The sequence below is a fragment of the Halomonas sp. IOP_14 genome, assembly GCF_021021315.1.
Taxonomy (GTDB): Bacteria; Pseudomonadota; Gammaproteobacteria; order Pseudomonadales; family Halomonadaceae; genus Vreelandella; species Vreelandella titanicae.
In genome coordinates, this window is sequence record NZ_JAINWD010000002.1 from 57,672 (window position 1) to 114,296 (window position 56,625).

The window sequence follows — 56,625 nt, forward strand, 5'->3', positions numbered from 1 at the left end:
AGGTGCATCAGGAGGCTTTCCGCCAGATGGGTGCTCGGCCAACACCGATGGCCTTCCCGGAACTGTTCACGGCACTTCAACAGGGTACCGTCGATGGTCAGGAGAACCCGATTACGGTCATCGTCGCCACCAACTTCTGGGAAGTGCAGGATTACCTCTCATTAACCGGGCACGTCTATTCGCCGGCCATCGTCCTGGGGTCGCCGATTCTGCTAGATGGCTTAAGTGACGAAGAGCGTGGCTGGTTTAGGGAAGCCGCTGTCGCATCTGCTGAAGCGACCCGTGAAGAGGTCTCGCGGCTAGAGCGTGAAGGCGTGGCGCTGCTGGAAGAGAATGGTATGACGGTAAAGACCGACATTGATGTTGCTCCTTTCCAGGAAGCGGTTCAGCCCGCCTATGAGATATTTACTTCTGAGTACGGCACCGAAATGCTGGAGCGCATTCAGGACAAAGCCAGCAGTTGCTGAGCGCTTCTTCCTCCCCGGCCTTCGGCGTAGCCGGAGGCCGCTTTGGCATGGTGATCTCTTATGCTAGCGGTATTTCTTCGTTTTGAGCATCAGTTAACCCGGCTTGCAATGCTGATTGCAGTGGTCATGCTGGCGATATCGGTAACCCTCAGCTTTTATCAGGTGCTCACCCGCTTTGTGTTTAACGCCCCTTCTACCTGGACGGAAGTCGCCTCCCGCGCTGCCATGATCTGGTGCGTATTTATGGCCGCTGCCGCCACCTTTCGGGGCGGTTACATGATGGCGGTGGAGGTCGTTTATAAAGTGGTACCTGCGCGTTTTCTCACTCTTTTAGAGGTGCTCATTGTGGTGTGCTGCCTGCTGGTGCTTGGGGTGCTGATCCATTACGGCATCCAAATGACGATGCGGGTGAGCAATCAAACCATGTCGGGAATGAATATTTCGATGTCGTGGGCCTATGCGGCGATTCCCACGGGTTCAAGTTTTGCCATTGTGGCTGTTGCGGCTCGGCTTTTAGCGCAGCTCAGTGGACGTGAAAAGGTAGGGCCGGAGAATAGCGAAATTACTCCTGAGAAGGCGTTGGTTGAAGATGGCCATCTCCCTAAAGGAGGGGCGCAGTCATGAATATGGTTATTGGCCTGTCGCTGATCATTCTATTCACCTTCGGCGTGCCGATCGCGATTTCGATTATCCTGGCGTCAATTATCGGCATCGAATTCTTTACTCGCTTGCCACTGTTGCTGGTGCCGCAGCAGATGTTTATCGGTATTGATAAATTCCCGCTCATGGCGATCCCATTTTTTATTCTTGCCGGGAATTTGATGGCCGCAGGGGGCATCTCCCAGCGCTTGGTGGACTTAGCCAAATCTATCGTGGGGAAGGTGCAGGGTGGCTTGGCCATGTCCTGCGTACTGACCTGCATGATGTTTGCGGCGGTGTCAGGCTCCAGTGTGGCCACCACCTTCGCGATTGGCGCCATCCTGATTCCGGCGATGGTAAAACATGGCTACCCTAAGCCCTTGGCTGCCTCCATTCAGGCGTCATCCGCTGAGCTGGGCGTGCTTATACCCCCGTCGATTCCTCTCATTCTTTATGGCGTGAGCACCGATACGTCCATTGGGCAGCTGTTCCTCGCCGGCATTGGCCCCGGCATATTGATTGGCAGCGCGCTGATACTCTTTCTCTACCTGTTCTGCAAGGTGCGCGGTTACGGCAAGGACGACTATAAAGACAGCACCGGCTTTATGATCTCGGTAAAGCGTGCCTGGGTGGCTATGCTGATGCCGGTGGTCGTGATTGGCGGTATCTATGGCGGGATATTTACCCCGACTGAAGCCTCCGCCGTGGCGGTATTTTTTGCCCTGATCGTGGGCGGTTTCTACTACCGTGAACTGAAGGTCGATGACCTGTGGCCGATTATGCGCCAGAGCGTTGTCTCAACAGCTGCTGTCATGCTGATTATTGCCGCCGCCTCGCTCTTCAGCTTTCTGCTAAGCCGAACGGGGCTGCCCGCGCAAATTGCCACTCTGGTCACCAGCACCATCAATGATCCTCTGATGTTTTTGCTGGTGGTCAATGCATTGCTGTTGGTTGTCGGCATGTTTATCGAAACTTCCGCCGCTATTCTGGTGTTGGCACCGATATTGACCCCGATTGCAATGCAGTTTGGCATCCACCCCGTCCATTTTGGGCTGGTGATGGTGGTTAATCTGGCGCTTGGCATGATTACGCCGCCGCTCGGCGTAAACCTCTTTGCTGCCTGTGCGGTTGCCAAAATTTCGATCGATCAAATGCTGCCATGGCTGGTGCGCTTTGTGCTGGTGGTATTGGCCTGCCTAATGGCGATTACCTATATGCCGTGGATTTCCATGGGGCTGGTGACTGCTTTTTACGGTTAATTTTTTACTGAATCCTGTCGCTTTTTAGCATTACCCGAACAATGACAATTAAAGGAGTGCGATATGCAAGATGCATTAGTGTTACCGCCTCAGCAGGCGCTGATTGGTGGTGAGTGGGTTGATACGGCCACTACCTTACAAGTAGAAGCACCAGCTTCGTGTGAGCCTTTGGCACGTATAGCACGTAGCCAGGAGGGTGACGTAAAGGCAGCCGTTAAGTCGGCACACCAGGCGTTTTCCGGCCAATTGGGCGAGTGGGCGAGTTGGTCTGCCCGGCAGCGCAGCGAATGGTTGCTACGCTTTGCAAATATTATCGAGGCGCATCACGAGCAACTGGCACAGCTTGAGTGTGCTGATACCGGGAAGCCTATGACTCAAGCCAGGGGCGATATTGGTGCCTGCGCACGCTACTTTCGCTTCTATGGCGGTGCGGCGGACAAGCTTCACGGTGAAACCATCCCCTTTGAGACCGACTTCGCGGTCATGACCCTGCGTGAGCCCTACGGCGTGTGTGCGCAAATTATTCCCTGGAACTACCCATCGCAGATCTTCGGGCGCTGCGTAGCGGCGGCGCTGGCCGCGGGTAATACCGTTGTGCTCAAGCCCGCGGAGGATGCCTGTTTAAGCGTACTGCGTTTAGCGCAACTGGCAGTGGATCATGGCCTTCCGGCGGGTGCACTCAACGTGGTGCCAGGGCTTGGTGCTGAAGCGGGCGCTGCCCTTGCTGCCCACCCAAACATTGATCATCTCTCCTTTACCGGCTCGCCAGAGACCGGCACCCATGTCGCCCAGGCGGCCGCGCAGCACCATGTACCCGTCACCCTGGAACTTGGCGGTAAGTCTCCCCAATTAGTGTTTGCTGATGCGGATCTTGATGCCGCGCTTCCTGCGGTGGTGCGCGGCATTATTCAGAATGCCGGGCAGACCTGCTCCGCAGGCAGCCGTTTGCTGGTGCAGCGGGAGATCGCTGAGAGCGTGGTTGCTAATCTCTGTGAGCGCTTCTCTGCTTTGCGCTGTGATGCCGGCGAAGCGGACGCTGACTGCGGCCCACTGATCAATGCGCGTCAAAAAGCCAAGCTGGAAGCGCGCTTGGCGGCCGCCGAAGCCGACGGTATTCGCGTGGCAGCAAAAGGTCAGTTAGCGGCAAGCGCGCCAAGCGGCGGCCACTTCGTAGTGCCTCAACTACTCACCGATATTCCCGAAGGGCATGAAGTGCTTCAAGAAGAGCTGTTTGGCCCAGTGCTGGTGGTGCAGGTGTTTGAGGACGAAGCGGAAGCTCTGGCGCTGGCTAATGCCACCGATTTTGGACTCTGTGCCGGTATTTGGACGCGCGATGGTGGCCGTCAGCTCCGTTTGGCCAAAGGGATTCGTAGCGGCCAGGTATTCATCAACAACTACGGGGCCGCCGGTGGTGTAGAGCTACCATTTGGTGGTGTTGGCCGTTCCGGGCACGGTCGGGAAAAAGGCTTTGAGGGCCTGCGAAGCTACACTCAGATTAAAACTATCGCGATTAAACATTAACGGACGAACCAGCTTTAAGGTGATAACAATGACATCAGTCAGCCAAGTAGGAGTAGGCATCGTCGGCGTGGGCCTGATGGGCCATGGGATTGCGAGTAGCCTGCTACGCGCAGGCCATCAGGTCAGTTTTCTGAACCACTCCGGTAACCAGCCAGTAGATGATCTATTGGCAGCCGGTGCCATCGCGTTGAATACAGGACGAGAGGTGGCCCAGAGTGCTGAGGTGGTGATTTTATGCGTCACCGGCTCGCCTCAAGTAGAAGCCGTGTTGTTTGAACCCGACGGCGTATTAGCGGGGTTAAAGCCCGGTTGTGTCGTGGTGGATTGCTCCACTGCGCTGCCCAGTTCAACAGAAAAGGTCGCTGCCAGAGTCACAGAGGCTGGCGGGCGCTTTATGGATGCCGCCATGACGCGCACCCCCAAAGAAGCGGCTGAAGGGCGGCTCAACTTGATTGTCGGTGCGCCGAAGGCACTGTTCGATGAAACGCTGCCTCTGCTGCAGGGCTTTGCCGAAAATATTGCCCATGCGGGCGATGTGGGCGCGGGGCATACCCTTAAACTGCTGCATAATTTTGTTTCGCTTGGGTTTTCTGCGGTATTGGCGGAGGCCACTGTCGCTTCACGTAAAGCAGGCATCAGCGATACCGCCTTGCTTGAAGTGCTTGGCGCAGGCGGCGGCGGAGGGGTAGTACTCGAGCGGCTGCGCCCCTATATCGCTGACAATGACCCTTCAGGCTTTAAGTTTAGCGTTGCCAATGCCAGCAAAGACCTCGGTTACTACCATACGATGACCGAAGACCTCGCCGTGGAGGGAGGTATCGCTGAAGCCGTCCGCAACCTGTATAAATCGGTAGAGGATCAAAGCCTGCCAATACCCGCACTAATCGGTGTGCTTGAGCAGCGTTAAGGTAGAGGGTGACTCAACCGTTATTATCTCTACAGGGCTTCCCATACGCCGCCAAAAACACATCCACGGCGCTACTGACCTGATGATGCAGCTCTTCATCGCTGGGGAGGTGGCGAACGCCCATGCGGACTTCTGTGACCAACATGCCTTGCCACATACTGCACAGGTGGCTGGCGGCAAGCGTGGGTGTGCCAAGCGTTAAATGCCCGGTTTGGGCTAGTCCCTCCAATTTCTCCTGCAGCCACTGCTTAGTGGCCCAAGGGCCTGCCTCAAAAAAAGCCTGTAGCAGCTCAGGGTGCTGCTCTCCCTGAGTGTTCATCACCCGCTCAACCGCCAAGACATGGGGTTCCAACAAAAAGTGCACTAAGCTCATGCCGACTTCGATCAATGATTGGCGAACCCCCTCGTGGGTGTCGGGCAGTTTATCTAATCCCCTGCGGATGATTTCGGTTTCGCGACGTATCACACTGCCAAACAGTGCCTCTTTGGTCACAAAGTGGCCGTAGACTGTGACTTTGGAAACCCCCGCTTCCCGGGCAACGGCTTCCATCGTTACCCCCTCTAAACCGTGGCGAAAAAACAGACACGTCGCCGCATCCATCATGGCATCCCGTTTAGCCATATCCTTGGGTCGTCCAGCGCGGCGCTTTGGTTCAGGCGATGTATGTTGGGGCTCTGTCATTCGGTGCAATCCGGGCTATTGAGTAAATAAATATTGAACGTGAGCGTACAAATATTATAGTGAACGGTATCGTTCAAGAATAAACCATTTCGAGGCCAACATGGGCACTCCTCTAAAAACTTCCTGGAACCACCGGTTTCGCGGCACGCTGGCGGCGCTGTTGATGGTAGGTGGCACACTGGCGACGGTGTTTTCTCTCTCCAGTCAGCACAGCAGTGCTCAGCAGACCCGCCAGCAAGGCGCTGATAACGCCCTGTTACAGGTGTCGACCAAGGCCCTGGAGCAAGCCGAGCAACTGCAACGCGATGTGCGCTTAACCGGACGTGTGGTGGCGCGCCAGTCGGTATCGCTGGCGTTCGAACCCGCGGGGCGGGTCAGTGCTGTGTCAGCAGACAGAGGCTATGCTGTTGAACAGGGGGATGTGCTTGCCACGCTGGATACCCGTCGATTGGAAAGCCGCTTAGCAGAGGTAGCTGCACGCAGTGAAGAAGCCCGTGCCAGCCTCGCCCTGGCTCAGCGCCAGGAGGAGCGTGAAGCGCAGCTAAACCAGAATAACTTTGCCAGCCGCACGGCGCTGGATCAGGCCCGGACAGATCGACTGACCCTCCAGGCTCGCCTGGCGGCGCTGGCAGCCGAGCGCGATAGCCTTACCGCCGATTTGGATGACAGCACGTTAAAAGCGCCCTTCGGCGGACGAGTGATCGAGCGCCATGTCAGTGTCGGCAGCTTGGTGAGTAGCGGCACTACCGCTTTCGATCTTATCGATGTCGAGCAGTTAGAAGCGCATCTTGGCCTACCCGCAGCGCTGGCCGCGACGTTTACGCCAGGTGAAGCCGTTGAGCTGATGGTGAATGGTGAGGAAGTCAGCGGTAAGGTACGTGCTCGGCTCCCCCAGGTTGATAGCGACAGTCGCACCCAGACGCTGGTGGTGTCGCTGGAAACCCCAGACCATGCCGTGCCCGGCGATCTGGCAGAGCTGCGCTACAAGATCACAGAGCCCGCAAACGGATACTGGGTGCCGTTGGATTCCCTGCAAGCCGCCGACCGTGGCCTGTGGAACGTATTGGTGGCCGAGCCGTTAGAGAACGATCACTACCGTGTGGCCCAGGCCAGCGTGGAGCTATTGCATAGCGAAGGAGACCAGGCCTTTGTACGCGGCACGCTGGCGTCGGGCATGCGGCTGATTACCGGTGGCACCCACCGTGTAACGCCAGGTCAGCAGGTCACGCTAAGCGAGGAAGTGGCCTATGAAGCGCCTTGAGTGGTTATTTAACCGTCGACTGTTAGCGCTAGCCCTGGGCCTTCTCGTTGTCGCCGGACTGTCGGCCATTCAAACGCTGCCACGCGCGGAAGACCCCCATTTGGTGGCGCGCATGGCCACCGTGCTTGCGCCTTTTCCTGGCGCCACCCCCGAGCAGGTCGAAGCTTTAGTGGCGCGTCCCATTGAGGATGAGCTACGCACCATCGCTGAGATTAACGTGCTGGAATCCACCTCACGCCAGGGCATTGCGGTGATTAGCCTTGAGCTTGAGGATGCCGTGACCAATGTAACGCCGGTGTGGAGCCGCGTGCGCGACAAGCTGGCCGATGTCGCCCCTACACTGCCTGACGGCGTGCAAACGCCGGAACTGCTGGATGATCGGGGCTACGCATTTAGCATCGTGGCCGCATTGCGCTGGACACTGGATACCCCGCCCAATCCCCAACTGATGGAGCGCTACGCCGAGCGTTTGGAAGCAGCGTTTAGAAACGTCCCTGGCACGGAGTATACCCACCGCTTTGGCGTGGCGGGGGAGCAGGTAGAGGTGAGGGTTAACCCGCTTGAACTGAACGCCTTGGGGCTCTCCGTCGGGCAATTAGCGGCCACTATTGAGGCAAGCGATGGACGACGTACCGCAGGTGAAGTGGTCACCGACGGCCACCGGCTGACGGTGGGGCTAAGCGGTGAGTTTGATGCGCTCGATAGGCTACGCGAGATAGAAGTGACGACTCGGCAGGGGCACACCGTAAGACTTGGCGAGTTGGCTGAGCTACGCCGGGGCGTGCAAGACCCGCCCGCCGCAGTGGCACTGCTTAACGGCGAACGAGCGGTGTATGTCGGCGCACGTATGGCTCCCGGCCAGCGAATCGATAACTGGGTGGAAAAAGCACAAGAGCAGTTGGCGGTGTTCGCCGATGAATTGCCTGTCGGCATCGCGGTTGAAGAGGTTTTCGAACAGGCCAGTTACACCAACCAGCGCTTAAGTGACGTGGCTGGCAGCCTGCTGATGGGGCTAGCGCTGGTGGTGGCGATCCTGTTCATCACTATGGGCTGGCGCTCGGCGGTGACGGTGGGGTTGGCGATCCCCGCCACGGCTCTGCTCACCCTGGCGTTCTTCAAGCCGCTGGGTATCGATATTCACCAGATGAGCATTACCGGCATTATCGTGGCGCTGGGGCTAATGGTCGACAATGCCATTGTGATGACCAACGCCCTGCGCGAGCGCTTTTTGAAAGGCGATTCAGCGCTTGCCGCTACCCGGGACACATTGCGCCACTTAGCGGTGCCGCTGCTGGCCAGCACCTTAACCACCATATTGGCGTTTATGCCGATTGTGTTGATGCCGGGCCCAGCGGGGGAGTTCGTGGGGCCCCTGGCCATGGCGGTGATGGTCGCACTGGTAAGTTCTTATCTGGTTTCGCTGCTGCTGGTGCCTGCGCTGTCACCCATGCTGTTAGCCAGGGTCGCTGATAAACCTCCAACGCCTCGAAATAACGGCGTCAGTGGGATGCTCAAGCGCGGCTTCCGCCGTACGGTACGCAGCGCGCTGCGTCACCCCTGGGCCGCCATGATCATCACCCTGTGTGTGCCCGTGGGTGGCATGGCGTTGATGCCCACGCTGGATGTGGCGTTTTTTCCTCCCGCAGACCGCGACCAGTTTCACATTGAGGTGCGCCTGCCCCCCGCCAGCAGTATGGCCAACACCGAAGCACTGGCCCATGAAGTCGATGCCATGATTCGTGAGTTGCCGGGCATCACCCGCGTCTCGGCGTTTGTCGGTGAAAGCGCGCCAATGATGTACTACAACGTGCTTACCAATGAGGATAACAACCCGGCATTTTTGCACCTGATTGTGGACACAGCGTCTTTACAAATCACTAATGAACGAGTGCCCGCCTTACAGCAGGCGCTTGATCGGCGTTTCCCTCAGGCCCAAAGCGTAGTGCGCAAGTATGAGCAGGGGCCGCCGTTTAAAGCCCCGATTGAGCTACGTGTCTATGGTGATGATCTAGCGGTGCTGTCATCGCTGGGACTTGAGCTAGCGGGTCTGATGCACCAACTGCCTCAGGTGACCCATGTGCGCGCTGGCATGCAGCGTGATTTGCCCAGGTTAACCCTGGATATCGACCACACCGCACTGAGTGATGCGGGTCTAACGCCGCAGCGGCTAGCGGAACAAGTGGGGGCCGCGCTCTCGGGGCAATCGGCAGGCATGCTGCTGGAGGATACGCAGCAACTGCCTGTGCGGGTGCGCTACGCCGATGAGTGGCGCACTAACGCAGAACAGCTGGCGGCGCTGCGCCTGGTCAGCGATCAAGTAGCTGAGGGACTGCCACTGGCGGCGGTGGCAGAGGTGTCACTCACGCCTGCCTGGAGCGTGATTACCCGCCGTAACGCTGAACGGATGCAGTTGGTACAAGGGTACCTGGTGGCCGACGCTCTTCCGGCGGTCTCCATGGCTCAGTTGGATGCCAAGCTTCAGGCAGCGTTGGCGTCGGGGGCGTTTCAATTGCCCCCTGGTTACCGAATCGAAACCGGTGGTGAAGCCGCCGAGCGAGATGACGCCGTGGGCAAGTTGCTTGCCTCGGTGGTGCTGCTGGTCATAGCCATGGTGGCCACCGTGGTATTGGCATTTAACTCCTTTCGGCGGGCCACCATCGTATTTATTGCCGGCGCCCAGGCGATGGGTATGGGTATTGTGGCGCTGCTACTAAGCGGGCATGCGTTTGGGTTTGTGATTATCGTCGGCATCATGGGGCTGGTGGGAGTAGCGATTAATGCCACTATTATCATTATTGCTGCCTTTGATGACGATGAAGCCGCCCGCCGAGGCGATATCGATGCCATGCTGGCGGTGATCAGTGGCCCCACCAGCCGGCATATCGTTTCGACCACGGTCACTACCTTTGCAGGCTTAATTCCGTTGATGTTGGCTACCGGCGGGCTATGGCCACCATTCGCGCAAACCGTTGGTTTTGGACTGCTCTTAGCGACGCTAGTGTCGTTTTTCTTTACCCCTGCCCTTTATCGGCTGTGGGTATCGAGATCTGTTGACGTTGAGTCTCATGACCGCACGACTATTTTACAAGGATGAGTAAAATAGAATGTATCAACAATCGGTCAAAAGCGTAATGAAGCGAGTGGATAACGCCCTTTATCTAGTCAAAGAGCAAGGGCGGTATCGCGTTTCAACGGGTGGCCTATTAAAATCGGCGCAGCAGGCTTAAGCCGGGTCGCGATCAACCGCAAACGCTGACCATGCCTGACGAACGGTCATAATTTCCAAGCGATTGATGTTGATATGGGCGGGCAGCGTGGCCAAGTAGTAAAGCTGCTCGGCGATATCTTCTGCTTGAAGTGGCGTCGTACCCCGGTAAAGTGCATCCGAAGCGGCCTGGTCGCCTTTAGTTCTGACCAGCGTGAACTCGGTTTCTGCCATGCCGGGCGCCAGGTCAGTGACTCGCACGCCAGTACCTAACAGATCGCAGCGTAGGTTGTAGCTGAACTGCTGAACAAAGGCTTTCGACGCGCCATACACATGCCCGCCTGGATAGGGCCACTGTCCCGCTACGGAACCGAGATTGAGAATACTCGCGCCTTTACCGGTTTTCAGCAGCAGCGGCAGCGCCGCGTGTGTCACATTGACCAACCCCGTGATATTGGTGTCGATCATGGTGTGCCAATCCTCCAGCGCCACCTTTTGCGCCGGTTCCGGTGCCAGGGCTAACCCCGCATTATTGATTAAACACGTCAGCGGCAGAAACGTTTCCGGTAAGTTGCTAATGGCGTCAGTCACCGCGTCACTATCGCGGACATCCAGCGCCAGCGTTAGCACGGGAACCTGCTTGGAAAGCTCCTCTTCAAGTGCTTTGAGGCGCTCTACGCGTCGCCCGGTTAAAATCAATGACCAGCCCGCTTTGGCAAAGCGCTGGGCTGCCGCTTTACCAAACCCTGACGTCGCTCCGGTAATAAGTACGCTAGGCATTGCAATCTCTCCACGTTATTTAAATGATTAAAAGGCGATGGGGCGAGTTCTGACATCACTGTAAGCAACGCTGGTTCACGCCTTTAGAGCCAGTTCGTGCCCGTTACTGTGACATCACTCGTCTGTCCCTCTGGTATGTAACGACTGGCCCTACAGCCTAAACGGTTGACTCACTAGGCTGGCAAGCACGCTATTTCTTAACGGATTACTTAAGGTGCTTGCTATGAATACCAATATTGCCGCTTCACATCCACCCGAAAGCGGTGTGGATAATACTTATGTACACACCTTAGATCGCCAGTATGTGTTCCACTCCTGGGCACAGCAAGGCAGTTTAGACCCCATGGTGATTGCAGGGGCTGAAGGGTGTCGCGTATGGGACTATGTGGGGCGCTCGTATCTGGATTTTAGTAGCCAGTTAGTCAATACCAATATCGGCCATCAGCACCCCAAAGTGGTGAGCGCGATTCAAGCCCAGGCCGCGAGCCTGTGTACCATTGCCCCCGCCCATGCCAACTTGGCTAGGGGCGAAGCGGCCAAGCGCATTATCGCCAAAGCGCCCGCTGGGTTTAGTAAGGTGTTTTTCACCAATGCGGGCGCGGATGCCAATGAAAATGCCATTCGTATGGCGCGTCTTTATACCGGGCGAAGCAAAATACTATCCGCCTACCGCTCCTATCACGGCAACACCGGTTCAGCGATTGCTGCCACCGGTGATTGGCGGCGGGTGCCCAATGAGTATGCCAGCGGCCATGTGCACTTCTTCAACCCTTACCTTTATCGCAGTGAGTTTTGGGCGCGCAATGAAGAGGAGGAGTGTGAGCGGGCGTTGCAACACCTGCGCCGGGTAATTGAGTGCGAAGGTGCTAATGCGGTCGCGGCCATCCTGCTGGAAACCATTCCCGGTACGGCTGGCGTACTGTTACCTCCGAAGGCGTATCTTCAGGGCGTTAGAAAACTCGCCGATGAGTTCGGTATTGTACTGATTCTAGATGAAGTGATGGCTGGCTTTGGTCGCACAGGGCGCTGGTTCGCTTTTGAACATTACGACATGGCGCCGGACTTAATCGTCTTCGCCAAAGGGGTGAACTCGGGCTATGTGCCTGCCGGGGGCGTGATTATCTCTGAATCCATCTCACGCTATTTCGATGACCACTTCTTTGTCGGCGGTCTGACGTATTCCGGCCACCCGCTGGCAATGGCGGCGATAGTCGCGACCCTGGATGCGATGGAAGCAGAGGGCGTGGTTAAAAACGCTGACGCGGTGGGTAATGGCCCGTTAGCCGCAGGGTTGCAACAGCTTGCCGAGCGATACGCCATCATTGGAGATTGGCGGGGCGTTGGAGTGTTTCACGCTTTAGAGCTCGTCAGCGACCCGGTTTACAAAACACCACTGCCAGGGGCGGAAGTGTTGCAACTCAAGCAGCAATTAATGGAAAACGGACTGCTGGTCTTTACCGTTGAGAACCGCATCCATGTGGTTCCGCCGTGTATCGTAACGGCCGCTGAAGTAGAGGAGGGTTTAGCCATCTTGGATCGCGTGTTGAAAAACTGTACGGCATCACGCTAGATTGGTTTTTAAATGCCCGTTTTAAGTGCCCGTTATTAAAGTACTCAGGGCGTTATCGTAGGCGAGGCCCAGGCGCTGTATGCCTGGGTCGATACGCTCCCTCTCGATGGCGCCAAACCCTAGCCGGAAAAAGCGCCGCGGCGGGGCGGCATCGAAGAAGTGCTGGAAGCCGGGTTCAATGAGCACACCCCGCTGGGCGGCATGCCAGGCTAGCCGCTGAGTGTCGATGCCCGCATCCGCTTCCATCCAGAAGGCGCTGGAACGACTGCTGCTGTGGCTGAGGCAGCCGGGCAATGCCTGATCAATAGCGAGCCGCATCGTGTCGCGCCGCCGGTCGATCTCCTCCACATGCAGTTTGAGGTAGCGCTCGTAATAGCCTTGAGAAATAAACTGTGCCAGCTGGTGCTGTAACGCGGCGGGTGGGTGACGGTACATCATACGGCGCAGCGCTCGCAGCTCGTCGATCACCTCGGCATCGGCCACGACATAACCCATGCGCAGACCAGGCGAGAGCGCCTTGGATAAGCTGCCCATGTAGATAATTCGGGCGCTCTGCGCGCTGGCTTTGAGGGCTGGCAGTGCGAACTGGTCGCCATGAATCTCGGCGTCGTAGTCATCCTCAATCACGATTTGGTCGTGATGGGGTAGCTGGGCCAGTAGAGCTTCGCGCCTCTCGCGGCTCATGGTCACACCTGTGGGCACCTGATGACTGGGCATGACGTACAGATAGTCACACTGCTGAGACCCCTCAAGACGCATGCCTTCCGTATCCACGGTTTGCAACTGCAGGCAGGCACCGCGCTGGGCAAACACATTCATTGCTTCGCGGTAACCGGGAGATTCTAGCGCCACGCGAGTGCCCCGATGGCAGAGCAGTTGCGCGATCAGATAGAGTGCATTTTGCGTTCCCATGGTGATCAGAATCTCTTCTGAGCGAGCAAAAATTCCCCGGCGCGGCAAAATACGTTTGCGCAATTGCTCAATCAGGAGCGGGTCGTCCTGGTCAATACGATCGCGCAGCCAGGGTTTATCGCGTTGCGAACTCAATAAGCGCCGAGAAACATCTCGCCACTGGGCTAACGGAAAAAGTCGCGTATCTAACTGGCCGTAAATAAACGGGTAGGCATATTCCGACCAATTACCGGGTTTGAGAATGCCTTGGTAGTTAGTAGGGCGCTGAGCAATGCGTTTGTGCCAGTTTGGTGCGCTTATTGTGCCGTTATTGGTTTCGGTTAACGCTGTTAGTGATGAATTAAGCGTTGATTGAGGGTCGTTATAATCAGGGTGTAAATAGTAGCCGCTACGGGGGCGACTTATTAAATAGCCATCCTCGACCAGCTTTTCGTAAACAATCGCCACCGTATTACGCGAAATACCCAGCTGTTGCGAAAGCTTGCGGCAGGAGGGCAGCGCATCCTCGCTGGGTAAACTGCCCATACGAATCGCTTCTAACAGCGTTTTGCGTAATTGTTCTTGCAGGCAGGCGCCAGCGTTAGGGTCGACCTCAAGACACAGCGATGTCATGCACATCTCCTCTTCAAAACCCTGGCCGTCTAGCCCATTCACTCAAGCATCTCTCCTTAAACAAAAGCATCTTTCGTGCCAGTTCTGTTGTCGGCAGCGGCTATCGGTAACTGTCCTTTTAATTTGCGCTAACTGGCTCTAATCGCAGAGAGGATAAAAATCTAGGGTGAAGTCAGCTTCTGCATATCGCCCAACTGTTTGCAGACCCACTGCAAACGCAAAGGCGAGCGATGTTTTGACTGCTTTTTCTAAAACCTATTTTTTAAAAGCGTATTTTTGAAAACCTAGGGGATATCAGACGATGAAAAAAATAGCTGCCTTAGCCTCCGCAATAAGCATCGGCGCGCTTGCTTTAAGTGCGTCACTGACCGTTTCCGCTGCGGATTTAGATGAAATAGAGAGCCGTGGCTATATGAGCGTGGCCACCGAAGATAACTACGCGCCGTTTAACTTTATGAGTGGCAGCGACCCCGATGGCTTTATCAAAGATATATTGATTGAACTGGAGGAGTACGCTGACTTCGAGATCCGCCAGGATATTTTGCCTTGGACGGGGCTTTTGGCCTCGGTTTCATCGGGCCAATACGACATGGCACTTACCGGCGCGTCGGTGACCGACGAACGCCTGCGGGTGTTTAACTACGCGCCGCCGTTTGCATCGGCACAGCACTTTTACATTAAGCGGGCAGGTGATGACCGTATCAACAGCATTGAAGACTTAAGTGGTATGACGCTGGGTGTTCAGGCGGGCAGTGCACTGCTATCGCGCCTGCCAGAGTTGGAGGTCATGCTGGAAGAGAGTGGTGGCGAGCTGGGCGACGTAATGCAGTATGAGGCCTATCCAGAAATCTACGCTGACCTGGCCAACGGTCGTGTCGATTACGTGATTAACTCCATCGTGCCGGTTAATGACCTGATCAGTGAACGCCCTGACGTATTTGAAGCCGGTCAAGCGGTCTCCGGTCCTGGCTATGTTGCCTGGCCGATGCCTAAAGACAGCCCACAACTGCTGGCCTATATCACCGACTTTATGAGCCACCTGCGTGATTCTGGCCGCCTGGCCGAGCTGCAGGAAAAGTGGTTTGGCGAGTCCTTTGATGACCTGCCGACAACCCCTATCACCTCAGTGGAAGAGTTCCACGAAATGGCCGGTATGTAAGCCATCACATTCGCCTGCCGCCCAGCCTGGGCGGCGGTTTTCTTATCGCGAATTAGGGGGTGAGCATGGACAGTAGCGCATGGGGGCTTCTCATCCAGGGCGCCTGGACAACGCTTTGGATATCCGGCATCTCCATTGCCATCGGTGTGGTAATGGGGCTTTTGATTGCATTGCTTAGGGTGGCCAAAATTCCCGTTTTGCATCAATTGCTAGGCGTCTACATTAGCTTGGCGCGGGCAACGCCGCTGGTGACGCTGGTGCTGTTTATCTTCTTAACCGCGCCGACCATGGGCGTTAACCTCAACCGCAATGTGGCCGGTATTATCGCGTTAACCCTCAATACCACTGCTTTTAACGCTGAAATCTGGCGCTCTGCCTTTAACAACTTCTCCAAAGAGCAGCGTGAAGCGGCCCTGGCCATCGGTATGACACCGTGGGTCTATTTCCGCCGTATTATGCTGCCACAAATCACCATTACCAGCCTGCCGGGCTTGGTGAATGAAATGTCATTTCTGATTAAAGGCAGCCCCGCTATTGCGGTCATCGGCGTCGTCGACCTGACCCGTGTGACCAACCGTATTTCGGCGGTGACCTACGACCCACTGCCACCCATTTTAGCGGCTGCGGCGCTGTATATGCTGATTATCAGTCTGTTGGTGTGGTTTCAACGTGTGGCTGAGCGTAAAGCCAGCCGGCTGGCCGTTTAAGGTGGTCGTTTAGGGAGTCTCTATGAGCAACTGGGAAATTCTTTGGTCATCTTACGATGTGTTTTTAAGTGGTTTTTATAACACCTTAAAGCTATTTGGTTTATCCGCTGTCTTGGCTTTTTTAATGGGCAGCGCCATGGTGTTTTTATTGGAGGGTTCCCGCCCACGGTTAAAGGTTCCGCTGCGGATTTTTATCGATGGCATGCGTATGCTGCCATTTTTGATCCTGGCCTACCTGCTGTATTACGGCTTACCTAGTGCAGGCATCCGCATGAGTGCCTGGACGGCCGGGATTATCGCCCTGGTGATCTACCATGGCGCATACTTCGCGGAGATTCTGCGCGGCTGCCGCGCTACCTTCGCCCAAGGGCAGGTAGAGGCAGCAATCGCCCAAGGGTTCTCGCAGCCCCAAATGTTTATGCGCATTATCTTGCCGCAGCTGATTTTGAAAACCCGCGGCTTATTGGGTAATCAGTTGATTATCCTACTCAAAGACACCGCCTTTCTGGTGATCATCACCGTGCGCGAACTCACCGCGGCGGCGAGCAGCCTGTCGAGCACCTACTTCATTCCCATGGAAGCGTTCATCGTGGTGATCGGCTTCTACTGGCTGATCAGTATTGGTTTAGAACTATTTATCAAAATGATTGGCCGTTTTGGCGCCAAGCGAGGATTCGAAAATGCCTGAGACCGCCGCTGTTAGTATTCGTAACCTTTCCAAAAGCTTCGATGGCACCGAGGTGCTGCGGGATGTATCGCTGGAAGTTCAGCCCGGCGAAGTGGTGAGTATTTTGGGCTCATCGGGTTCGGGTAAATCTACCCTGCTACGCTGCATTAACTGGCTTGAGCAACCCGACCGGGGCGACATCCGTATTGCTGGTGATCGCATTGGCGTGAGTGACACTGGAAAACACATGTCGCGCCGTGAGCTGGCAGGCATGCGCGCGCGCTTGGGCATGGTGTTCCAAGGCTTTAACCTCTGGCCTCATTTAAGCGTGCTGCGCAATGTCACCGAGGCGCCTATTCATGTTCAGGGGCTAAGCAAAACCGAGGCTGACGAGCGGGCCATGGCGCTGCTCGAAAAAGTTGGCATGGCCGATAAACGCGAACAGTACCCCTACACGCTTTCCGGCGGGCAAAAGCAGCGGGTTGCGATTGCGCGGGCTCTCGCCATGCAGCCTAAGGTGATGCTGTTCGATGAGCCCACTTCAGCCCTCGACCCCGAGCTGGTGGGGGAAGTGCTTGGGGTGATCAAAGACCTCTCCAAAGAAGGCTACACCATGGTGCTGGTGACCCACGAAATGGAGTTTGCCCGGGCAGTCTCCGATCAAGTGGTCTTTCTCGACAAAGGCATCATCATTGAAAAATCCCACCCCAGCGAGTTCTTTGAGAACCCTAAAACCGACCGAGTACGGCGCTTTCTGGAACTTGAAGCGCCTGCGGTGTGAGCACACTGAATCTGGCGCTGGCTAGATCATTACCCCAACTGCCTGCGCCAGCGGTTCTCTATGGTATCCAGCTCTGCCGGGCCGTACTGTGCATGATCATGCGGCCCGTAGTAGGCCCATAATTGATCGCCATAATCGAAGTGCCACCACTCGCTGGGCAGGTTGGTGAAGCCTTGTTGTTGCAGGGTGTGATAGAGCAGGCGGCGGTTATCCCGCGCCTTATGTTGCTGCGGGGTAAGCATTTCCAGCTTTTCGAAATAGTCGCTATGGGAGGCGGGAAGCGCCTCGTCAAACAGGGTGCCCATATCCAGTGGCAGGCCATCGGCATCACAAAGCGTGACATCGACGGCGCCGCCGGTGAGGTGCGGGCTGGGGGCTAAAGGGTCGCGACTGGGTACCGATACGAACTCTCTTGTACGCTCCAATAGCTCCGCTTCGCTGAGGTCTGGATGGTGGTGGTGGATGGCTTCATGCAGGGTATCAAACAAGTACTGCTGCACCCGCCATGGCCGCCAGCCATCCAGTACGATCAACCCGATGCCCTCGGGTAAGCTACGTGCCGCAGCGAGTAGCGCCCGATAAACCCCCTCACGAACGAAACACTCCGGCACCGCACCCGGAATACCCAGCCGAGCATAGGCGGGGAACACGCTGACCGGTGCCGGGGCGAGGCTCATCGGTACCAAGCGCTCGCCGTTATCTTCAATAGGCGCGCGGCGCAGCTGTTCCCAGCAGGGAGCTGAATGGCTGGGTATAGGCGGCAAGGCCTTCAATAGTGTGCTCAAAGGCATTATGTTATCCAAGCAGAGTGTTATCCAAGCTGGTTATTAAAACTAGTTGTCAAAACTGAGTAGGCAGCCACAGCGTCAGCGATGGAAAAAGGATTAATAGAATAAGCACCGCAATCGCCGTCAGCACAAAGGGCCAAATGGTTCTAAATAGCGACACTATCTCAAGCCGACTAACCGCGGCGGCCACGAACACACAGGCGCCCAGCGGTGGCGTGATCAATGCAATGGTAATGTTCAGTGTGATGATGACGCCCAGATGAATGGGGTCTATACCCGCCATCATAGCCACCGGCGCAAAGATCGGCGTCAGTAGCATCAATGCCGACACCTCCTCCATAAACATGCCCGTGATGAAGGTGATTGCACTAAGCAGTAATAAAATAACCACGCTATTGTCCACGTAGGGTGATAGCAGGGATACAAACTGCGCAGGTACTTGCGCATAGGAGAGCAGCCAGCTAATCGTCGCCGAGGCCGCCATGATGAGAAAAATCGCCGAGGTTAAGCGTGCCGTATCAAGGATGGCTTGCCAGCACTCTTTAAAGCGTAACTCTCCCAGCACAAAGCCACATAAGGCCACATACAGCGCTGTCAACGCGCCAGATTCTGTAGGCGTCACAAAGCCCAGCACGATGCCAGCAACAATAATAAAGGGAGCGATAAGCGCGGGCAGAGCGGCCGCGAAGGCTATGCCAAGTTGGCCGATTGAGGGCAACTGGCCACTTTTGGGTAATCGGTGGCGCCAGGCATACCAGGCGTTCATGCCCATAAAGGCAACCCCCAGCAGCAGACCTGGTACTACGCCCGCCAGAAATAGATCGCCTACTGAGGTGTTGGTCAGTGAGGCGTAGAGGATCATAAAGATACTGGGTGGAATAATCGGGCCGATCAGCGAGCTACCGGCGGTCAACCCAGCGGCAAAAGCCCTTGAGTAGCCCTCCTTCTCCATGGCAGGTACTAACAGCGACCCCAGTGCCGAGGTATCCGCCACCGCTGAGCCATTGACGCCTGCGAAGAACACGCTCGACACCACGTTGACGTGGCCCATACCGCCCCGCAAGTGCCCCACTATCAGGCGGGCGAACCCCATCAGGCGCTCGGTTAAGCCGCTGACGTTCATCAGGTTGCCAGCGAAGATGAATAACGGAATAGCCATCAAGGAGAACACATTGATACCGCCAAAGAATTGCTGGGGCAGCATACGTGGAATCATCGAGGGGTCGACAAACAGAAAGCCTACTATCGCCGTGGTCAGCAGTGCGATGAACAGAGGAAGCCCAAGCAAAACGTGGCCGAGGAAAACCGCCAACATAGTCACAATCATAAGGTGTCCTCGACAGTTTTAAGTGGCGCGGGGCCATAGAGAAGCGCATGCCAAGCCAGTAATAAAAAGCCAACGGGTAGCGAGAGGAGGGGCACCGTGCGGCTAATGCCAAGCCCTGAGGTGGTAAACATGCTGACCGAGAGTGCATAGCGATAGCTGACCCAGGCACCCCCCGCTGCAATCAGCAGGGTGAGCAGCCACTGGTACACGTTCAGCAAACGCGCGAGAGGGGGTGGCAGTAGCTTCTCCAACAGACCAACGCGCATGTGACCCCCTTCCGACCAGACGGTGCCAGCCGCGAGCATCACGGTGGCGATAATCAAAAATCGCGATATCTCATCTGTCCAAATAGGGGCACCACCGGCGATGTAGCGGGCAAACACCCCATACAATATGGCCGCAACATTGAGGCATAGCAGCGCGCCCGCCAGGGTTAGGGACACCGGGCGGCTGATCGCCAGTAGACGGGATCGAAGCGTATTAAACATGGCAGCCTTCCAGGAAGCACAGAAACGTTAAGCACTAGAACATTCAGTACTGGGATATTAAGTACTGGAAATTAGGGGGCCGGTAAGGTACCAGCCCCTGTTGTTAACAGCCGTTAGTCGAGCAGTTCGCTCATGCCTGCATCTTCCAGGGCCATATCGATCCAGCGTTGCTCGATATCACGTTCTTCGAGCCACTCAAGATAGGCGGGCTGGCCAATGTCGCGGAAAGCGGTGAGCTCCTCTTCAGAAGGGCGAATCACTTCCATTCCTTGCTCTTCCAGGTAGGCGATACGTGCCTCAACCTGTTCCTCGTTGTGCTCACGGGCATTGTGATTAGCTTCGGAGACGGCCTCCATAAAGGTGCTGCGAAGCTCATCGTCCCAACCTGCGATCATGTCGCTATTGCCCACCAGGAACTGATCGGAGTATTGGATATTGGCTAGGGTCAGGTAGTCCTGCACTTCGTAGAGGCTGCCCAGGATGATATACATCGGCGGGTTCATCTGGCCGTCGGCCACTCCTGTACGCAGTCCCATGTAGGTCTCTGTCCAGGGAATGGGAGTACCGGAGGCACCGAAGGATTCATAGAGGGCTACCTGGCTGGGATCCATGGCCCGGAAACGCAGCCCTTCGAAGTCGTCCGGGTGGCTGATAGGCCGTTCATTGTTGGTGAATGCCAGGAAGCCCCCCTCTTCGACGACCGCCAGCATATCGATACCGGCACGCTCCTGCAGAGCATTGCTGACTTCCTGCCAATACTCTCCTTCATCGAAGAAGCTACGCGCCGCCGCAAAGTCGTCGAACAGAAACGGAATAGCGCTGACGAAGATCTCATCAACGAGAGGAGAGACGCCTGCAAATGACGCCACGTTGAGCATGGGCGTATTCATGGTTTGTTCCATGCGCTCCTCTTCATCACCCAGCATGCTATTCGGGTAGAGCTCAAGCTGTATCTCACCGTCAGTTTTTTCGTCTACCAACGTTTTAAGGTTCTCTGCAAAGACGTGGACAGCATTCTTTTCGGGATCTGGGGCACCGTTGTAACTCAGATTAATGGTGGTGGCTGCAAGAGTGTTTCCTGCCATCATGGCAGAGCCAATCAGGCAAGCCGAGATGAGTCGTTTGGGTGAAAAGTGCTGAGTAAACATCGTAAGTCTCCTGGTTTATTGTCGTGAGCTATGAGGCGCTAAGGGCGCGTTATTGGATTTATAAGGAGTGCTTACTAGAAGACTATGTATTGAGGTGTTGACTATGCAATACCTAAACTGTGGCTTTTATTGCAACAGTCGTGGTGCATCGGCGGAGAAAAAGCGCATGCCTTTGTGCAAATGATCGATGCAAGTGATTGAGGCGACCGGGAGTTCCTGCCCTTTCAGGCTAACAATTTGTGCCCGCGTACCGTTCATCACCGGGTACTGCATGGGTAGTGTGAAGATCTCACCGCGCTCAATCTCATCCGCTACGGTGAGTTCGGGCATAAACGTAACGCCGATGCCTGAGCGGACGAAATTCTTTAACACCGAAACAGAGTTGGTGTGCAGGCGTGCTTCAAGATGAATGCGCTCCTGGTGGGCCACCATATTGACCATTTGCCGCATACCAAAAGGATTGTCCATTAACGCCAGGGGCCACCCCGTTAAGTCATGCAGGGTTACCGGGCGGTTAAGATCACTTAGTGGGTGATTGGGGGGCACAATCACATCGAGCGGCTGGCGCGTTTCCACGTGGCAGAAAAGTTGCGGGTCTACCGGCGGTGCATAAAGTAGCGCTATATCCACTTCACGATCTTTGAGTAACGACATCGCTTCGTTGACACCCGCCATGCGAATTTCGACATTGATACCGGAAAACGCTGACATAAAAGTGCCTAACGGTGCGGCGATCAGGTCAGCGATAAACCCTTCTCCCACGGCAATACGAACTTCCCCTTTCGTTAGGCTTTGAAGTGCCATTAGCTGGGAGAGCACCGCTTCTTCTGAAGCCCGCTGGGCATGAAAATGGTGCACCAGTAGCTGGCCCGCTGCGGTTGCGCGCATCCCTCTTCCGTGCCGCTCGCATAGCTGGGTATCCAACTCTTCTTCTAGTGCTTTTAGTTGGCGGCTAACGGCAGAAGCATCGACATTCAGGTGGGCCGCGGCACGCCTGAGTGAGCCGCGGCGAATCACTTCATTGAGGTAGGTTAATGCACGCTGGTTAAGCATAAAACACGCCTGTGGTGGAGTGTTTTATATCTTACCGGAAGCCTGCCCGGACATGTCACGGTTGGGATTAGATTAGCGGTTGGGTGGCTTGCTGAGAGTGGGCGTTTTTATCCTCTACCGCATCTGCGAGCATATCCGCGGTGATGGCAGAGAGGGTCCAGCCCAGGTGGCCGTGACCGGTGTTGTAAAACACTGTGGGTAATTTTCCGCGGCCGACTTTGGGCAGCATGTTAGGGAGCATCGGGCGCAGGCCTGCCCAAGGTACTACGCGGCGAGTGCTGACGCCGGGGAAGCACTCTTCCACCCAGCGGATTAGCGGGCGGATACGGTTGTCGCGGATATCGCGGTTATAGCCGTTAAACTCAGCGGTGCCCGCAATACGGAAGCGGTCATCGCCCAGGCGGCTGGTCACTAACTTGGTCTCATCATCGAGCAGGCTAACGGTGGGCGCTGCCTGTTGGGAGGCAGCGTCATCGAGCTGCACGGTGATCGAGTAGCCTTTGACCGGGTAGATATTGACCCGATCGCCTAGCTTGGCAGCCAGAGCACGGCTGCCCACCCCGGCGCATACCACCACGCTATCAAAGGTTTCGCGCACCGGGTCACCGTCAGCCTCGCCTTCAAGCGTGGCGGTGATCCAGGCGTGCTGTTGATCGGCGCCGATATCCTGGACGCTGTGACCATATTTAAGCGTTACGCCGCGGCGCTCGGCGGCTTGAGCCAAGCCGTGGGTGAACTTATGAATATCGCCTGTGGCGTCGCTTTCGGTATAGAAGCCGCCGTAGTAGCTGCCCGCCATCGTCGGTTCGATGGTGCGCATCTCGTCAGGGGTGACTGCTCGGCGCTCCAGGCCGCCTTTGCTGAGCAGCTTGGAGACCTTGGCGGCGTGGTCATAACCCGCTTTGTCGCGGTAGATATGCAGAATGCCTTTCTGCTTGAGGTCAAAGCCGATCTGCTCGTCTTTTGCCCACTGAAACAGGTGCTCTCTGGCCGCAATGGCCAGCCGCGTGGTCTCGGTGGTGTTGGCAGCGTAGCGGGGTATCGAGGCGATAAATTCGCCAAACCAACTGAGCTTGTGCCAGCTTGGGCGGGGGTTAACCAGTAGCGGGGCGTCGTTTCTGAGCATCCAGCGCAGGCCCTTGATCACGGTTGGCCAGTGGTTCCACACTTCGGCGTTGGAGGCCGAGAGCTGACCGCCGTTGGCGAATGAGGTCTCCATGGCGGCGTAACGATGCTTTTCAAAGACGGTGACGTCATAGCCACGTTTGGCCAGGGCGTAGGCGCTGGTAATGCCGGTGATACCACCACCGATAACGGCAATACGTTGCATAACTCTCTCCAGGTTGTATGAGCGTCGGGAATACCACCTAACGGCGTAGCTGTTGGCGTACCCCTTCCGTCATGGAACCTGAGAGATTCACGCATCCGTTGGGTGCGCTTGCTCCTTCGGTGGGCTGAGTGACGCAGTCATCAGCCGCTCTTCGGAAAGTTAAGGTAATAGCGGTCCGGTTGCCTGAGAGTTTCCGGGGCTGTTGCTCCTTCGGCGCTGGCGTCATCGACGAGTGATGCACCAAGCTCTCCCACTATCACGTTGTTGCTGGCTTTTAATGTAAATAGTTTTTTAATGTGATTAGTTTTACGCGATCAGTTTTAGCATGGAAGACGACCATAGTCGTGAACGCTTATTCCAAGGACTCACTCCAAGGGTTTTATTCCACGGGCCGGGCACGCTGGATGATTGCCGCGCAATCCAGACCAGTAGGTAGCGTGCCTGTATTGAGGCCACTGCGGTCGGCAAGCCGACCAGCGCAGAATGCATCGGCCACATAAGCGGGGGCGTGCTGAACCAGCAGGGCGCCCTGTAACGCTAGGGCCATGCCGTCCGCCAGTTGGCGGGCGCGGTACTGGAGCGTTTGAGTATCCTGCATCTGCCGCTGTAATTGGTGGATAAAACGGTCAAGATGCCCATTGGCGCCCTGTGAAAGGCCGAGTTCGGCGAAGTAGGCGTCGAGTACTTCGGGCTGTTTTTCAATCGCGCGCAGGATATCCAAGCACTGCACATTTCCGCTGCCTTCCCAAATGGCGTTGATGGGCGACTCGCGAAACAGGCGCGCCATTATGTGGGTCTCCATGACGCCGCTTCCACCAATCACCTCCATTGCCTCGTATGCGTGGTGGGGCGTGCGTTTACATATCCAGTACTTGCCCACAGGGGTGGCGATTCGCGAAAGCAGGCGCTCATGCTCGTTGTCCTGATGATCCATGGCGCGGGCCATACGCAGCATTAAGGTGGTGGCGGCTTCGCTCTCAATAGCCAAGTCAGCGAGCACATTTTGCATCAGCGGCTGCTCGCTGAGCCGCTTCCCAAAGGCATGCCGATGAGAGGCGTGATGAATGGCCTGGGCGGTGGCTTGGCGCATTCCGGCAGCTGAACCAATCATGCAGTCGTAGCGGGTCATGGCGACCATCTCGATGATGGTGCGCACACCGCGGCCTTCATCGCCCACCATCCAGGCAAAGGCGCCCCGCAGCTCGGTCTCGCTGGAAGCATTCGATACATTGCCCATTTTACGTTTTAGCTGCTGTATATGAAGCGGGTTCTTACTGCCGTCGGGCCGCCAGCGTGGCAGCAAGAAACAGCTCAAGCCACTGGGCGCCTGGGCGAGTACCAGAAATGCATCGCACATTGGCGCGGAGACAAACCATTTATGCCCCACCAGCTCAAAAGCTTCCCCCGGCCCGCCTTGATCAATCGGGTAGGCGCGGGTGGTGTTCAAACGCACATCGGAGCCGCCCTGCTTTTCGGTCATTGCCATGCCCAGAGTGAGGCCCTGTTTCTCGAAATAGGGGACGTTGCGCGGGTCGTAATGTGGGGCGGTGATTTTATCGCCCCAGCTCTCAAGCAGGCTGGGTTGATGGCGCAGTGCGGGCAGGGCTGCAAAGGTCATGGTAATCGGACAGCCGTGGCCCGCTTCTACCTGGGCCTGTAAAAAGTAGTTGGCGGCCCGATAAACATGCGCACCGGGCCGAGGGGTTCGCCAGGGGCTAGCATGCAAGCCGTGCTCTATCGCCGTTTGCATAAGCTGATGATAGGCGGGATGAAACTCGATCAAATCGACCCGATGGCCTTGCTGGTCGTGGGTCACTAACTGGGGGGAGTAACGGTTGGCCTCAACCCCCAAGGCAATCGCCTCAGCAGAGCCCGCCCACTGGCCAAACGTCTTGAGTGGGGCATCGTCGTCAGACCCGCTTTCACGGTTAACGCCTTCCTGAAGAACGCGATCAGCTGTGTAGCTATTGTAGCTTTCCAGCGGTGGCGGCTGGTTTTCTACCTGGTGAGTGCTAGCTTGGAGTTGATCGGCCAGGGGGTAATGATGGTTCATGGCAGGCACCTAGCGCGTAACGACGATAAGGGTGATTGTTTAAACGAACGTTTTACGGCTCATATATTTTGGAGCGTTTATGAGAGCATAGTTGCTGGACGGAGTAGTTGCTGGACGGAAAAGTCGCTAAAAACGGAAGGCGAAGAGGGGGAGGGATGGATCCTGCTTTGCTCAGTCAGCGTATTTAACCGACAATGCCGCTTATCCTTCTCAGTCACGGGTACTATCGATGCAAGCAAACGCGATGCAGACAAACGGCTTTTTTGACGAAATTGGCGAAACTATCGGTGAAGCCATCCGCGTGGTGGTGGAGTTTCTGCTGGGCATTTTCACCAACTTCTTCGGTGCGTTCGGCGATTTCATCGATGGCCTGACGCGTTCGCTGGGAATCAGTGATTCCTTTTTCAGCATTGCTGTCTTAGTGATTGGGCTGCTGATTCTGTGGGGCGGTTTGCGCGCTTTTCTGCGAGGCTCGATAATCGGCGGTATTGTACGTACCGTATTGGGGCTGTTTATTCTTTCGTGGTTGATGATGTAGACACACTGAGAGGAGGAGTAGATGAAGCAGTTTGCGTTGATCGCCTATGATTACACCGATGAGGGGGCCTTAAACCGCCGCCTGGCTTGTCGCGAGCTGCACCTGGAAGGACTGCGTAATCTCTATCGGTCGGGTAATTTCGTAAGTGGTGGGGTAGTGCTGAACGATGAAGGTAAAATGATCGGTTCAAATGCACATTTCAGATTTGCTACTCGAGAAGATTTAGAGGCTTGGCTGGCGCAAGAGCCTTATATGACTGAGCGTGTCTGGGAGCAGGTCGATATACGCGAAGTTAAGCTGTTTGATCCCTCTATATAGTATGACGAACGAGCTCGGGTATTGTTTATAAAAAATGTCATAAAATAATGCCCCCGTTTCTCTCCTTGGTTAACACCCCATACACTGATGATGAGCAATCGCGTTGCCCTTGAGTCAGTTTCATCAGGGGCATGATAGATTGTCATTTGCTTATTTGGTGCATTTTGGCATCATTTGCACTCATTTTGTGCAAAGCGAGTGTAATGAAAACTTATCTTGGCAAGATGCGGGGGCAGCCAGTCAAGCGTGCCCGGGTAGGCTGGCAGGATGCTTTTTGGTCATGGGTCGGGGCCTTTACCGGTATGGCGGTCATTTGCTGGTTAAGCTCGGCGTGGCTGTCACAACAACTGCTCATCGTAGGCTCCTTCGGCGCAACCTCGGTGCTCATCTACGCAGCACCTGAAAGCCCTTTTGCCCAGCCCAGCCATGTACTCTTTGGCAGCGTGCTCTCCGCGGGTATTGGCGTTGCTTGCTACCAACTGCTGGGAGCGACCCCCCTCTCAATGGCTCTGGCCGTATCACTGTCGGTGCTGGGTATGCAGCTAACCCATACGGTTCACCCACCAGGAGCCGCGGCGGCTCTGATTGCGGTAGGCGGGGGTGCCAGCGTTCATCAACTGGGGTGGTGGTATCCTCTTTTGCCAATCGGAGCGGGCAGTATAGTGATGCTGGTAATCGCCATATTGGTCAATAACCTTGCCCGTCACCGCCGTTATCCGCGCTACTGGTAATGTTAAAATTGACTCAGCTGTTGTTCCAGAGCAAAGATATGGGCATCTTTGGCGCCTAGTTCCCGCAGCGCCACGGCGAGGTTGACCAAGTAGTCGCGGTTGGGGCCGCTGGGCCCATGGGCGTTGGCAATTTGCTGGGCGATCTCATCAAGCGGCGCGTCGCCCAAAAAGGCCGGATTGTCATCGCTGGCCAGATAAATAAGCCCTTCGCTCTGTTCGGTTCCGTTGCCTTTCTCGTCCATAAACGTCAGCGGTACTTTTTCCCGCAAATAGCCGTTCTTCTCCCGCACATCCAACGGCGCGAGCACTTCCGGGGCAATGCGGTAGGCCATGCCGTGGCAAATCGAATCTTTGGCGCGGATCAGCGTTGCCACCCGCCCAGGCGCTTCAGGCGTGCCGCGGTGATCATGGGAGCCCTGCCAAAATCGCCGCTCCCAGCCGTGTATATACGCCGGGCGGCGCTCCAGGTAGGCAAAGTCAGCCTTCCAAATCAGTGAGCCGTAGCCGAATAGCCATATCGCCGCATGGCCTTCGAAGAAGTTTCTTTGCTGGTTAAGTGCAGTGGTATCAAGCATCGGTATCAGGCAGCGTTTTTAAGGCACATTTTTCAAGTAACATGGGGGCCAACGACGGTGTAAAACCACCATCTTAACATGTCACGGTTGATCACCCACACGATTGCCAAGACCACGACTGGAGGCAGCCATGCGCGCGATTTTTCTGGTGGATAACGGCTCGCTACGAGCGCAGGCAACGCTGAATTTACGCCGCGTGGCGGCTTCGCTTAGCGGGCTTGTAGGCGAAACCGTGCAGGCGGCCTCGCTGCTGCACTCCAATAAGATTCCTGCGGATGAGGTGGGAGGTATTCCCGCCACTACCCTTGGCCCCGCCGCTGAATGCAGTGCCGAACAGGGGGCAACGGAGATTATCGTGCTGCCGTTCTTTTTTGGCCCCAGCAAAGCGCTGACGGGTTATCTCCCCGAGCGCATGGCCACGCTGCAGGAGCGCTTTCCCCACGTTAAGGTGCGGGTAGCCCAGCCCTTAGTGGATGAGTTCGGCGATAACGACCTGCGTTTAGCCCATCTGCTGGCCGATAACGTGCGCGACAAGCTTCGCCCAGGTACTAAACCGCATGTGGCGCTGGTGGATCACGGCAGCCCGATTCCTGAGGTTACCGCCGTACGCAACCGCCTGGCGGGGCAGCTCAGCGTGCTGCTAGCCGATGACGTAGCGTGTGTTGCCGCTGCCTCCATGGAGCGGCGCGAGGGCGATGAGTACCGCTTTAATGAGCCACTGCTGGAAAACTTGCTGGCGCTACCCGAGTTTAAGATAGGCTCGGTGATCCTGGCGATGCTGTTTCTTTCGCCGGGGCGCCACGCCGGGGAGGGCGGCGATATTGCCGAGATTTGTGCAGCGGCTGAACAGCAGTATCCAGGGCTTTCCGTTACCACGACGAAGCTGGTGGGGGAGCATCAAGGGATCGTTGATATATTGCACTCGCGGCTGCGCCAAGCGCTTGATGATGAACGCTTTCTACTCGATATCCCGGCAAGCGCCTGACGCCACTAGGGTTTGATGGGTGAATACACGCCTAATAGCGCGTAGAATCGCGAGCCTTTCTATTCGTTGTAAGCTGTCGTCGTTACTGACAATGCGCTAACCAGGGCTCCTTTTGTGATCGCTACCGCCAATATCACCATGCAGTTTGGGGCCAAGCCCCTGTTTGAAAATGTCTCCGTTAAATTCAATAACGGCAACCGTTACGGCCTGATTGGCGCGAACGGCTGCGGCAAATCCACCTTTATGAAAATTCTCGGTGGCGATTTGGAGCCCACTTCCGGCCAGGTGATGCTGGATAGCAGTACACGGCTGGGTAAGTTGCGTCAGGATCAGTTTGCGTTTGAAAATGAGCGGGTGATCGATACCGTCATCATGGGCAATGTAGAGCTCTGGTCGGTCGCCGCTGAGCGTGAACGCATTTACTCCCTGGCAGAGATGAGCGAAGAGGACGGCATGGCCGTCGCTGACCTGGAAGTGCGCTTCGCCGAGCTGGACGGCTACACCGCTGAGCCCCGCGCAGGCGAACTGCTGCTAGGCCTGGGCATTCCCATTGAGCAACACACGGGCCCGATGAGCGAAGTCTCTCCCGGCTGGAAGCTGCGCGTGCTGCTCGCCCAGGCGCTATTCGCTGACCCGGATGTACTGTTGCTGGATGAGCCGACCAACCACCTGGATATCAACACCATCCGCTGGCTGGAAGATATTCTTAAAGCGCGCAGCAGCACCATGATCATCATCTCCCACGACCGCCACTTCCTGAACAGCGTGTGTACGCATATGGCGGATCTGGATTACGGTGAAATCACCCTGTTCCCGGGTAACTACGATGATTACATGACCGCCGCCACCGCTGTTCGCGAGCGTCAGCACTCGGATAACGCCAAGAAAAAGGCCCAGATTGCCGAGCTGCAGCAGTTCGTGAGCCGCTTCTCCGCTAACGCCTCGAAAGCTAAGCAGGCTACGTCTAGAGCGCGTCAAATCGATAAAATCAAACTGGAAGATATCAAGCCTTCCAGCCGCGTAAGCCCCTTTATCCGCTTTGATCAGGCGAAGAAAATCCACCGTAATGCCGTCAACGTGGACGGCATTACCAAGAGCTATGAGGGCGACAAGCCGCTGTTCGAGCGTCTTTCCATGACTGTGGAAGCCGGTGAGCGCATTGCTATTATCGGCCCCAACGGCATCGGCAAAACCACGCTGCTGAAAACCCTGGCGGGCGAGTTACACCCGGACGCGGGCGAAGTGAAGTGGACCGAAGCCGCTGAAGTGGGGGTTTTTGCTCAGGATCACAGCGACGACTTTGCCGTCGATGCCACGTTGTTTGAGTGGATGTCAGCATGGACTCAAGGTGGCGAGCAGGTGGTTCGCGGTGCTCTGGGGCGGATGCTGTTTTCCAGCGACGATATTGGAAAATCGGTGAAGGTCATTTCCGGTGGCGAGCAGGGGCGCATGCTGTTTGGTAAGTTAATCCTTACTCAGCCCAACGTAATGCTGATGGATGAGCCGACTAACCACCTGGATATGGAGTCTATCGAGGCGTTGAACCTGGCCCTGGAGAACTACCCCGGCACGCTGATGTTTGTGAGCCACGACCGTGAGTTCGTCTCGTCACTGGCCACGCGCATTATTGATATGCAGCCGGAAGGCATTGTCGATTTCAGCGGCAGCTACGATGACTACCTGCGCAGCCAGGGGGTCGTGTGACGTTGTTTTTGTCAGCATAGCTCTGTAAATCTATTCGCCGATAATTTGCTCAAAGGTGCTGTCGGTGGCGAGTTCGCGCTCGTCATTGAGCATTTTGCCGCTAAACACCGTCTGCATCTCTTTGGCGAGTTCTACGTAGACATGCATTTGTTGATTACGTCGCTTACGTAGCGGTGGTTTCACTAATAAGCTAATACCCTTGATGGGCTCATGGGTTTCCCCGCGCAGCAGGTCAGGCATTTCCCCCGGTGGAAAGGCGTTGGCGATAGTGACTGGGTTGGAAGGCTGTTGGCCGTCGATTAAAAATATCTTCTTAAGCGCGTCGTAGTGAGCGTCTTTCTCCCGCAGCCACTGGGTAAGGCGCTCGTCTGAATCTTCACTGGGTTGATCAAAGATTATAAAAAGCGAATGCTGCTTAACTTTTTTAGTTTGCTTTGAGGGTGCAGGGGTGTCAGGTTCTTGAGCTTTTTCAGAGTTGTCTGCTTGTACCGGACGAGGCGCAGCGGCTTTCGCTTTCGCTGCGCGCCGTCGGCGGCGCCAGGGCACAATGACATATATAAATATCGCTGTTGCCATTGCGCCTAATACCAGCGATGCGAAGGCGAGTACTATTATAGTAGTGGTGCGATCCATACTCTCAGAATCCTTTTTTTAATCAGCGCTCAGGCTTTATTTAGCCGACGACAGTTTGTTTACGCCCAAAGAACAGCCACGACCACGCGGCATTGACCATAAGCTGCAGCGCGTAAGCCGCTAAGCTTGCTGAGCGCCATACTGAGTCATCCGCCATATAAATACGCCAAGCGACGATAGCCATCAACAAATACAGTATGCCCCAAGCGAAGGGGAAAGCGATATTCGGTGGTGTCCAGCTTGGCTTACTTAGTTCGCGGAACCAACCATCAGGCCGAAAGTGCGCACCCAGTCGTGGCGGCAAGGCCGACGAGCAGTAGAGACACCAGCAGCGCTAATAGCGAAGCAAGCATTCATTACCTGTATGTTCAAACGAAAGAATCAATAGCCTAGCAGCGTTTATCCAAGAGGCTCAACACAAAGTAATCACGAGCCGTAATGAGTCAATTGTATTGCCTGAGTTTACCGTGTTCGCGCAAGGCAGTATTGTTTTGTCAAACAACCTAATGAAGCGCTACTCATGAAATACTGCTCAACAACCGATGATATCGATAGTACCTTTCTGGCAAGTGCGGGAAGTGCAGCTTGGCATCGGCATATGGCGAGCTTGGTACGCTCATCGGGACAGCGCGATTTCCCCGTTCGTCTGGAGCAAGTGCTGCGCGCGCTAACCGGTTTCGATACGATTCTGATCAATACCTACAAAGGGCGTCATAGACCACTACTGATTCACGACGATTACCCGTCAGAAAATCGCCCTCAAGCGATAGATCGCTACCTCAGCGGTGCGTATTTATTGGATCCTTTTTTTACCGCCATGAGTGGTGGCCTGGATAGCGGTGTGCACCGGTTGCGGGAGCTAGCCCCTGATCGTTTTGAATCCAGTGATTACTATGCTCACTATTATCGTGCGTTAGGATTAGCGGATGAGGTGGGTCTCTTCGCACGTGTGGGGGATGATGTCTTGATGGTGGTATCGCTGGGCTTTCAGGCAGAAGCTCCCTTGAAACGACGTGCATTGCAGGTGTTGAAGAATGTGGTGCCGATGATCGAAACCTTGTTGATGGAGTTCTGGAAATGGCAGGGCGTCCTCTTCCAGCCGACCTTGGAAAAGGACGCCCCGGTGGAAGCTGCCTTCGTAAGCTTTGGCCGAGAGGTTTTAACGGCACGTGAACAGGAAATCGTTCGTCTGTTGCTCGCAGGGCACTCCACCAAATCGGCGGCCCGGGAACTGGATATCAGCGATGGCACTGTGAAGGTACACCGCAAGCATATTTACCAGCGTCTGGATGTCTCCAGTCAATCGCAGTTGTTCCAGCTATTTCTTGAACACGTGGCCCTCATTTCCCGGCAGTTGAGAGGCTAAGGTGCTAGGTTTGTAGCGCCATCCAGATGGTTTTGATCTCGGTATACTCGTCAAGCGAGTGAAGCGATTTATCCCGCCCATTACCGGATTGCTTAACCCCACCGAACGGCACTGTCATGTCCGGGCCTGCCCAGTTGTTAACGTAGACTTGCCCGGAGTGCAGCTTGCGTGAGACGCGCATAATACGATCAATGTCCTGGCTCCAGACGGCGGCAGCCAAGCCGTAGTCGCTGTCGTTGGCAAGTGCCAAGGCCTCTTCTTCGGTATCGAAGCCAAAGACAGACAGCACCGGCCCGAAGATCTCTTCGCGACCTATCGTCATGGCTGGGGTGACATCGTCAAACACGGTAGGGGGAATAAAGAGTCCAGGGCCATCTAACGGCTGCCCGCCCGAGCGTAGCGTGGCGCCCTCTTCCTGCCCCTGACGGATATAATCAAGCACTCGTTGGTATTGAGTGTCATCCACCATCGCCCCCATAAAGCTTTGCGGGTCGAGTGGATCGCCTGGTTGCATGGCAGCCGCAGCGTCCACCACTTTCTCGACGAAAGCGTAGCGAATGCTGTTTTCCACCAATAGCCGCGAGCCAGCGATACAGACTTCACCTTGGTTATGAAAAATCGCCGCGGCCGCGTGCTGAGCTGCGGCGTCTAGATTTTTGCAGTCGGCAAAGATGATGTTGGGGCTTTTGCCACCGCACTCCAGATAAACGCGTTTCAAATTGGATTGGCCTGCGTACTGCATGAGCTGTTTGCCCACTTGAGTGGAGCCGGTAAAGGCGAGGCAGTCGACCTCCATCGACAGGGCCAGCGCTTTACCCACGGTGTGGCCATAGCCGGGGAGTACTTGAAACACCCCGGCGGGTAGGCCCGCTTGTTGGCTTAGTTGAGCAAGGCGTAGCGCCGATAACGGCGACTTTTCTGACGGTTTGAGAATAACGCTGTTACCGGCCGCCAATGCCGGTGCGATCTTCCAGGCGGTCATCATCAATGGGAAGTTCCAGGGAACGATGGATACCACCACCCCGAGTGGCTCGCGCACAATCAAGCCGAGGTGATGATCACCCGTCGGGGCCACCTCACCGTACAGCTTATCGATACTTTCGGCGGTATAGCGCAAGCAGCCGATGGCGCCGTCAATATCCCCTAGCGCACTGGTAATCGGTTTACCCATGTCCAGGGTGTCCAGCAGGGCAAGCTCGTGTTTATGGGCCTGCATTAACGCTGCAAGGTCAAGCAGCGTGGCTTTGCGCTGGCCTGGCGAGAGGCGCGACCACTCCCCCTGGTCAAAGGACTGTCGAGCTACGTGGGTAGCGAGCTCGGCATCGGCGTCATCGCAACTGGCGACCTCAGCCAACACCTTGCCGGTGGCTGGGTTCACCGTGGTAAGTGTGGCTCCGCGCTGCGCATCGACAAAGGTGTCGTTGATATAGGCACGGGTTTCAAAGGAGAGTGTTTTCGCCAGTGCTTGCCACTCGGCTAGGTTCGTGGGGGAAGTTGTGCTCATTGGGTAGCCTCAAGGTAGTTAGCGTTATGCAGTAGCGCGTCGCACAGCACCTGGGTGCCAAGTGCACACTGCTCTGGTGTTGAGTACTCGGCTTCGTTATGGCTGATGCCATCGCGGCAGGGAATGAAGATCATCGCGGTGGGTGCCACCCGTGATACATACACCGCATCGTGGCCCGCACCACTGAGCATTCGGCGGTAAGCGATGCCTCGTGCCCTTGTGGCCTGTTCGATGGATGCAATGCAGTGGTCATTAAATGCCACCACTGGGGAGTTCCAGAGGCGTTGCGGTGTTACCACGACACCAAAGGCCTCTACCAAGGCATCCAGCTCGCTATAGAAGCGAGCCTCCAGCGTGTCTAGTTGGTCGTCGTGCACATGCCGAAGATCGACAGTCAGGGTGACCTGGGCAGGAATCACGTTTCGAGAAGGCGTATTGACCTCCAGGCAGCCAAAAGTCACCTTGCTGTCACCGCTTGGGTCGTCGGCAGCGATGGCGTATAGCCGATCGATGAGCCGGGCTGCCGCGGCCAGGGCGTCATGACGATATGCCATGGGAGTGGTGCCCGCATGGGCAGCGCTGCCTTCAATCGTCAGGTCAAACCAGCGCATCCCTTGCACCCCGGTGACCACGCCGATATCGAGGGCCGCTTCTTCAAGCACCGGCCCCTGTTCGATATGCAGTTCCAGAAAACTGGCTAACCGAGGCTCGCCAATAGGCAGGCTTCCCTTCATGCCTGTCTCCTCAAGGGCCTGTCCAAAACTAATCCCCTGTTCGTCCTGGCGAGCTAGGGTCTCCTCCACAGTAAACACCCCCGCATAGGTGCCGGAAGCCATCATCGCGGGGGCAAAACGGCTGCCTTCCTCGTTCGTCCAAACGATCAGTTCCAGAGGTCGTTCGGTAACGATTTGGTGATCGTGCAGGGTGCGAAACACTTCCAGACCTGCAAGAACCCCCAGCACGCCGTCGAAACGACCCCCTTTCGGCTGGGTATCCAGGTGGCTGCCGACAGCGGCGGGCTCAAGGTCGTCACGTGCACCGGGCCGGCGGAAAAAAAGGTTCCCCACGGCATCACTGCGCACGTGGCAGCCAATATCGGCGCACCACTCGATCAACTGCTGCCGACCGGCGGTATCGTCGGGGGTCAGTGCCAAGCGGTTGCTGCCGCCATTGGGGGTAGCGCCGATCTCTGCCATGGCCATTAAACTTGACCACAATCGCTGACCATCGATGGAAACTTGCATGGCGTGTCTCCTGTTGTGTTTGTTGGGTTAAGGAGATCCACCATAGGAGGCCTTTCGCGCAGCCGATATACCCCAATGGGGATATATTCCCGACACTGTTTTCCCCGCTAGCCTGTGAAGTCACCTCAACAACGGCTTCCTAATAAGCGAGGGTATGACGATGACTCAACAGCAGGCGAAAGGCTCTTACGACGCGCAAGACCTTTGGCAAAAAGATAAAAATCACTTTATTCACCCCTTCACCGACTTCAGCTTGTTCCATGAAAAAGGCTGTGACTTGATTACCGACAGTGATGGTATCTATGTCGAAGATGCACACGGCAACCGCTTTATCGATGGGATTGCCGGCCTGTGGTGTGTCAATGTGGGCCACGGCCGTGCCGAAATTGGCCAGGCGATGGCCGAGCAAGCCACACGCATGGCCTACTTTTCTACTTTTAACAATCTCTCCAATGCCCCGGCCACCGAGCTGGCGGCCAAGCTCGCAGAGCTTGCGCCTGCCCACTTGAACCATGTGTTTTATAGCTGCGGCGGGTCAACGGCCAACGATGCCACCATCCGGCTTGTGCATTACTACTTCAATCGCTTGGGCAAGCCTTCGAAAAAACGGATCTTGTCGCGCACCAATGCCTACCACGGCACCACTTACATGGCGGCGAGCCTGACCGGTATCGCCAGCAATAACTGGCAGTTCGATACACTTGATCTGGTGACCCATCTGAGCGAAGCCAACTGCTATCGCCGTCCAGGGGGGATGAGTGAGGCCGAGTATTGTGATCACTTGGTCGACGAGCTCGAACAAACCATTGACCGGCTAGGAGCGGATAACATAGCGGCCTTTATTGCTGAGCCCATTATGGGGGCGGGCGGCGTATTGGTGGCACCTCAGGGCTACCATTCCCGCGTGCAGGCCATATGCCGTGCCAACGATATTCTGTTCATTGCTGATGAAGTGGTGACAGGCTTTGGTCGTTTAGGGCACTTCTTTGCTTCAGAAGCCGTGTTTGAGACCCAGCCCGATATTATCAATGTGGCGAAAGGGCTTTCATCTGGGTATGCCCCATTAGGTGCAACGCTGATATCTGACGCTCTTTATGAGGTATTAAGTACCCCTCAAGGCCCCGGTGGGGTATTGAGCACCGGCTTCACCTATTCCGGGCATCCCGTTAGTTGTGCTGCAGCGCTTAAGAATATCGAAATCATTGAGCGTGAAGGCATTTGTGAGAATGTTCGCGAAGTTGGCCCCTATCTTGAATTCAAGCTCAAAACGCTCGCCTCTCATGAAACGGTAGGTGACATACGGGGCAGTCATTTCATGATGGCGATTGAAAATGTGGCCAATAAAACGACCAAGGAGTTACTTCCCGTTGACGCGCGCGTGGGTGACCGCGTGGCCGCTGAAGCACAGAAACGTGGTTTGATTATTCGGCCGGTTGGTCATCTCAATATCATCTCGCCGCCCCTGATCTGGACGCGCCAAGTAGTCGACGACGTCGTTGCTATTCTCGACGAAGCGTTTGCCGCCACCACGCGCTCACTTAAAGCGGATGGTTACCTATAAACACTGCTATTCGGGACGGGCGCTAGCGCCCGTCTTCAGTAGTGACCTACGACAACGATAAAGGGGAATAACCAATGGAAGAGTATGGAGTTTTAAGCCTTATACCCACGTTAGTGGTTTTAGTCATGGCGATTATTACCAAGCGCACGATTGAGTCCCTTCTGGCAGGAGCGCTGGTAGGCTTATTAATGTTTCAACCCCTCAATGTCATTACCCAAGGGTCGGATATACTGCTATCGGTATTGGGTAATGACACGGTGACGTGGATTATTCTGGTGTGTGGGCTATTTGGTAGCTTGATTGCCTTGCTGGTAAAAACCGGAGGGGTGTTAAGCTTTGGTGATGCCGTTACCCGACGCATCCATACCCGCCGACAAAGCTTGTTAGCAACGTGGGGGCTGGGTCTAATAATTTTTGTCGACGACTATCTCAATGCGCTGACCATTAGCGCTTCCATGAAGAAAGTGACCGATCGCTTTAACATATCCCGTGAGAAATTGGCCTATATCGTTGACTCCACTGCAGCGCCGATCTGTATTCTCGTACCGTTTTCCACCTGGGCTGTGTTCTTTGCCGGTTTGCTGGAAGAGAACAATGTTGCTGGTAACGGCATGGAGCTGTACATCCAAGCCATACCGTTTATGTTTTACGCCTGGATAGCGGCGGCACTGGTGCCCCTGGTGGCACTGGGCATTATCCCCAACCTTGGCCCAATGCGAGCAGCGGAGGCCCGCGCTGAAGCTGGGCAGCCGCAACCAGATGGCGCTGACGACAGCGCGCTGGAAATAGAAGATACAGGCAAAAAACGCCCTCATCTGCTCAATTTTCTGCTTCCCATTGCGACGCTGATTTTCTTCACCTGGTATTTTGAGATTGATGTGCTGCGCGGCGTGATTGTGGCGCTTGCAGTGACGCTAGTGCTTATCGCGGCGCAGCGGCTATTAAGCTTTAACGATACGTTTGATACCGCGCTAGATGGTTTCAAAGCCATGATTATGCCACTCGGCACGCTAGTGGCTGGGTTTGTGCTTAAGGAGGTGAATGACCTGCTTGGCTTAACCAACTATGTGATCGAGAGTGTTCAGCCTTTAATGACCGCGGGTATGCTACCGGCGGTTGTCTTTGTCACCATGGCCTTTCTCGCTTTTGCGACCGCCTCCTTCTGGGGACTGTTTGCCGTGGCGATGCCTATCGTATTACCGCTTGCCAGTAGTATGGATGCGCATATGCCGCTCGTGGTGGGGGCTTTAATCTCCGCCAGTGCCTTTGGCAGCCACGCCTGCTTTTACGGTGATTCTACCGTTCTTTCTGCCCAAGGGGCGGGGTGTACGCCAATGGCCCATGCGTTAACGCAACTTCCCTATGTCTTAATAGCCGCTGCCGTGGCAACGGGCTTCTTTATAGTGGTGGGGAATATATGAAACACGCGCCGACCTTTCCTACAACGGCCACCGAACCTCTGGCGCGTGAGCTAACACCCAAAGCATTGGGCTTTTCAATGCCGGCGGAGTTTGCGCCTCATGCAGCCTGCTGGATGCTGTGGCCACAGCGCCCAGATACATGGCGCTACGGTGCGAAGCCCGCTCAGCAAGCCTTTGTGGATGTGGCTGTGGCGATTGCTGAGAGCGAGACGGTCTTCGTGGGTGTCAACGATGAGCAGTATGAAAATGCCCGTAATCAGTTGCCTGCGCATATTCGGGTGGTTGAGTTGTCCAGCAATGATGCTTGGATGCGCGATGTTGGCCCCACCTTCATTACCCATCCCGATGGGCGACTCGCCATGGTGGACTGGGAGTTCAATGCCTGGGGCGGGTTGAAGGAGGGGCTCTACTTCCCATGGGACAAAGACAAGCGGGTTCGTTGTAAAATCAGTGAGATGCTGGGTATTCAACGATTCGAGGCCCCGCTCGTATTAGAAGGAGGAGCCATTCATGTGGATGGTGAAGGTACGCTCATCACCACGGAAGAGTGCTTGCTGAATCCTAATCGTAATCCGGAGATGAGCCGCGCCACGATCGAACACTGGCTGCAGGAGTATTTAGGTGTCAGTCACATCATCTGGTTACCGCGTGGCTGTTATCTCGACGAGACCGATGGCCACGTTGACAACCTGTGCTGCTTTATTGCGCCAGGCCATGTTGCGCTAACGTGGTGTGAGGATGAGCAAGATCCCCAGGGCGCTATTTGCCGGGAAGCCTTGCGTGTGCTGGAAAACGCCACGGATGCTCAAGGTAGGCGGCTCACTATTCATAAGCTGCCCCAGCCAGGCCCTCTACATATTGCCGAGGATGAGGCCAGTGGGATTGATCGCCTCAACAGCTCGCATCCCCGCTTACCTGGGGATCGCATGGCAGGCTCTTACGTCAACTTTTATATTAGTAACTCGGCCATTGTGATGCCCTTGCTGGATCCTCGTTACGATGAACAGGCCAAAGGCATTCTATCCCGGTTATTTCCCACGAAGAGGGTGATCGGCGTTGCGGCAAGGGAAATACTGCTTGGCGGCGGGAACATTCACTGCATAACTCAGCAGCAACCACGCGTATAGCGTTTCGCAGGAAAAACGCCTTGTTCAGCCACAGGCTGAACAAGGAGTGGTGATAAAAATCACTCTTGGTCGTTACTGGATACGGTCATAGCCATTATTCATAAATGGATAGTCGGTGTATCCCTTCTCATCACCGCCATAGAACGTTTCGTGGTTCGGCTCGGTGAGTGGTGCGTTAACTCGGAAGCGCTCCGGCAAGTCGGGGTTGGCGATGTAGGGGCGGCCAAAGGCCACGGCATCAGTGGTGTTTTCGCTGATGCGTTTATCGGCGCGCTCGGCGTCGTAGTTGCCGCAGTAGATCAGGCTGCCGCTAAAGCGTTCGCGCATCTGCTCGCGGAAACCATCGGGGAAGGTGATATCGCCACCGGCCCAGTTGGGTTCGTTCAGGTGCAGGTAGGCAAGGCCGCGCTTGGAAAGCTGCTCGGCCATGTAAAATGCCATCGCTTCCGGCTCATCGTCGGTCAAACCAAACAACTCGATAAATGGTGTCATACGGATGCCGACCCGGTCAGCCCCGTAAACGTCAATCACCGCATCAACCACTTCCAGCGGGAAGCGAGCACGGTTTTCCAGCGATCCGCCATACTGGTCGGTACGCTTGTTGGTGCCCGTCGCCAGGAACTGGTTAAGCAAGTAGGCGTTCGCGGCGTGGACTTCGACCATGTCAAAGCCGGCACGCTTGGCGCGTTCGGCCGCTTGGCGATAGTCGGCAACAATGCCTGGGATCTCGTCGGTTTCCAGCGCACGTGGCGTGCTGGTGGGGTGCTGACCCGCGGTGCCATCTTCAAACTCTACGAAACACTGGGCGCCTTCGCCTTTCAAGGCACTCGGTGCTACCGGCTGTTGGCCGTCAGGTTGAACCATTTCGTGAGAAACTCGCCCAACGTGCCACAGTTGCAGAGCAATACGGCCACCTTTGGCGTGTACTGCGTCAACAACGCCTTTCCAGCCTGTTTCCTGCTCATCCGTCCAAATACCGGGTGTATACACGTAGCCACGGGCAGTGGGAGATATGTTGGTGGCTTCGCTGATGATCAGTCCCGCTCCTGCGCGCTGGCCATAGTAAGCTTCCTGAATTTCACCCGGTACGCTATCGGGTGTACGCGCACGTGTCAGTGGCGCCATAACAACCCGGTTAGGAATCGATAGGCTACCCAGTTGGAGGGGAGTAAACAGTGTTTCGAAAGCCATCAATTAAGCTCCTTTTGAATGCTTCGATGAAATAGTACGCACAAGAATAGACCAGTTTACTAGTTAGTGCCAGCCAGATATTTTTAAACGTATTTATGCGCTAGATAACCTTTTATGTGGCATCCAAACTCGCGATCTCTCTGGTACTCTTGCTGCTTATTACCAAGGATGTTGTTGATAGCATGTTAAAAAACGCCCCTCAGCGCCGCCCTTATCAGGTGGCGGAAACCATTAAATGCTGGATCGTGGACAGGCACCTAAAGCCGGGTGACCGGCTACCTAGCGAGTCGGAACTGATGGAGACCCTGCAGGTGTCGAAAGGGACAGTGCGCGAGAGTACGCGAGTACTGGAAGCCCAGGGGTTGGTCGAAACTCGCACAGGGCCCGGAGGCGGCGCTTTTGTGCGTGAGATGAGCGAGGCCAAAGCGGTATCGCTATTAAGTAATTACCTGTTTTTCAAAGAGATATCAATCAAGGATATCTACCAGATACGCTTGGCGTTAGAGCCTGAACTAGCCGCTTCGTTAGCCGGTAAAGTGGCTGCCAGTGATATGGTGCGTTTACGTGAAAGCCTGCATAGTTACGCAGACCCTGCGGACGATAGTGAGACTGAGCGTCAGCAACATCTTGATTCGCTGCATTTCCACCTAATGCTCGCTGAACTGGCCGGTGGCAATCAACTGCTGACATTTATTATCCGCTTCACCATACAGGTGCTCTCAGATCTGACGATTTATCACCGTCTCTATGAGCCAGTTACCCACGATTTAGGACAGACTGGCTGTCGTTATCATGCAGAAATTTTGGATGCCATTGAGCTTGGCGATGCCGAAAGCGCCTATAACATCATGCGCGAGCATATGCTTGATGCCCAACAAGTGATGAATCAGCAGGAGGCTCAGGTACGCCGAGGCTTTTTACCTGAGCCACTAGCGTAACGGGCTGAGGGCGGAAAACGCTATGGACGTGGCAACTGCTGTAAAAATGCCATGATCACTCGCGTCGCGACTTCGCCGTCTTCGGCGGTAATAGCTTCGTCTGGGTGGTGGCTAAGCCCATCTTTACAGCGTACAAACAGCATGCCGATATCGGTTAATGCCTGCATCGCTAAGCCATCATGCCCAGCGCCGCTAAACATTCGCTCTGCCGGTTGGCCAACCTGGGTGCACGCCTGTTCGAGGGCGGTCATCATCCAGTCTGCACAGGCCACCGCATCGGCGCTGTAAGTGTTTTCAATATTAATGGTTAATCCGCGGCGAGTGGCGACTTCCGTTAAGGCGGCTGTTACGACGTCTCGCCCTTGCTGGCGAATGCTCGCTTTGGGTGAGCGCAGCTCTATCGTGAACGTTACCTGAGCAGGTATAACGTTGACCGCATTGGGGTGGACATCGAGCCTGCCCACCACGCCGACCAACTCATCGGTATTCTGCAGTACGCTATCGATGGCAAGCACCATTTCCGCCGCGCCGACTAGCGCGTCATGACGTATGCCCATCGGTGTAGTGCCTGCGTGTCCGGCCTTGCCGCTTAGCGTGACTTGGTGGCGTTCAATGCCTGTTAAAGCCGTAACGATCCCCACGGCATGATCGCGCTGTTCCAGGATTGGCCCTTGTTCAATATGTACTTCTAAAAATCCCAAGGTGTTGGCAGGGTCGCGGGCGGTAGCGGGGATATCCTCAGGTGTGCAACCGAAGGCTATTAATGCCTCTCGCAGAGAGATTCCCTCGGCATCCTGGGCTTCCAGTTGGTCAGGTGTCACGCTCCCGGCCAGCGCTTTACTGCCGACCAGCGTGGTAGGGAAGCGAACGCCCTCTTCGTCGCCAAACGCGACCACTTCTATCCCGAATGGCAGCGTCACGCCTTCGCGTTTAAGTGCCTCCAAGGCCAATAGCGGTAGGGCCACGCCCAGCATGCCGTCGTATTTGCCGCCTTCTATCACTGAATCTTGATGAGATCCCATAATGAAGGTTTTCTCACCCGCTTGAGCCTTGGGGCAGCGACCCACAAGATTGCCGGCGGCATCCAGTTGGGGAGTAAGCCCCGCGTGTTCCATCCAGAGGCTGATTAGCGGCAGTACCTGACGATGCGCCTGGGAGCAGAACAGTCGCGTGACACCGGGGCCTGGCTCAGAGTATTGGGCAGCTTCGTCCAGGCGTTCAATCAATGCCGTTCCCAGTTCGCCTTGGTTAAAAGCAGTGTGAGCAACCGTGTTGATCATAAACTCTCCAATAGGTGCTGGCAGAGGGGCCAGCAAAAGAGTAGAAATGCTTTTAGCGCAGCGGCAGTTGACGCCAAAAGGCTTGAAAGTTCTCGGCCATAAACTCATCGACTAACGCCCGCAATGCGCCGACGACGTCCTCCGACCAGTCGATGCGCAAATCGATAGGCGCTTGATGAAAAGATTCGATACGCAGCGCGGCCGAGCGCGCACCGCGCTTATCGCCACCCGCTGATAGAGCAGCATCAAGAGCATCAATCAGATGCGTAAGCAGATGTTGGTCGTGATGAATAGGGAAGCGGGGCGACTCGTCGCGCTGAATGGCAGCGCTGCTATTAGTGGCGCTAAGGCGTAAAAATTGCTCTGCAAAAATCCTCACGACCTCGGTGCTCTGCAGCATATTCCCAGCGGCAGCGACGCTAGGGAAGCAGGTTTCAGCCACTTCAGGCATATTCTCTGCACCTGAATGTACTGATGTGCGGCCCTGAGAATCCATCACCAAGCATTGGCGGAACCCTGAGTCGCTGTCCTCGCTAACGGCGGCTCTAAGCGCCTGCCGGGCGCTGGCGCCCGCGGCAAGTGCTTCGTATATCCGAGCTGGGTACCACGGGTTGGTAAAGCGCCCTTGGGTGGCGCATGCCCCAATGCCTCGCCAACAGTGATGTACATAGCCTCCCACCGCCACTCCGCCTGTAGCGGTGATGGTAGCGACGGTGCCCGTGTCAGGATTGCAATGAACAAGTGAAAGCGTCATCGCGGTTTCCTATGTTGTTCAGTAACCCACGAGATGGCCAATCACCAACCCTACCCAGGCTAATACATACACCAACGCCATAAAGGGCATAATCGCCTTCAACCACTGGGCGTATGAGACGCGCCCCAACGCCAGCATGGCGAGTGTGCCGCCAGACGTGGGAACAATCAGGTTCGTTAAGCCGTCACCGACTTGGAATGCAGTGATCATCAGTTGACGGCTCATACCCACAAGATCCGCCACTGGAATCAGAATGGGCATTGTCACCAGTGCCTGACCAGAACCGGAAGGGATAAAGAGGTTGATAATACCCTGCACCACACTGGCCATAATCGCGGAAAATATTGACGGAATGCCGTCGATCATAGCGCTCAGCGAGTTAACGATGGTGTCAATAATCACTGCTTGCTCAAGGATGACCTGAATAGAGGCTGCCACCCCGATCACCAGCGCGCCTGCGGTCACGCTGGCTGCGCCCTCCATCATCTGTTTAACAATGCCGTTCGCCGATAGGCCGTTTAAGGCGCCAATGATGATCGCCAGCAGCAGGAACGTGCCTGCAATTTCATTGATATACCAACCGCGAGTGAACACGCCAATGAGCATAGCGACTAGTCCACCCACAAACACGACCATCGTAAGAATGTTGCGTTTGGTGAGAGAGTATTCGCTAAGCGGCTTGCTCAGTGCTTCCGCGTTATCCGGCTCTTCAAACTCCATTTTGACGACGCGTTTGCAGATATACAGCGAGAGCAGTGCAAGTGACGAAAGCACCAGCAACGTACGTAGCCAAGCGCCAGAGAAGGTCGGCAGTTCCGCGATCCCTTGAGCAACCCCCACGGTATAGGGATTGATGGGCGAGAGCGCAAAACCAATCCCAATACCACCAACGGCCATAGCGGTACCCACCAAACTGGAGCAGCCAATGGCGCTGGCGATGAGAACCGCAATGGGGACTAATGCAATGTTGTTTTCAAACCCGACGGCGACACCAAAAAAGCCGTAGATAAAGGTACCGACGACAATAATCACGTTACGCCGCTCAACGCCAACACGATTAACCGCTACGCCGATCGCGTTCTCTAACGCGCCGGTCTTTTGCAGAATATGAAACAGACCACCGGCGATAAAGACGATAAATAGATACTGCGAGGCGGAGATAAGCCCTTCAGGAATCGCCACAAAAATATTGAAGAGTGGGATGTTGGCAACGTCTTCCAAGTAGGCAAAAGAGCCCGGCACCACCACCGTTCGGCCATCTTGGGTAACACGTTCAAACTCACCAGCGGGGATAATGAAGGTCAGAAAATAGGTAGCAACCAGAATAATAAAGATTAGCACCATGGGGTCGGGAACCGCCTGATACCACTTTTTACGCGAGCCAGAGGCTGCCGCGGTTTGTTGTTCAGCCATGAGGATACCCTGTCTTGTGATGTGTCTCAGCGTTGACGCTCGTTGGCGCCTCACCTTGAATTTATCATGATAAATAGCAGGGTCAAGCAAGGCTGAATTTTCAAACGCCAGGAACGCGCCGATTAGACCGATTTGGAGGCCTTAATCGCACGCTTGTTTGTGGAAAAGGGAATTAACGTCGTTGCCAAGGCCAGCGCCGTTTGGCAGGAGTGTCGATCTGCTGGAGCGCACTAGAGAGTGGCAACATAATGGCACCCAGTTGGCGATAGCAGATCGCGCTGCTGAGCACCCCTGGGCACTGTTTGAGTAGCAGCTCGCACTGTTGCGAGGCGATATAGAGCTGTTCGGTGACGGCTGGGGCAAACAGCGGCTTGGACTGTTGGCAGCAGCGAGTGAGCTCCCGCGACAGCATGGAAAGCATGCTGGTATCCATCCAGCAGGGCAGCGGGTCTTCCAGGCGGCCGGCAATAGAATGCTGCACCGCTTCAAAAGAAGTGCGCAAAAATATGACCGTTTGGCGAAGTTGCCGCTGCTCGCTAGTCATTCCACTGCTCCCTCACGCTGGTTGCTTCCTGTGGGCATAATGTGGGCATAGACCCGACCATCTACTATTTGAAGTAAAGAGAGTGTTTCTCATTTGCATCTTTATTGACGATAGCGCTACTCCATCGACCTGTCAATGCTATGGCTATAAGGCGCAGTAGCTTATGAGCCCGCCTCAAACAGCTGCCAGTCGTTATTGGTCAGTGGTTTTGCTCCATTTTCAGTCACCACCACGGTGTCGCTTATGCCAACGCCCCACTGGCCGGGCACCCGCAGGCAGAGTGGCAGGTGAAACACCATGTTGGTTTCAAAAGTGCGGGCCTGCCCTTTGGCGATAAAGCCGGTGCCCTCCACCCAGCTAGGCGGAAACTGAGCGCCCACGGCATAGCCAAAGACACCGGAGAAAAAATACTGGTCACGCTGGGGAGCGAGTAGGGCATCAGCCGCCTAGGCCGCGGCATCAAAGGTATTGCCTGGACGCATGGCGTCGCAGAGCGCTTCAAACAGTGAGCGGCAAAGATCCCGAGTGGCGGAGAGAGCCGGGTTTGGAGCACCCGTCACGGCAGTGCGCATCATGGGTGCCGTATAGCGTTGATAGGCGGCGCCGAACTCTAGGAAAACCGGCTCGTTAGGCTGTATGACACGCCGCTTATGATTAACGTGAATCACCCCAATTCGGTGCCCGCTAGTCACAATTGGCTGGAGGCTCATAAACTCGCTGCCGTTTTCAAGCAGCGCTTTGGCGCCCACGGCGGCAATATCGTTATCGGTCATGCCGGGGCGAATACTCTGTATCGCGGTCTCTAACCCGAGAGCGGTGATTCGTGCGCTCTCTTGCAGCATTTCAAGCTCGGCGGGGCTTTTTACGATCCTAATCGCATCGACCACTGTGCCTGCTTCGCTAAAACGCTCACGGCTAATAGTCTGCATCAGCGCATCGATCACTCCAAAACGCAGCCCGCTGCTCCAGCCATCAATACCAATTTTCGAGCAAGGAGAAAGCAGGTCTGCCAACGGTGTGATGATTTCATCCAGGTTTTCCCAGCGGTAGCCGATGATCTCATCAACCCGCGCGGTGACCACTGCCGCACCGGTTTCAATTGAGGCGACTTGCAGCACTAGCCGCGCTTGGGTGCAAACCAAGCAGGCATGCACCGAGACTTCAAAAGTGTGGTAGCCGGTGAGGTAATTGATATCGGCGGGGTCGGTTAGCAGCAGCGCATCTAATCCATGCTCTGCCATGGCATTGCGCACCTTATCCAGGCGCACCTGGTATTCGGCAGCGGGAAAAGGCAGCTCACTTTGGGCGAGCGTTTCCGCAAGGGCTGTGCGGTAGTGGTGGTAATCCATAGCGACCTCCATTAATAGGTAAGGTCAGTATAGGCACCTGCTTTAAGCTCGCTTTTATCTGCCTCAACGCTAGCGGGTGAGCAGGAAGATCCCCTGAAAAAAGTAGAAGACCCCAATACCGGTCACGATCCAGCGCGTCCAGGTGCGGAAGTTGGCATCGGTGAGACGGTGTAAAATGCGGTTGCCGGTATGGGTGCCAAAGATTGCAAACGGCGCCGCTAGCAGCACAAGGCCCCATTCGCCGGTACTAAGCGCCATGGCGGCGCCGAGATAGAAGATGATTTTAATGCTGTGCGCCACTACCTGAATCATTGCCTTGGTCGCCACGACTTGGCGACGATCCATGCGTGAGCGCACAAAGAATATATCGATTAGCGGCCCGGAAACCCCTGCGGCTATCGTCAAACCGCCAGAGGCGATGCCGCAGCACAGTGCGTGGCTGGCGCGGTTGGCATCCAGGTGAAACCAGCGCTTGGGCAGCCATACCAAAATCGGCATGAGGCCAATCAAAATAGAGACGCTGGCGGCATTGGGGCTGTAGTTGAACAGCAGAAGCAGGCCCGCGGCGCTTAGTACACCCAGCGTCATAAAAGCGACGATAGGCCAGACAATATAGCGTCGCGATAGCCATGCTCGCGACCCATTCGCGGTGAGCTGTATAACGCCGTGCACCGCCATCGCCGTGCCCGCGGGAAAGATCAGCAGCAGAAACCATAGCAGTACCAATCCGCCCGCCATACCAAACACCCCGGAGAGCATCGAGGTAAAAAACACCACGCTAACCAGGGCAGCACCCATCCATAGTGACATCGTCAGCTTCCTTAACTACGACAGAATGGCCAGACCTGGTAAAACTTGCGGCATTGAAACTCCGCTTCGCAAGCATTGAGCTGGGCTTGGTAACGGTTAGCGCGAGCAGCTACTTGTCTCCCCGCACTCAATACCTGTGGTTTGCCGCGGTAAGAACCCCGCTGGTAGCCCCCCGCGCCTTCGTGATAGGCGTAGTAGAGGTGCTCGGGATTGCTGAGCGATATGCCCGCCTGCTGCTGGGAACGACGGTTGTACCAGCCAATAAAGTCCGTGGCGTGTTTCATATGAGTACGCCGGGCAAACAGGCTGCCCGCTTGATCCTCATACTCCCCCCAAACGGGGTCTTGGGCCTGGGCGTAGCCTTTGGCAGAAGAGGGCCGGGGGCCGGGGATAAAGCCTAGATAGTACTTGCGATCCGGGCGGATATGGCTACGAAACGAAGACTCCTGCTGAATAAACGCCATCTGGGTGGCGATCGGTGTGCCCCACTTCTCCTCTGATTCCTGGGCGTAGTCGTACCAACTGGGCTGCTCGCGGAAGATCTCGCAGATATTGCTTTGATCCTGAGGCGGGTTGGGCGCAAAGGTGGCGCAGCCCGAGAGCAGGAGCACAAGACTTAGTGATGCCCAGAGGCGAAGCCTAGCGAAAGCAGCCGAAGAGGCGACGATGAAATTATCAACAGGGTGACGCATAAAAGTCCTTGTGTATAAACCGTTCAAAGCTTGTGGATAAGGTGTTGAGAAACACTTCCTTCCTTACCTGTGCACTATTAATAACGCCTAGCGCAGCAGTGCTTCCAGGCTGCGACGCAGGCGCTGTGCTTCACGCACCAGCGTTTCCCCTGATAGCATGCCGACGCCCATTACTAAGCCGACGCGCGGATCGGTTGGTGCACACACTGGGCTTAATGGACGCACAATTAAATGCTCTTTCAGCAGTGACTGAGCGATTCCCACATCGTTAACGCCCGGCTCAAACTCGACGCAAAGGCTAATAGCACTGCTCGGTGGCGAAACGCTGCGCACCTGCGGCAGCGAACGTAGTTGATCATGCAGCACCTGTTGGCGCCCTAGGTAGTCGCGTTGAATGCGCCGACACCAGGCATCCAAATCACCATCAAAAATAAATTGTGCTAGTACGGCCTGATCCAGCATGCGTCCTTCGCGGAATAGTTCACTGCGCAAGCGGTTCATTGGCCCCGCTAAATGACGCGGTACCACTAAATATCCTAAGCGCAGTCCTGGAAACATCATCTTGGAAAACGAGCCCACCAGCAAGTGGCGCTCCGAGTGCGGGTCAAAGAGCAGATTGGAGTGGTCGTCGCGGTTAAACTCGTAATCATCTTCGACAATATACGCGGGCGCTAGGGCATCGCATAAGCGCTGTTTATCCACCGCACTGGTAGGCACGCTGAGCGGGTAATGGTGCGAGCCGGTCAAGTAGGCCAGCTTGACCGGGCCAGGAGCAGGCGGAAGCATGTGCCCCTGACCTGGCAGCCACGCCACCGGTTCGATTTCCAAACCTGCGGCGGTAAAGACGTTGCGCGCTCCCCAGTAGCAGGGCGACTCCATGGCAACAGTGTTGCCCACATCAGCCAACGCCACGGCGCATAGCTCAATGCCGTTATGGGTACCGTCAGTGATGATGATCTGTTCCGTGTCGCAACTAATATTGCGCCAGCGCGCCAGAAAATCGCGTATCGCGCGCTTTAATGGGCCGTAGCCACCGGTGGAGTAGGAGAGCAGCAGGGCGTTTTGCGGCACCGTTACGCTGGCGTAGAGCTGCCGCCATTTACGCATCGGGAATTGGGCGATATCGGGAATGCCGGGCACGAAGGCGCCGCTTTGGATCATGCTAGCGCCTGGGCCATCCAGCACCCGCTGGGCGCGTGATGAGAGCTGTGCATTGCCATGCAAGGAAAGGCTGGGCGTAACGGGCCGACACGTCCAGGTGCCTTGGCCGTGGGCGGTCTTAAGCAGTGCCTCCTCGAGTAGCGTATGGATTGCCAGCGCCAGGGTTTGGCGGGCAACGCCAAGGGCATCCGCCAACTGGCGATGGGAGGGCAGCCGCAGCCCGGCAGGCCACTGCTGGGTAATGGCTTGTCGCAATGCCTGCTCAATACGCACCTGCTTACTCAACCGTTCCGGTTGGAGTGCATAAAGCTGTACAAGTTGGTGCACGACCTCCTTACGATCCATTTGAACACCCCTTAATCCCGCTTAACCCGCTAACGGCGGGCACTTAGACGAAAGCCGTATGAAAATAGTGCACCCTTTCGGTGCGCATGAAAAGTGGTCTAGTCGAACGCAAAAGTGGTGCGTTCGCGTTTTCTCTCCCGCCTGCTAGCGTGTGGTCATCCTGTTTGGCGAAACCGTTAAAAACATGCCTATTCAAAGAGAGGCTGTTAAAACAGGATCAGGATACTGCGCCCCTGAGCGCCTACGACAACATCCAATAACTCGCAGGACAATTTCAAATGACCACATCCTCATCAGAACAGGAAGGGCTCGTCCGGGTACTCGCCCGTGGCGATGTATTAGCGCTGGCCTTCGGTGCCATGATCGGTTGGGGCTGGATTGTACTCACCGGTACCGCCATTCAATCCGCTGGCAGCCTAGGCGCCATTATAGCGTTTATTATCGGCGGTTTAGCGATTGTCTTGGTTGGCCTTACCTATGCTGAACTTGCCGCTGCGATGCCCAAAGTCGGTGGCGAGCACGTCTACAGCTACCGCGCCTTGGGCCACTTACCTTCTTTCTTGTGCACCTGGGCGATTATTCTAGGCTACCTAAGCGTGGTGGCCTTTGAAGCGGTAGCACTTCCCACAGTGATTGAACATCTGGCGCCCAACTATGCCGTCGGTCATCTGTGGACGATTGCCGGGTGGGAAGTTAAAGCCACCTGGGTAGCGGTAGGTGTAGGTGGCTCGTTGGTCATGATGATCATCAATTACTTCGGTGTGACCACCGCTGCGCTGCTGCAAAAGGTAGTGACTGGGTTAATTCTGCTGGTGGGGGTCATGTTTGTCACCGGTTCGCTGTTTGAAGGTGAAACCATCAATATGATGCCGCTCTTCACCCAGGCCGACACCGGCGTGTTCGCAGGCATTGTAGCGGTGCTGGTCATGGTGCCGTTTCTGTTTGTGGGGTTTGACGTTATCCCCCAGGCCGCTGAAGAGATCAATCTGCCCTATAAGGCCATCGGCAAAGTGCTGATGATGTCGGTGATTCTGGCGGTGGTGTGGTATGCGCTGATTATTCTGGCGACCAGCCTGGCGCTCAACAGCACTGAACTGGCGGCCAGTTCACTGAGTGTGCCGGACGCCATGGGAAGCCTGTTTAACGCCGCGTGGGCCAGCAACTTAATGGTCATGGCGGGTATTGCGGGCATTATTACTAGTTGGAACGCCTTCTATATCGGCGGCTCTCGGGCAATCTATGCCCTCGCTAAAGCAGGCATGCTACCTGCGCCGTTTGCCAAGCTGCATCCTCGCTACAGAACCCCTACTAATGCCATCTTTATGATGGGCTTTCTCTCCTGTTTGGCGCCCTTCTTTGGCCGCCCAGCATTGGTGTGGATCGTTAATGCGGGTGGCTTGGGCATCGTATTGGCCTACCTGTTTGTGGCGATCTCCTTTGTGGTGCTACGGGTGCGCGAGCCGGATATGCCCCGCCCATTCAAGGTAAGTAACGGCAAGCTGTGCGGCACCCTCGCTATCATTCTTTCTTTCGGTATGGCGTGCCTCTACCTGCCCGGTAGCCCGGCGGCACTGAGCGTCGCGGAGTGGACTATCTTTGCTGGCTGGGCGGTGCTGGGCATCGTGCTTTACGTGCATGCGCTGCGCACCTACGGGCGTGACTACAGCGATCGCCATATGCAAGTGGATCTGTAAGCCGTCCTACGAGATTTCTGGACTTAAGATTTTTAGGAGCAACGTATGAGCTTTATCGAACAGTGGTTGCACGATGCGGTTCCAGCCCTGGTGGGTGGCGAGTGGCGTACAGGTCAACAAACCTTTGCGGTGGATAACCCCGCCACCGGTGAAACCATTGCCCGGGTGGCGGATATGGGCGCCGATGATACCCGTGACGCCGTGGCCGCCGCCTACAACGCTGGCGCTGCCTGGCGGGCCACACCGGTCAAGCAGCGCTCGGCACTGCTACGGCGCTGGTTTGAGCTTATTAACGAACACGCCGACGACCTGGCCCGTCTGATGACCCTGGAGCAGGGCAAGCCGCTGACGGAAGCCAAAGGCGAAGTCACCTACGGTGCGTCGTTTATCGAGTTCTTCGCCGAAGAAGCCAAGCGTATGGCAGGAGAAACCCTACCAAGTCATGGCGCGGACAAACGCTTATTGGTTCTGCGCGAGCCGGTAGGTGTGGTGGCGGCAATTACCCCATGGAACTTCCCGCTGGCGATGATTACCCGCAAGTGCGCCCCGGCCCTGGCGGCGGGCTGCACCGTGGTGATCAAGCCCGCCGAAGCCACGCCGCTCACCGCGCTTGCCGCCGCTTACCTGGCGCTGGAAGCGGGCCTGCCTGCAGGCACCATTAACGTGATTACTGCCTCAAAACCGGCAGCGGTGGGTGAGGTGCTCACCACGGATTCACGGGTGCGCAAAGTCTCGTTTACCGGCTCCACCCCGGTGGGTAAGCACTTGCTTGCCCAGTGCGCCAGTACAGTGAAGAAGGCCGCCATGGAGCTGGGGGGCAACGCGCCGTTTATCGTGTTTGACGACGCCGATGTAGATGCCGCTGTTGATGGCGCAATCGCCTCCAAATTCCGCAACGCTGGGCAAACCTGCGTATGCACCAATCGCTTCCTGGTGCAGGACGGCATTTACGATACGTTTGTCAGCAAGCTCACCGAGCGAGTGAACGCACTGAAGGTTGGCGATGGCCTGGCGGATGGCAGCATTATCGGCCCGCTGATTAACCAAGCAGCGGTAGATAAAGTGCAGCGCCATGTGGACGACGCAGTGAACCAGGGTGCTCGGCTGCTCTGCGGTGGTAAGCCTCACGCCGCAGGCGAGCGCTTCTTCACTCCCACGGTGCTGGCGGATGTGACCACCAAGATGGCCGTGGCCGACGAAGAGACCTTCGGCCCGGTCGCGCCGGTGTTTCGCTTCCAGCGCGATGAAGAAGCCATTGCCATGGCCAACGATACACCCTTTGGCCTGGCGGCTTACTTCTACGCTACGGATTACCGCCGCATCTGGCGCACCATGGAGCAGCTGGAGTACGGCATGGTCGGTGTGAATGAAGGGTTGATCTCCACCGAGTTGGCGCCGTTTGGCGGCGTTAAAGAGTCCGGGTTGGGTCGCGAAGGCTCCCACCACGGTCTTGATGAATTTACTGAACTTAAATATGTCTGTGTTGGCGGTTTATAAGGAAAGCTATGATGACTAACCAAGAATTGAACGACCTGAAAAACCGCTACGTGGCTAACGGTGCTGCCACGCCGACAACCCAGTTTGCCGAGCGCGCTGAAAATGCTGAGCTGTGGGATGCCGACGGCAACCGCTGGATCGACTTCGCGGGCGGTATTGGTGTGCTGAACTTGGGCCACCGCCACCCGAAAATCGTCGCCGCCGTTGAAGCGCAGCTCAAGAAAGTTATGCACACCAGCGCCGCGGTCATTTCCTACGCGCCCTATGTGCAGCTGTGCCAAAAGCTCTGCGAACTAAGCCCGGTGCGCGGCCCTGAGCGCAAAGCGATGCTGGTCAACACCGGTGCCGAAGCGCTGGAAAACGCCGTGAAGATTGCCCGCGCTGCCACTGGCCGCACCGGCATTATTACCTTCGACGGCGCTTTCCACGGACGCACCATGATGACCCTGGCCATGACCGGCAAGGTGCTACCGTACAAGAACGACTTCGGCCCGATGCCGGGCGACGTGTTCCGCGCCCCATTCCCGAATCCGCTGCACGGCATCAGCGAAGAAGCGTCTTTGGATGCCATTCGCACGCTGTTCAAAACCGATATCGCCCCGCACCGTACAGCGGCCATCGTGATTGAGCCGGTTCAAGGTGAAGGCGGCTTCTATATTGCGTCACCGGATTACCTTAAAGCGCTGCGCGCGCTGTGCGACGAGCACGGCATTCTACTGATCGCCGATGAAGTGCAGTCCGGCTTCGCCCGCACCGGCAAGCTATTTGCCCTCGAACATAGCGACATCGAAGCGGATATTCTCACCACCGCCAAAAGCCTCGCTAACGGCATGCCGCTGTCGGCTGTTGTGGGTACCGCCAAGGTAATGGACGCCTCCGGCCCCAACTCGCTAGGCGGCACCTACAGCGGCAATCCGCTCTCCTGCGCGGCAGCGCTGGCGGTGATCGAGGTGATCGAAGAGGAAAATATTCTTGAGCGCAGCGAGCAGATGGGCAAGATGCTCGCGGAGCGTTTTGCTGTTTGGGAAGAGCGATTCCCCGCCGTTGCCCACGGCCGCCAGCTAGGCGCCATGGCAGCGTTCGAATTGCTCGATAGCGAAGGAAAACCCGATACAGCGCTAACCGGTGCGCTCTGTGCCAAAGCCCGCGAGAAAGGCCTGATCCTTCTCTCCTGCGGCTTCTACGGCAACAGCATCCGCATTCTGGTGCCGCTAACCGTCTCTTCCGCGGTGTTGGAAGAAGGGCTCAGCATTATCGAGCAGTCCCTGGAAGCGCTTAGCTAATACTCTTCTAAGCATCACAAAGCCCGCCCTCGTCAAACAGTGAAAGCTGTTGGCGAGAGCGGGTTTTTATTTCATGGTGGGGAAAGTTTTGGGGTTGCAGTGTGATTATGAGCCACTACCCCTACAGTTTTGTTTAAACCTAGATAACCACTGAGTGGGAGTAAGACCGAAGGCTTTCTTGAAGTGATTTGTCATATGGCTCTGGTCATTGAAACCAGCTGAAACTGAGGCGTACGACAACGAATAACCATGGGTCAAATAGCGTTTTACGAACGCAAGACGCCGCATGGTCAAGTAACGGTATGGGCTTGTTCCATATAATGCCCTGAAATCTCTTGATAAACTCCACTTTTCACGGCCGCTCACCAACGCTAAATCATCAAGTGTGATATGAGAATCCAATGAATCGTGGATATATTCTCTAGCCTTTTCTGCAGCGTTATAGTCGTATGCCACCCTACCTCTTTTGTGACCGGCAACAGCAGAGAGAACATTGGCTAGTTCGAAGACGATATCTTCCCCTTCAAGCTGCTCATGAGCAGTTTGGAGGTCATTCATAAGAAATTCTGTGGCGGCATAAAGCCGAGGGTCTGTGCTAACGCCACCCTTTATGTAGGGTAAGGTGCGGCCACCAAGCACCGCTTGAAGAGCAAAGGGTTCAATATACATGATGCGGTAGTGGAAGCCGTCATTCGTTCCAGCCTCACCGTCGTGGAGTTCATCAGGATGAATCACAATGGTATTGCCAGGTAAGCTAGTTCTTTTTTCACCTCGGTAATTGAAGCAATGAACCCCTGCAAGGGTTCTACCTACAGCATACGTATCGTGCCGATGGGGCTCGAAAGCAACGCCAGAAAAAAAGGCTTCAAATCTTTCTATCTGTGTATTAAAAGAATTTAGCATAGGCGGTAAGTTATCGGCTTCTGTCTGACTGCAGGGTTATCATGCAACGGAATATATGAATAAGTAAAGCTAGTGAGCCAATTTTGACAGTTTATATAGCCTGTCCTTGAAGCGCTCTCGTATTGCGGGCTATTCAGCTCAATACGTAATATAGAGTGGTGGCGACGACTGTTGTTAGGAATAGTCCACTTTTTAATATAACTGCCAATATGCCTACTGCAATAAAAGAAAAAATAGATAGGTTAAGCCCGTTAGCCATCTCTGGTATCACGATGTAAGTGATGAAACAAATAAAAATAGAAGTAGGCAATATTTCCTCAATTAGATACTGGGCTTTTGCGCCGAAGTTAATCGTGAACAAAGAGGGCAGAACTCTTACCATGACACTTGTAAGTAGAAGAGCCAAAATCACCAAAAAATTATCTGCCATATTTGTTCCTCAATATTTTCTATTCAGTAGATAGGAGATAGTGGATAATAGAATGATGGAGGGGATCCAAAAGTAGATGCCACCAAGGGTGTAATAGAAAAGCCCGCTTATTAAAAAGCCTAACGTTGCCTTTGGAACAGTTATCAAACCACTTTTATAAGGTCGGTTTTGAAGATACGAGATGGCAAGAAAAAGAAGCACCAAGCTCGCAGGAATACTGGCATTGATGTCGTCAGGTAAAAGGTTGGGAAACAGCCCAGCTATAATGCCGCCTGCTACCCCAAAGAGTATCCAGGACAAGAAAATGGTGAAGCGAATTATCAGCATGGCTCTTTGGTTATGTCCCTGCTCAATAGCGTACGCTTCGTCGCCGAGTGCATGGGACGCAAAAACCTTAAGCAGCTTGTTTTTTGGTAATTTTTTTGAGCATGAAAGCGAAATTGCAAAATATCGGCTATTGATCATAGTGGTAACGAAAGCAATAGTTAAAAAACTGGCCCCAGACTCAGAGAGAGGTAGAGCGGCAAACTGCCCGCTCCCAGAAAAGCCTAGTAGGCTTACGAGAAAAATTTCGACAATGCTCCAGTCTGCTTTGTAAGTAGTAAAGCCGAATAGCATGCTAACAGGTGCTATTGCAAAGATGGCCGTCAATAGCAGCGGAAGCAGAACCCGATACTCTGCTGTATTTGAAGCAGAGAGCACTTTTTTGGTGTTTAAATATTTATTCATCATTGCCAATCACTTTTTCCCAAGATGTAAATTTTTTAGTTATGGCTAATGGGCTTACAGCAGAACATTGAAGCTAGCTGCTATGCTGGAAGCGTATGGGAAAAGTTGATAAGCGTATTGTAAGATCGTGCAGGTTTGTTGAGAGCGGAGTGAGTCTAGCCGTTATGGTTTTTCAATATTTTGTTTTCGTGCGTTGGCTTGGGCATCGCTGGCTGGCGAGTTTATCCACAATCACTTGGCTGGCTTCTTTGGTCGGGTTCAATGGCGAATACGGGCAACGTGGGGCCCGCCGCGGCTGCGTTAGCAAACGGCGCGTGATCATGAATGCGTACTCGCGTTTGAACCAAACGACCTGGATAGGTGCCTTAGCCATTAATAATACTGATACCTGACGGTTGAGAGCTATTCGCCGCTAAGTCTATTCGCCACTATGCCATGACGTTACCATCAAGGTAGCGTTTGCGTAATCAATCCAGCAGGATCAACTCTGCAGGAACAAACCAGTAGGAGAGTAACGATGTATATCGCGATGAACCGTTTTCGGATTGCCCCAGGCCGCGAAGAGGATTTTTTAGAGGTGTGGCGTAAC

52 protein-coding genes, 1 pseudogene and 1 riboswitch (2 of these 54 running past the window's edge) are annotated in these 56,625 nt (G+C 55.4%); of the genes and pseudogenes, 26 read left to right on the forward strand and 27 right to left on the reverse strand.

Annotation, left to right across the window (positions count from 1 at the left end; translation table 11 throughout):
* The 5 genes from K7H09_RS01875 to K7H09_RS01895 form a co-directional block, all read left to right on the forward strand.
* A protein-coding gene (locus K7H09_RS01875; RefSeq protein ID WP_230803353.1) for a TRAP transporter substrate-binding protein crosses the window boundary here: on the forward strand, nt 1–467 show its 3' portion. Its footprint begins 553 nt before the window's first position; the window shows 467 of its 1,020 coding nt (coding positions 554–1,020); its start codon lies beyond the left edge, outside the window; its stop codon occupies nt 465–467.
* Nucleotides 468–527: 60 nt separating this feature from the next.
* Entirely contained in the window at nt 528–1,091 is a 564-nt protein-coding gene (locus tag K7H09_RS01880) for a TRAP transporter small permease (protein ID WP_009285964.1), read from the forward strand.
* A complete protein-coding gene (locus K7H09_RS01885) occupies nt 1,088–2,365 on the forward strand; it encodes a TRAP transporter large permease (RefSeq protein WP_009285963.1) in 1,278 nt (425 codons plus the stop codon). The genes K7H09_RS01880 and K7H09_RS01885 overlap by 4 nt, the downstream gene beginning before the upstream one ends.
* 63 nt (nt 2,366–2,428) lie before the next feature.
* On the forward strand, nt 2,429–3,886 hold the full coding sequence (locus K7H09_RS01890; protein ID WP_051051765.1) for an aldehyde dehydrogenase family protein: 1,458 nt from the start codon (nt 2,429–2,431) through the stop codon (nt 3,884–3,886).
* Between the two features lie 28 nt (nt 3,887–3,914).
* Nucleotides 3,915–4,793, forward strand: coding sequence for an NAD(P)-dependent oxidoreductase (locus K7H09_RS01895; RefSeq protein ID WP_230803354.1), 879 nt, complete (start codon nt 3,915–3,917; stop codon nt 4,791–4,793).
* Nucleotides 4,794–4,806: 13 nt separating this feature from the next.
* Here K7H09_RS01895 and K7H09_RS01900 read toward each other — a convergent pair whose 3' ends face one another.
* Nucleotides 4,807–5,475 (reverse strand): TetR/AcrR family transcriptional regulator, encoded by a 669-nt coding sequence (locus K7H09_RS01900; protein WP_027957111.1) that lies wholly within the window; start codon nt 5,473–5,475, stop codon nt 4,807–4,809.
* Nucleotides 5,476–5,575: 100 nt separating this feature from the next.
* Between K7H09_RS01900 and K7H09_RS01905 the strand changes: the two genes are divergently transcribed.
* Nucleotides 5,576–6,736 carry an efflux RND transporter periplasmic adaptor subunit gene (locus K7H09_RS01905; protein WP_027957110.1) on the forward strand — a complete coding sequence of 387 codons (1,161 nt, stop codon included), beginning with the start codon at nt 5,576–5,578 and terminating at the stop codon, nt 6,734–6,736.
* Nucleotides 6,723–9,830 carry an efflux RND transporter permease subunit gene (locus tag K7H09_RS01910; RefSeq protein WP_230803355.1) on the forward strand — a complete coding sequence of 1,036 codons (3,108 nt, stop codon included), beginning with the start codon at nt 6,723–6,725 and terminating at the stop codon, nt 9,828–9,830. Before K7H09_RS01905 ends, K7H09_RS01910 begins: the two co-directional genes overlap by 14 nt.
* Nucleotides 9,831–9,959: 129 nt before the next feature.
* Here the strand turns inward: K7H09_RS01910 and K7H09_RS01915 are convergent, their stop codons facing one another.
* A complete protein-coding gene (locus K7H09_RS01915) occupies nt 9,960–10,721 on the reverse strand; it encodes an SDR family NAD(P)-dependent oxidoreductase (protein ID WP_022521639.1) in 762 nt (253 codons plus the stop codon).
* Nucleotides 10,722–10,944: 223 nt separating this feature from the next.
* Here K7H09_RS01915 and K7H09_RS01920 point away from each other — a divergent pair, with 223 nt between their 5' ends.
* Nucleotides 10,945–12,291 (forward strand): aspartate aminotransferase family protein, encoded by a 1,347-nt coding sequence (locus K7H09_RS01920; protein WP_230803356.1) that lies wholly within the window; start codon nt 10,945–10,947, stop codon nt 12,289–12,291.
* Nucleotides 12,292–12,312: 21 nt separating this feature from the next.
* On the opposite strand, the gene pdxR is transcribed toward K7H09_RS01920, so the two are convergent.
* On the reverse strand, nt 12,313–13,815 hold the full coding sequence (gene pdxR / locus K7H09_RS01925) for a MocR-like pyridoxine biosynthesis transcription factor PdxR (RefSeq protein WP_230803357.1): 1,503 nt from the start codon (nt 13,813–13,815) through the stop codon (nt 12,313–12,315).
* 301 nt (nt 13,816–14,116) lie between these two features.
* On the opposite strand from pdxR, the gene K7H09_RS01930 reads away from it, so the two are divergent.
* The 4 genes from K7H09_RS01930 to K7H09_RS01945 all read left to right on the forward strand — a co-directional run bounded on the left by K7H09_RS01930 (nt 14,117) and on the right by K7H09_RS01945 (nt 17,129).
* Nucleotides 14,117–14,974 (forward strand): transporter substrate-binding domain-containing protein, encoded by an 858-nt coding sequence (locus K7H09_RS01930; RefSeq protein WP_009285958.1) that lies wholly within the window; start codon nt 14,117–14,119, stop codon nt 14,972–14,974.
* Between the two features lie 65 nt (nt 14,975–15,039).
* A complete protein-coding gene (locus K7H09_RS01935) occupies nt 15,040–15,681 on the forward strand; it encodes an amino acid ABC transporter permease (protein ID WP_022521643.1) in 642 nt (213 codons plus the stop codon).
* Between the two features lie 22 nt (nt 15,682–15,703).
* Nucleotides 15,704–16,369 (forward strand): amino acid ABC transporter permease, encoded by a 666-nt coding sequence (locus K7H09_RS01940; RefSeq protein ID WP_022521644.1) that lies wholly within the window; start codon nt 15,704–15,706, stop codon nt 16,367–16,369.
* Nucleotides 16,362–17,129 carry an amino acid ABC transporter ATP-binding protein gene (locus K7H09_RS01945; RefSeq protein ID WP_041158735.1) on the forward strand — a complete coding sequence of 256 codons (768 nt, stop codon included), beginning with the start codon at nt 16,362–16,364 and terminating at the stop codon, nt 17,127–17,129. Before K7H09_RS01940 ends, K7H09_RS01945 begins: the two co-directional genes overlap by 8 nt.
* A gap of 29 nt (nt 17,130–17,158) precedes the next feature.
* Here K7H09_RS01945 and K7H09_RS01950 read toward each other — a convergent pair whose 3' ends face one another.
* The 7 genes from K7H09_RS01950 to K7H09_RS01980 form a co-directional block, all read right to left on the reverse strand.
* Complete coding sequence (locus tag K7H09_RS01950) at nt 17,159–17,920, reverse strand: M15 family metallopeptidase (RefSeq protein WP_022521646.1); 762 nt, start codon at nt 17,918–17,920, stop codon at nt 17,159–17,161.
* A 49-nt stretch (nt 17,921–17,969) separates the two neighbouring features.
* Nucleotides 17,970–19,244 (reverse strand): TRAP transporter large permease, encoded by a 1,275-nt coding sequence (locus K7H09_RS01955; protein ID WP_230803358.1) that lies wholly within the window; start codon nt 19,242–19,244, stop codon nt 17,970–17,972.
* Nucleotides 19,241–19,732 (reverse strand): TRAP transporter small permease, encoded by a 492-nt coding sequence (locus K7H09_RS01960; protein ID WP_051051763.1) that lies wholly within the window; start codon nt 19,730–19,732, stop codon nt 19,241–19,243. Before K7H09_RS01960 ends, K7H09_RS01955 begins: the two co-directional genes overlap by 4 nt.
* A gap of 113 nt (nt 19,733–19,845) precedes the next feature.
* Entirely contained in the window at nt 19,846–20,880 is a 1,035-nt protein-coding gene (gene dctP, locus K7H09_RS01965; RefSeq protein WP_009285955.1) for a TRAP transporter substrate-binding protein DctP, read from the reverse strand.
* A 126-nt stretch (nt 20,881–21,006) separates the two neighbouring features.
* Nucleotides 21,007–21,933 (reverse strand): LysR family transcriptional regulator, encoded by a 927-nt coding sequence (locus K7H09_RS01970; RefSeq protein WP_022521649.1) that lies wholly within the window; start codon nt 21,931–21,933, stop codon nt 21,007–21,009.
* A 67-nt stretch (nt 21,934–22,000) separates the two neighbouring features.
* Nucleotides 22,001–23,263 carry a D-amino acid dehydrogenase gene (locus K7H09_RS01975; protein WP_230803359.1) on the reverse strand — a complete coding sequence of 421 codons (1,263 nt, stop codon included), beginning with the start codon at nt 23,261–23,263 and terminating at the stop codon, nt 22,001–22,003.
* Between the two features lie 161 nt (nt 23,264–23,424).
* Nucleotides 23,425–23,526, reverse strand: a riboswitch (glycine riboswitch).
* A gap of 116 nt (nt 23,527–23,642) precedes the next feature.
* On the reverse strand, nt 23,643–25,316 hold the full coding sequence (locus K7H09_RS01980; RefSeq protein ID WP_039857365.1) for an isovaleryl-CoA dehydrogenase: 1,674 nt from the start codon (nt 25,314–25,316) through the stop codon (nt 23,643–23,645).
* A 244-nt stretch (nt 25,317–25,560) separates the two neighbouring features.
* Between K7H09_RS01980 and K7H09_RS01985 the strand changes: the two genes are divergently transcribed.
* The 3 genes from K7H09_RS01985 to K7H09_RS01995 all read left to right on the forward strand — a co-directional run bounded on the left by K7H09_RS01985 (nt 25,561) and on the right by K7H09_RS01995 (nt 26,903).
* Nucleotides 25,561–25,854, forward strand: coding sequence for a hypothetical protein (locus K7H09_RS01985; RefSeq protein WP_027957100.1), 294 nt, complete (start codon nt 25,561–25,563; stop codon nt 25,852–25,854).
* A 21-nt stretch (nt 25,855–25,875) separates the two neighbouring features.
* Nucleotides 25,876–26,172, forward strand: coding sequence for a YciI family protein (locus K7H09_RS01990; RefSeq protein WP_022521652.1), 297 nt, complete (start codon nt 25,876–25,878; stop codon nt 26,170–26,172).
* A gap of 203 nt (nt 26,173–26,375) precedes the next feature.
* Nucleotides 26,376–26,903 carry an HPP family protein gene (locus K7H09_RS01995; RefSeq protein WP_022521653.1) on the forward strand — a complete coding sequence of 176 codons (528 nt, stop codon included), beginning with the start codon at nt 26,376–26,378 and terminating at the stop codon, nt 26,901–26,903.
* Between the two features lie 2 nt (nt 26,904–26,905).
* Here K7H09_RS01995 and K7H09_RS02000 read toward each other — a convergent pair whose 3' ends face one another.
* Complete coding sequence (locus K7H09_RS02000; protein ID WP_009285951.1) at nt 26,906–27,478, reverse strand: gamma-glutamylcyclotransferase; 573 nt, start codon at nt 27,476–27,478, stop codon at nt 26,906–26,908.
* 130 nt (nt 27,479–27,608) lie between these two features.
* Here K7H09_RS02000 and K7H09_RS02005 point away from each other — a divergent pair, with 130 nt between their 5' ends.
* On the forward strand, nt 27,609–28,463 hold the full coding sequence (locus K7H09_RS02005; RefSeq protein ID WP_230803360.1) for a sirohydrochlorin chelatase: 855 nt from the start codon (nt 27,609–27,611) through the stop codon (nt 28,461–28,463).
* A 114-nt stretch (nt 28,464–28,577) separates the two neighbouring features.
* Complete coding sequence (locus K7H09_RS02010) at nt 28,578–30,167, forward strand: ABC-F family ATPase (RefSeq protein WP_022521655.1); 1,590 nt, start codon at nt 28,578–28,580, stop codon at nt 30,165–30,167.
* A gap of 30 nt (nt 30,168–30,197) precedes the next feature.
* Here K7H09_RS02010 and K7H09_RS02015 read toward each other — a convergent pair whose 3' ends face one another.
* Both K7H09_RS02015 and K7H09_RS02020 read right to left on the reverse strand, forming a co-directional pair.
* Nucleotides 30,198–30,800 carry a cell division protein ZipA C-terminal FtsZ-binding domain-containing protein gene (locus tag K7H09_RS02015; RefSeq protein ID WP_039857361.1) on the reverse strand — a complete coding sequence of 201 codons (603 nt, stop codon included), beginning with the start codon at nt 30,798–30,800 and terminating at the stop codon, nt 30,198–30,200.
* A 40-nt stretch (nt 30,801–30,840) separates the two neighbouring features.
* Nucleotides 30,841–31,104 carry a TspO/MBR family protein gene (locus K7H09_RS02020; RefSeq protein ID WP_230803362.1) on the reverse strand — a complete coding sequence of 88 codons (264 nt, stop codon included), beginning with the start codon at nt 31,102–31,104 and terminating at the stop codon, nt 30,841–30,843.
* 216 nt (nt 31,105–31,320) lie between these two features.
* Between K7H09_RS02020 and K7H09_RS02025 the strand changes: the two genes are divergently transcribed.
* Nucleotides 31,321–32,166, forward strand: coding sequence for a helix-turn-helix transcriptional regulator (locus K7H09_RS02025; RefSeq protein ID WP_022521658.1), 846 nt, complete (start codon nt 31,321–31,323; stop codon nt 32,164–32,166).
* Between the two features lie 4 nt (nt 32,167–32,170).
* Here K7H09_RS02025 and K7H09_RS02030 read toward each other — a convergent pair whose 3' ends face one another.
* Nucleotides 32,171–33,670, reverse strand: coding sequence for an aldehyde dehydrogenase (locus K7H09_RS02030; RefSeq protein WP_230803364.1), 1,500 nt, complete (start codon nt 33,668–33,670; stop codon nt 32,171–32,173).
* Nucleotides 33,667–34,914: a M20 family metallo-hydrolase gene (locus tag K7H09_RS02035; RefSeq protein ID WP_230803366.1), complete on the reverse strand. Its 1,248-nt coding sequence runs from the start codon at nt 34,912–34,914 to the stop codon at nt 33,667–33,669. Before K7H09_RS02035 ends, K7H09_RS02030 begins: the two co-directional genes overlap by 4 nt.
* 154 nt (nt 34,915–35,068) lie before the next feature.
* Between K7H09_RS02035 and K7H09_RS02040 the strand changes: the two genes are divergently transcribed.
* The 3 genes from K7H09_RS02040 (at nt 35,069) to aguA (ending at nt 39,023) form a co-directional block, all read left to right on the forward strand.
* The gene (locus K7H09_RS02040) at nt 35,069–36,475 is read left to right on the forward strand and encodes an aminotransferase (protein ID WP_230803368.1); all 1,407 of its coding nucleotides are present in this window, start codon (nt 35,069–35,071) and stop codon (nt 36,473–36,475) included.
* A gap of 74 nt (nt 36,476–36,549) precedes the next feature.
* A complete protein-coding gene (locus K7H09_RS02045) occupies nt 36,550–37,896 on the forward strand; it encodes a Na+/H+ antiporter NhaC family protein (RefSeq protein WP_230803370.1) in 1,347 nt (448 codons plus the stop codon).
* A complete protein-coding gene (aguA, locus tag K7H09_RS02050) occupies nt 37,893–39,023 on the forward strand; it encodes an agmatine deiminase (protein ID WP_051430584.1) in 1,131 nt (376 codons plus the stop codon). The genes K7H09_RS02045 and aguA overlap by 4 nt, the downstream gene beginning before the upstream one ends.
* A 72-nt stretch (nt 39,024–39,095) precedes the next feature.
* On the opposite strand, the gene K7H09_RS02055 is transcribed toward aguA, so the two are convergent.
* Nucleotides 39,096–40,214, reverse strand: coding sequence for an alkene reductase (locus K7H09_RS02055; protein WP_022521664.1), 1,119 nt, complete (start codon nt 40,212–40,214; stop codon nt 39,096–39,098).
* Between the two features lie 182 nt (nt 40,215–40,396).
* On the opposite strand from K7H09_RS02055, the gene K7H09_RS02060 reads away from it, so the two are divergent.
* Nucleotides 40,397–41,152: a FadR/GntR family transcriptional regulator gene (locus tag K7H09_RS02060; RefSeq protein WP_027957091.1), complete on the forward strand. Its 756-nt coding sequence runs from the start codon at nt 40,397–40,399 to the stop codon at nt 41,150–41,152.
* A gap of 20 nt (nt 41,153–41,172) precedes the next feature.
* Here K7H09_RS02060 and K7H09_RS02065 read toward each other — a convergent pair whose 3' ends face one another.
* The 8 genes and pseudogenes from K7H09_RS02065 to K7H09_RS02100 all read right to left on the reverse strand — a co-directional run bounded on the left by K7H09_RS02065 (nt 41,173) and on the right by K7H09_RS02100 (nt 49,500).
* Nucleotides 41,173–42,432 carry an allantoate amidohydrolase gene (locus tag K7H09_RS02065; RefSeq protein WP_081742642.1) on the reverse strand — a complete coding sequence of 420 codons (1,260 nt, stop codon included), beginning with the start codon at nt 42,430–42,432 and terminating at the stop codon, nt 41,173–41,175.
* A gap of 52 nt (nt 42,433–42,484) precedes the next feature.
* The gene (locus tag K7H09_RS02070; RefSeq protein ID WP_027957089.1) at nt 42,485–43,186 is read right to left on the reverse strand and encodes a DUF1028 domain-containing protein; all 702 of its coding nucleotides are present in this window, start codon (nt 43,184–43,186) and stop codon (nt 42,485–42,487) included.
* Between the two features lie 18 nt (nt 43,187–43,204).
* Nucleotides 43,205–44,599 carry a YfcC family protein gene (locus K7H09_RS02075; protein ID WP_022521668.1) on the reverse strand — a complete coding sequence of 465 codons (1,395 nt, stop codon included), beginning with the start codon at nt 44,597–44,599 and terminating at the stop codon, nt 43,205–43,207.
* Between the two features lie 172 nt (nt 44,600–44,771).
* Entirely contained in the window at nt 44,772–45,143 is a 372-nt protein-coding gene (locus K7H09_RS02080; RefSeq protein WP_027957087.1) for a hypothetical protein, read from the reverse strand.
* Between the two features lie 161 nt (nt 45,144–45,304).
* A pseudogene (locus K7H09_RS02085) lies at nt 45,305–46,492 on the reverse strand (M24 family metallopeptidase).
* A 69-nt stretch (nt 46,493–46,561) separates the two neighbouring features.
* A complete protein-coding gene (locus K7H09_RS02090; RefSeq protein ID WP_027957080.1) occupies nt 46,562–47,302 on the reverse strand; it encodes a sulfite exporter TauE/SafE family protein in 741 nt (246 codons plus the stop codon).
* A gap of 11 nt (nt 47,303–47,313) precedes the next feature.
* Nucleotides 47,314–47,994: a transglycosylase SLT domain-containing protein gene (locus tag K7H09_RS02095; RefSeq protein ID WP_171051082.1), complete on the reverse strand. Its 681-nt coding sequence runs from the start codon at nt 47,992–47,994 to the stop codon at nt 47,314–47,316.
* Nucleotides 47,995–48,081: 87 nt separating this feature from the next.
* Nucleotides 48,082–49,500, reverse strand: a complete 1,419-nt coding sequence (locus tag K7H09_RS02100) for an aminotransferase-like domain-containing protein (protein WP_230803372.1) — start codon at nt 49,498–49,500, stop codon at nt 48,082–48,084.
* Between the two features lie 278 nt (nt 49,501–49,778).
* On the opposite strand from K7H09_RS02100, the gene K7H09_RS02105 reads away from it, so the two are divergent.
* Genes K7H09_RS02105 through gabT form a run of 3 tightly spaced genes read left to right on the forward strand, consistent with a single transcriptional unit; the run spans nt 49,779 to nt 53,974 of the window.
* The gene (locus K7H09_RS02105; RefSeq protein WP_041158713.1) at nt 49,779–51,194 is read left to right on the forward strand and encodes an APC family permease; all 1,416 of its coding nucleotides are present in this window, start codon (nt 49,779–49,781) and stop codon (nt 51,192–51,194) included.
* Nucleotides 51,195–51,239: 45 nt separating this feature from the next.
* Nucleotides 51,240–52,691: an NAD-dependent succinate-semialdehyde dehydrogenase gene (locus tag K7H09_RS02110; RefSeq protein WP_027957076.1), complete on the forward strand. Its 1,452-nt coding sequence runs from the start codon at nt 51,240–51,242 to the stop codon at nt 52,689–52,691.
* 11 nt (nt 52,692–52,702) lie between these two features.
* The gene (gabT, locus tag K7H09_RS02115; RefSeq protein WP_039857345.1) at nt 52,703–53,974 is read left to right on the forward strand and encodes a 4-aminobutyrate--2-oxoglutarate transaminase; all 1,272 of its coding nucleotides are present in this window, start codon (nt 52,703–52,705) and stop codon (nt 53,972–53,974) included.
* Between the two features lie 105 nt (nt 53,975–54,079).
* Here gabT and K7H09_RS02120 read toward each other — a convergent pair whose 3' ends face one another.
* From K7H09_RS02120 to K7H09_RS02130, 3 genes are all read right to left on the reverse strand, one after another.
* Entirely contained in the window at nt 54,080–54,877 is a 798-nt protein-coding gene (locus K7H09_RS02120) for a helix-turn-helix domain-containing protein (protein WP_009285928.1), read from the reverse strand.
* A 133-nt stretch (nt 54,878–55,010) separates the two neighbouring features.
* Entirely contained in the window at nt 55,011–55,307 is a 297-nt protein-coding gene (locus K7H09_RS02125; RefSeq protein ID WP_039857343.1) for a hypothetical protein, read from the reverse strand.
* Nucleotides 55,308–55,316: 9 nt separating this feature from the next.
* Nucleotides 55,317–56,039: an AzlC family ABC transporter permease gene (locus K7H09_RS02130; protein WP_230803536.1), complete on the reverse strand. Its 723-nt coding sequence runs from the start codon at nt 56,037–56,039 to the stop codon at nt 55,317–55,319.
* 514 nt (nt 56,040–56,553) lie between these two features.
* Here K7H09_RS02130 and K7H09_RS02135 point away from each other — a divergent pair.
* Nucleotides 56,554–56,625, forward strand: partial view of an antibiotic biosynthesis monooxygenase family protein gene (locus tag K7H09_RS02135; protein ID WP_022521683.1) — the start only. Its footprint extends 231 nt past the window's final position; only the first 72 of its 303 coding nucleotides appear in the window; it begins with the start codon at nt 56,554–56,556; its stop codon lies off the right edge, out of view.

Excerpts from the sequence above, each read along its gene's own strand:
- K7H09_RS01880 (WP_009285964.1), top strand. The coding sequence starts at position 528 with ATGCTAGCGGTATTTCTTCGTTTTGAGCATCAGTTAACCCGGCTTGCA.
- K7H09_RS01885 (WP_009285963.1), top strand. The coding sequence starts at position 1,088 with ATGAATATGGTTATTGGCCTGTCGCTGATCATTCTATTCACCTTCGGC.
- K7H09_RS01890 (WP_051051765.1), top strand. The coding sequence starts at position 2,429 with ATGCAAGATGCATTAGTGTTACCGCCTCAGCAGGCGCTGATTGGTGGT.
- K7H09_RS01895 (WP_230803354.1), top strand. The coding sequence starts at position 3,915 with ATGACATCAGTCAGCCAAGTAGGAGTAGGCATCGTCGGCGTGGGCCTG.
- K7H09_RS01900 (WP_027957111.1), bottom strand. The coding sequence starts at position 5,475 with ATGACAGAGCCCCAACATACATCGCCTGAACCAAAGCGCCGCGCTGGA.
- K7H09_RS01905 (WP_027957110.1), top strand. The coding sequence starts at position 5,576 with ATGGGCACTCCTCTAAAAACTTCCTGGAACCACCGGTTTCGCGGCACG.
- K7H09_RS01910 (WP_230803355.1), top strand. The coding sequence starts at position 6,723 with ATGAAGCGCCTTGAGTGGTTATTTAACCGTCGACTGTTAGCGCTAGCC.
- K7H09_RS01915 (WP_022521639.1), bottom strand. The coding sequence starts at position 10,721 with ATGCCTAGCGTACTTATTACCGGAGCGACGTCAGGGTTTGGTAAAGCG.
- K7H09_RS01920 (WP_230803356.1), top strand. The coding sequence starts at position 10,945 with ATGAATACCAATATTGCCGCTTCACATCCACCCGAAAGCGGTGTGGAT.
- pdxR (WP_230803357.1), bottom strand. The coding sequence starts at position 13,815 with ATGACATCGCTGTGTCTTGAGGTCGACCCTAACGCTGGCGCCTGCCTG.
- K7H09_RS01930 (WP_009285958.1), top strand. The coding sequence starts at position 14,117 with ATGAAAAAAATAGCTGCCTTAGCCTCCGCAATAAGCATCGGCGCGCTT.
- K7H09_RS01935 (WP_022521643.1), top strand. The coding sequence starts at position 15,040 with ATGGACAGTAGCGCATGGGGGCTTCTCATCCAGGGCGCCTGGACAACG.
- K7H09_RS01940 (WP_022521644.1), top strand. The coding sequence starts at position 15,704 with ATGAGCAACTGGGAAATTCTTTGGTCATCTTACGATGTGTTTTTAAGT.
- K7H09_RS01945 (WP_041158735.1), top strand. The coding sequence starts at position 16,362 with ATGCCTGAGACCGCCGCTGTTAGTATTCGTAACCTTTCCAAAAGCTTC.
- K7H09_RS01950 (WP_022521646.1), bottom strand. The coding sequence starts at position 17,920 with ATGCCTTTGAGCACACTATTGAAGGCCTTGCCGCCTATACCCAGCCAT.
- K7H09_RS01955 (WP_230803358.1), bottom strand. The coding sequence starts at position 19,244 with ATGATTGTGACTATGTTGGCGGTTTTCCTCGGCCACGTTTTGCTTGGG.
- K7H09_RS01960 (WP_051051763.1), bottom strand. The coding sequence starts at position 19,732 with ATGTTTAATACGCTTCGATCCCGTCTACTGGCGATCAGCCGCCCGGTG.
- dctP (WP_009285955.1), bottom strand. The coding sequence starts at position 20,880 with ATGTTTACTCAGCACTTTTCACCCAAACGACTCATCTCGGCTTGCCTG.
- K7H09_RS01970 (WP_022521649.1), bottom strand. The coding sequence starts at position 21,933 with ATGCTTAACCAGCGTGCATTAACCTACCTCAATGAAGTGATTCGCCGC.
- K7H09_RS01975 (WP_230803359.1), bottom strand. The coding sequence starts at position 23,263 with ATGCAACGTATTGCCGTTATCGGTGGTGGTATCACCGGCATTACCAGC.
- K7H09_RS01980 (WP_039857365.1), bottom strand. The coding sequence starts at position 25,316 with ATGAACCATCATTACCCCCTGGCCGATCAACTCCAAGCTAGCACTCAC.
- K7H09_RS01985 (WP_027957100.1), top strand. The coding sequence starts at position 25,561 with ATGCAGACAAACGGCTTTTTTGACGAAATTGGCGAAACTATCGGTGAA.
- K7H09_RS01990 (WP_022521652.1), top strand. The coding sequence starts at position 25,876 with ATGAAGCAGTTTGCGTTGATCGCCTATGATTACACCGATGAGGGGGCC.
- K7H09_RS01995 (WP_022521653.1), top strand. The coding sequence starts at position 26,376 with ATGAAAACTTATCTTGGCAAGATGCGGGGGCAGCCAGTCAAGCGTGCC.
- K7H09_RS02000 (WP_009285951.1), bottom strand. The coding sequence starts at position 27,478 with ATGCTTGATACCACTGCACTTAACCAGCAAAGAAACTTCTTCGAAGGC.
- K7H09_RS02005 (WP_230803360.1), top strand. The coding sequence starts at position 27,609 with ATGCGCGCGATTTTTCTGGTGGATAACGGCTCGCTACGAGCGCAGGCA.
- K7H09_RS02015 (WP_039857361.1), bottom strand. The coding sequence starts at position 30,800 with ATGGATCGCACCACTACTATAATAGTACTCGCCTTCGCATCGCTGGTA.
- K7H09_RS02025 (WP_022521658.1), top strand. The coding sequence starts at position 31,321 with ATGAAATACTGCTCAACAACCGATGATATCGATAGTACCTTTCTGGCA.
- K7H09_RS02030 (WP_230803364.1), bottom strand. The coding sequence starts at position 33,670 with ATGAGCACAACTTCCCCCACGAACCTAGCCGAGTGGCAAGCACTGGCG.
- K7H09_RS02035 (WP_230803366.1), bottom strand. The coding sequence starts at position 34,914 with ATGCAAGTTTCCATCGATGGTCAGCGATTGTGGTCAAGTTTAATGGCC.
- K7H09_RS02040 (WP_230803368.1), top strand. The coding sequence starts at position 35,069 with ATGACGATGACTCAACAGCAGGCGAAAGGCTCTTACGACGCGCAAGAC.
- K7H09_RS02045 (WP_230803370.1), top strand. The coding sequence starts at position 36,550 with ATGGAAGAGTATGGAGTTTTAAGCCTTATACCCACGTTAGTGGTTTTA.
- aguA (WP_051430584.1), top strand. The coding sequence starts at position 37,893 with ATGAAACACGCGCCGACCTTTCCTACAACGGCCACCGAACCTCTGGCG.
- K7H09_RS02055 (WP_022521664.1), bottom strand. The coding sequence starts at position 40,214 with ATGGCTTTCGAAACACTGTTTACTCCCCTCCAACTGGGTAGCCTATCG.
- K7H09_RS02060 (WP_027957091.1), top strand. The coding sequence starts at position 40,397 with ATGTTAAAAAACGCCCCTCAGCGCCGCCCTTATCAGGTGGCGGAAACC.
- K7H09_RS02065 (WP_081742642.1), bottom strand. The coding sequence starts at position 42,432 with ATGATCAACACGGTTGCTCACACTGCTTTTAACCAAGGCGAACTGGGA.
- K7H09_RS02070 (WP_027957089.1), bottom strand. The coding sequence starts at position 43,186 with ATGACGCTTTCACTTGTTCATTGCAATCCTGACACGGGCACCGTCGCT.
- K7H09_RS02075 (WP_022521668.1), bottom strand. The coding sequence starts at position 44,599 with ATGGCTGAACAACAAACCGCGGCAGCCTCTGGCTCGCGTAAAAAGTGG.
- K7H09_RS02080 (WP_027957087.1), bottom strand. The coding sequence starts at position 45,143 with ATGACTAGCGAGCAGCGGCAACTTCGCCAAACGGTCATATTTTTGCGC.
- K7H09_RS02090 (WP_027957080.1), bottom strand. The coding sequence starts at position 47,302 with ATGTCACTATGGATGGGTGCTGCCCTGGTTAGCGTGGTGTTTTTTACC.
- K7H09_RS02095 (WP_171051082.1), bottom strand. The coding sequence starts at position 47,994 with ATGCGTCACCCTGTTGATAATTTCATCGTCGCCTCTTCGGCTGCTTTC.
- K7H09_RS02100 (WP_230803372.1), bottom strand. The coding sequence starts at position 49,500 with ATGGATCGTAAGGAGGTCGTGCACCAACTTGTACAGCTTTATGCACTC.
- K7H09_RS02105 (WP_041158713.1), top strand. The coding sequence starts at position 49,779 with ATGACCACATCCTCATCAGAACAGGAAGGGCTCGTCCGGGTACTCGCC.
- K7H09_RS02110 (WP_027957076.1), top strand. The coding sequence starts at position 51,240 with ATGAGCTTTATCGAACAGTGGTTGCACGATGCGGTTCCAGCCCTGGTG.
- gabT (WP_039857345.1), top strand. The coding sequence starts at position 52,703 with ATGACTAACCAAGAATTGAACGACCTGAAAAACCGCTACGTGGCTAAC.
- K7H09_RS02120 (WP_009285928.1), bottom strand. The coding sequence starts at position 54,877 with ATGCTAAATTCTTTTAATACACAGATAGAAAGATTTGAAGCCTTTTTT.
- K7H09_RS02125 (WP_039857343.1), bottom strand. The coding sequence starts at position 55,307 with ATGGCAGATAATTTTTTGGTGATTTTGGCTCTTCTACTTACAAGTGTC.
- K7H09_RS02130 (WP_230803536.1), bottom strand. The coding sequence starts at position 56,039 with ATGATGAATAAATATTTAAACACCAAAAAAGTGCTCTCTGCTTCAAAT.